Here is a 57,671-nt window from a genome sequence, read left to right on the forward strand (position 1 = left end):
TATATACAATACCCACAAAGAATTTTTCCAATCCTTTTCCAAATAATTCAAGATATTCGCTTCTCTTATAGGCTTTCTGTATATCTCCCTCAAATCTTCTGCTTCGGTCAATGGGGCCACAGCTGAATGTTGGGAAGAAAATCAGAAATGCCGTAAAATCTGAAACAGAAATGTGCTCTATAACTCCGTCATACATTTCTATTATGATTTGAACCACTCTGAAAGTTAAATATGATATTCCAATAAACTGAAACCACCCAAGACCCTTAAAGGCATCCAGTTCATTTAGTTTACATAACGCAAGGGGTACAATTGTCAGAAAAACAAACAATCTGTATATCCACAGCACCCTGCCTTTTTTTCTTATTTGCTCATAAATCTTAACTAATGCAAGTTCTATAAGGAAATAAATTACAAAATAAATTAATGCTGCCGGTGTATCTGTAAGCACCAGTGTTATAAACAGGACAGAAACTGCTATATCGTACCACTTAAGTGTTTTTTCACAAAGTCCGATTATAAGGGCAATTACCAAAACCGGTATTAACATTGTGAAAAAAAATTCTCCTGAAAAAAAACTCATTACAAAAGACCTCCAAGATATTTTCTGTCAGCCTTACCATTAATGTTCATTGGTATTTCTTCAACATATTTAACCTTCTTAGGTATCATATACACAGGAAGGATTTCCTTTAACTGCTTTTTAACCTCTCTTCCAAACTCACTTGGAGTTTTTCCGTCAAGATTTCCTGTAACAAAAGCTATAAGGCTTCTTACTTTTCCTTCTTTCATATTAGGTAACACCACTGCATGGCTTATTTGAGGAAGTCTTAACATGTTGTTTTCAATATCTTCCACTTCAATTCTATATCCGTTTAATTTTACCTGAAGATCAATTCTTCCATTGTAATAAAGCTGTCCGCCAATCTTGTATCCTGCATCTCCCGTATGGTATCCACGATACATTTTTCCTTCTCTTTCACAGGTGAAAAAGGCTTTTTCGGTAAGGTCATCTCTTTTAAAATATCCTGTACTTACAGTATCACCTATTATAATAATTTCTCCCTGCTCGCCTTCAGGAAGGCTGTTTCCCTGTTCGTCATGTATTTCAAGCCATGTGCCTTTCTTCTCATGTCCTACCGGAAGTGATTTTCCTTTAGCCATGGTTTCTTCTAACAATTCAGGTGTAATCAGCACATCTGATACTGCTACAGTAGATTCTGTAGGCCCATATGTGTTAATAATTTTTACATCCGGAAATCTCTCCTGCAATTTCTTTGTAGTGGATGTTGTAAGCACCTCTCCACAAAATAAAAATACTTTAAGATTCGGCATCATTGTGCTACAGAATTTCTTATCTGCTAAACACATATCTGCAAAGGACGGCGTTGAAACCCACACATTGAGATTCGCCTCTTCAAAATGATTAAACATTGCATTGTAATCTTCCTGCATTTTCTTTGTTAATGTATGAAGGGTTCCACCTAAAGCTAAACAGGTGTACAAATCCATTACTGATAAATCAAAGGAAAACGGTGCCTGATTACCAAAGTTAAATATTTCATTTTCCTTTACCTCGCCGCATAATGTAACAGACCAGTCTAAATAATTGTTAAGGCAGTCAAAGGTAATCTGAACTCCCTTTGGCTTTCCTGTGCTGCCGGATGTGAAAATAATATAATATGTATCATCCGGCTTTACCCAATTTTCCACCTTGGCAGTTTCTTCTTCCTTCTCTATAATTTCCTTTATCTTGTCTAAATTTATTACATTTTCATTATCTAGTGTGATGTCTCCCTCCACCTGAAAAATAACCTCAGGCTCAACACACTCCACTGTTGCCTCAACCCTTGTGTCAGGAATTGAAATGTCCTGGGGACAATATGCCTTTCCTGCCTTAACACATGCAAGAAAGCACACAATCATATATGGATTTTTATGTCCGTATACAATTACAGGTGTTTTAGTATCACCATAATTTCTATATATCCATGTAGCAAGCTTATCTGAATAAGCATCCAGCTGACCATAAGAAAGACAGGAATCGTCACTTTTAATAGCTATCCTGTCTCCATTTTCTGTTGCAAATCTTTTAATTTTTTTTAAAATATTCATATCACTAATCCCTTTGTAAAATATATTTGTGCCTTAAAAAAGGTAAGTTTTTTCAATGATGATACAATTGTGATACAATTGTACTATCTTGGCTAATACAAACTATACAACTTATACATATTAATTACAAGTGTTTTTTTATTAAGATTTCTATACAATTATTAAGATTTCTATACAATTATTAAGATTTTCTGCAAACTGTCATATATTTAAGTGTATGATATAAGCTGTTTTGTCCCTTGATTTGTAATTAATTCCATAAAAAATGCCTTATTAAAAGATAGATAATCATTTTAACTACTTCTTAATAAGACATTTATTATTTTAAACTTATGAATTACTAATTTTTCCCTATACTTTACTAATGTGATTTAACCTTAGTCCAAAGACTTGCACAGTATTCCTTTATATCCTGTTTTCTATCTTTAAATTCTTCATTCTTCTCATTAGACGTATCCGGTGCACATGCGGGATTTCCCTTATATTCATCATCCCTGAAATGTTCGTATACAGACTTCACACCACTGTCATATCCAATATATCTTGTATTTTCTAAAGCCACATCCTCCTGTAAAAAGTAATTAATATATTTATGGGCTAATTCAGTATTTTTGCAATTCTTAGTAATAATCATTGCATCAATCCACACATTTGAACCCTGATTTGGTACAAAAAATCCCATATTTTCATTTTCGGAAATTATATATGCACCATCTCCGGAATACACAACCGCCATATCTTTATTGCCGGAAATCATGTTATCCATAACATCATCTCCAACATATACCGGTTTCATAGTTTTCTGCTGGTCTATCAGCCAATTGTATGCCTCATCTAACTGGGATTTTTTATCTGTATTCATGGAATATCCCAGTGCCTTAAGAGCCACCATTAAGGAGTCCCTTTCTGAGTCATACATATAAATTTTGCCGCTATACTTTTTGTTCTTTAAAATATCCCATCCCTCAGCTAAATCCTTCTCATCTACCTTAGTTTTGTCATAGACAATACCTACTGTTCCCCAGTAATATGGCACGCCGTACTGACTACCTTTATCAAAGCTGTTTTCAAGAAGGGAAGGAATAATCTTATCCTTGTTGGTTATAAGATTCCAATCTATCTTCTGAAGATAATCCTCGCTAATTAACCTTTCAACCATGTAATCAGAAGGGATAATAACATCATATTCCGCACCGCTTTGAATTTTGGTATACATGGTTTCGTTAGAATCAAAGGTTTCGTAAACAACATCACAGTTGTTCTCTTTCTCAAATCTGTCTATTAACTGTGGGTCAACGTATTCTCCGCTGTTAAAAACCCTAAGTACCGGTCTGCTGCTTATATTGTTAAATCTTACTACACAAAATACTGCAACACCTACTACCGCAACGGCACTAACCACTGCCACCACGCGCTTCCACACTCCTGTTGCAGCACTTGCCTTCTCAACATTTTGCCCTCTTTTCTTCTTATAAATGGCAGGTATTACATTTATAACCACCAGTACCACAACAATAAGTAAAATAAGAAGAGTTGACAGTGCGTTTATAGTCGGGTTGGTTCTCTTTGACATGTTGTACACAACTATGGAAATGTTTGACACCCCATTTCCTGTTACAAAGTATGAAACCACAAAATCATCCATTGACATTGTAAAGGCAAGGAGCATTCCCGCATAAATTCCCGGTTTTAACATTGGAATAATTACCTTTGTTAATGCCTGAAATGGTGTTGCCCCTAAGTCCATTGCCACGTCTGCCAGATTATGATCCATGCTTCTTACTTTTGGATATACACTGATAATAACGTAAGGGGTACAAAATGCTATATGTGCCAAAAGCATGGTAATATAGCCTCTTTCCATTCTAACTGACGTAAATAAAATCATCAGTCCTATAGCCGTAACTATATCCGGATTCATTATGGGCATATTATTTACGTTAAGAAGCCATTCCTTAAGCACTTTTCTGCTTTTTGACAAACCGATGGCTGTTATTGTTCCAAGAATGGTGGATACCACCGTGGCAATTAACGCAATACTTATGGAAACGTATACTGCTGATATTATGTTGTTATCTGTTAAAAGCTTCCTGTACCATCTAAGGGAAAATCCTGCAAAGTTGGTAAGGGATTTTGATGAGTTAAATGAGAAAAACATTGTCACCAAAATCGGCAGATAAAAAAACACAAACATTAATGTAATGTATAATTTTGAGCCTATGGAGATTTTCTTTTTCATTTGTCACCTCCATTTTCTTCCGGATCAATCTTTTTCATTAATCCCATCATTGCCAATATTATTATTGCAAGAATAACTGATATTGCACTTCCGAAATTCCAGTCTCCCACGGAAATAAACTGGTTTTCAATAAGGTTACCAATTAATACAAACTGATGTCCTCCTAACAATACCGGAATTACGAATGATGATATGGATAACAAAAATACCATGGTAACACCACTTATAACTCCAGGAAGGGACAACTTAAGTATAACCTTCGTAAAGGTCTGAAATTTATTTGCTCCCAAATCTCCTGCTGCTTCTACCAATGAATGATCCATTTTGGCTAATGACGTATGAATAGGTATAACCATAAAGGGAAGCAGGTCACATACCAATCCCATAATAACCGAGAAATTGGTGTACATCATAGTTACCGGATTAAGTCCTATGGCTTTTAATAACGTATTCACTATTCCGTTGTCTGAAAGAAGGCTAATCCACGCATATGTCCTAAGCAGGGTGTTAATCCACATAGGAATTGTAACTAAAAGTATTAAAATATTTTGTATTTCATCATTAAATTTCGATATTATATATGCCATGGGATACGCCAAAGCAAGGCATATCACTGTGGTTATCAGTCCCATTTCCAATGATTTTACAAATACATTAAGGTAAACCGGGTCTGATATTTTTTTGAAATTATCTAATGTAAAATGTATCGTAATAAGGGAATTATCCCCTGTGGTTACGGAATATAGCACAACTAATACAAGGGGAAGTGCTATAAGCAAAAACGACCATAACACATAGGGCTTTACCAGTCCTTTGAAATGCTGCATAGCTACCTCCTAATTTTCCATTTTGTGCATAACCTGAATATCATAAGGGTCTATGGTAAGACCTATTTCAATTCCCAACTCGATATTTTCCGTAGTATGCACCTTATAATTTCTGTATTTGCACTGCACCAGATACTCATAATGAACACCTTTAAAAATTTTTGACACAACCTTTCCTACAACTTTGCCCTCTTCCGGTGCCACTATATCCATATCTTCCGGTCTTAAAACTACCTCAATTTCCTCGTTATCCTTAAATCCCTTGTCAACACATTCCCACATTACATCATCAAACTTAACAAGGCAGTCCTTTATCATATTTCCTTCAATAATATTGGATTCTCCAATAAATTCCGCCACAAATCTGTTTTGTGGTTCGTTGTAAATATCAATGGGGGTGCCTATCTGCTGAATAACTCCGTCGTTCATTACAACTATTGTATCAGACATGGTAAGAGCTTCCTCCTGGTCGTGAGTTACAAATATAAAGGTTATGCCTACTTCCTTTTGAATTTTTTTAAGCTCCGTCTGCATATCCTTTCTAAGCTTCGCATCAAGGGCACCTAGTGGCTCATCAAGAAGTAAAATCTTTGGTTCATTAACCAAAGCCCTTGCAATGGCAACTCTTTGCTGCTGCCCTCCTGAAAGGCTTGTTACATCCCTTTTCTCATATCCTTTAAGACCTACTAATTCAAGCATTCTCTTCACTTTTTTATCTATTATATTTTTGTCTGTCTTTTTTAAATTAAGACCGAAAGCTATATTGTCGTACACATTTAAAAATGGAAAAAGGGCATATTTCTGGAATACAGTGTTGATTTCTCTTTTATATGGTGGAATCTTTGAGATATCCTTACCACTTACTAACACCTGTCCGTTACTTGGCTCTTCAAAACCGCCTATTATTCTGAGAATTGTGGTTTTTCCGCAACCACTTGGCCCTAAAAGTGTAAGAAATTCATTTTCATAGATATTTAAGTCAATTCCTCTTAAAACCTGTTGTTCCCCAAAGTTTTTTGAAATATTCTTAAGTTCAATAATTGTATTTCCCATTTTTGCCTCCTTTTTTAATAGTATTGTCGTCTTTTCATTAGCCGGCTGATTATTCAAAGATTTCATCTAAAAACCTTTATCTAAAAACCTTTATCTAAAAACTTTCATCTAAAAACTTGGTGGACTGCTTATCCACAACACTTTTGCACCGTTTTTTGATTTAAGATAATGCTTATATTTTGCCTCGTAGTAAAATGATTCACCTTTTTTTGCCTTAAATGAACGGTTTCCCAAAACTATCTGCACCGTTCCTGACAACACATACCCAAACTCTTCTCCCTCATGGGGATTATCCGGGTATGTAGCTCCACCTGCTTCTAATGTAAGAAGTATAGGCTCCATTATGTTTTTCTGGGCATTTGGTATTATCCACTGAATATTATTTTTTAACTCTTCATCTGTTTTTTCAAAATAATCTTCCTTTGAGAAAACTATCTGCTTGTCCTCATCGTCACTAAAAAAATGCTTTAAATCCGTGCCTAAACACTGCAACACATCTATTAATGTGGCAATAGATGGGGATGTGAGATTATTCTCCATTTGTGAAATAAATCCCTTTGACAATTCTGACCTGTCTGCCAATTCTTCCTGTGTCAGCCCGTTGGCAATTCTTAATTCTTTTATTTTGCTTCCTATATCCATTATATAACTTAATTACCTTCCTTAGTTTTCATAAACTAAACAAAAAGTTTAGTATTTCTAACCCTAGAATACTATATAAAAATATGGTGGGAATGTCAATATAATTGTGGTGGGATGTGAAATTATTTTTGGGATGTGAAATTATTGTGTGGTCGGTTGGATTTGTCTTTTCAAGTTTTTCAATGGTACCCTGTGGAGAGTTGCGTGGAATTTTAGTGCTTCCAACTGCTTTTGGACAGTTGGTTTTTCATTTTCAAACTTTCCAACCGTCCCCCACAGAAAAATAAGTTATTTTGCCATCAAAAAAGCAGTTGAATTGTCCATTTTCAAACATTCAACTGCTTTTTGACATATAACGCTTCCGCTCCGATTCAACCACCATAGTCTAATCACTACAGCACACCTAGCATCTACTAGCCTCTGTTCTGTGCATCTACCAGATTCTTGCTGTGATAAATTTCCCTAAGCTTAGGCTTTTCAATCTTTCCTGTAGCATTTCTAGGTACTTTGGCGAAAATAATCTTTCTAGGTCTCTTATATCTTGGAAGTTCCTTGCAGAACTCATTTATTTCTTCTTCGCTACATTCCGTATCAGGATTTAACTCAATAATGGCTGCTGAAATTTCCCCTAATCGCTCATCTGCCAGTCCAATTACGGCAACATCCTTAATTTTAGGGTGCTTGCTTAAGAAGTTCTCTATCTGTACCGGATATATATTTTCACCACCACTGATAATAACGTCCTTCTTTCTGTCAACAAGATAAATAAAGCCATCCTTATCCATTTCTGCCATGTCTCCGGTATAAAGCCATCCGTCCTTAAGACATTCAGCTGTAGCTTTTTCATCGTTGTAGTAACAAGTCATAACCCCGGGGCCCTTAACAATAAGTTCCCCTACGTCTCCCTGATTAACTTCATTACCTTCAGTGTCAACAATTTTAGCCTGCCAGCCATATCCCGGCACACCAATTGCTCCTACCTTATCAATATTATCAACACCTAAATGTACACAACCCGGCCCAATTGATTCGCTTAAGCCATAGTTGGTGTCGTACTGATGATGTGGAAAATATTCCTTCCATCTCTTAATGAGACTTTGAGGCACAGGCTGAGCACCAATATGCATAAGTCTCCACTGCTTCAAATCATAATCTTCGATTTTAAGCTCACCTCTGTCTAATGCCAGCAAAATATCCTGAGCCCAAGGCACTAAAAGCCATACAATAGTACAATGCTCTTTAGATACTGTTTCAAAAATAGTTTTAGGTGTAACACCCTTTAACAAAACTGCTTTTCCACCGGTAAGAAGACTACCGAACCAATGCATTTTTGCCCCTGTATGATAAAGAGGCGGAATACACAAAAATACGTCATCCTTTGTTTGTCCGTGATGATTCTGTTCAACCTTTGCCGCATGCATAAGGCTTTCGTGATTATGTAAAATAGCTTTCGGAAATCCTGTTGTTCCTGATGAAAAATAAATTGCCGCATCATCCTCATCGGTAATTTTAATATCCGGTGACAATGAAGAACAGTTTGAAACAAGATTATCATAATTTTCTGCAAAAGAAGGGCAATCCCCACCTACATAAAACAAAATTCTCTTTTCATCTATTTCATCTACAATTTCTTCTATACGCCCAATAAATTCAGGCCCGAAGAAAAGAACATCTGTCTCTGAAAGCTCCAGACAATATTTAATTTCATGTTCGTCAAAACGGAAATTCATTGGCACTGCCAATGCTCCTGTTTTTAATATTCCAAAGTAAATAGGCAGCCACTCTAAGCAATTCATCATAAGAATTGCTACTTTATCACCTTTTCTTATGCCTCTGCTAAGTAACAGGTTAGCTACCCTGTTAGCCTTTTCGTTAAATACATGCCATGTTATTTCACGTCTGTACTGCTGACTTAAATCCGGCTGGATTAACTCGTACTCACGCCATGTAACACGCCTTTTCTCCTTTATATCAGGATTAATTTCCACGAGAGCCACATCATTTGCATATTGTATGGCATTTCTCTCTAATAATTCTGTGATAGGCATTTATTTATCCTTCTCTCTTTCTTTATTTCCCTTTAGTTGTAATGGTGCACAGCCATTTAAATAACATTAGAATCCAAACAGTCTTTTGGCATTTTCTCCAAGAATCAGTTTCTTTTCATCATCATTAAGTCCTGTATTGTCAAAGTCTTCCAAAGCCTGTTTCTGGTCGTACCATGGGCTGTCGGTTCCAAACAGTATTTTGTCAGCACCGTGTTTTCTCACCATTCTCACAAACTGCTCATTGCCAAGTCTTACAGGGAACCTTCTGTTTAAGACTACTGCTGTATCCATATAAAATGGAAGACCTGCCAGTTTTTCTTCCACTTCATCCCATAATCTCCATCCACCCATATGTGCCAGAATAAGTTTTTCCGGCTGAATATGTTTCCACAAATTAAGAACCATATCCGGTGTGCAGTGAATAGTATCCGGAAGACCTACATCCTCTCCTGCGTGTACTATTATTCCCAGACCCTTATTTGCTGCATAATCAATGAGCCTTATATATCTCTCATCATCAAAAAATACATGTTGATAATCCGGATGAAGCTTAATTGCCTTAAGCTCCATAGACGCAATATCATCTATGATTTCCTTGTAATTCTCACAGTCGGGATGAATGGCACCAAAGTTAAACACCTTTGTTTCATCCATTTTTTCATTGGCTTTAACTGACAATTCGTTGATTTTTTCAGGTTGTGTAACATTAGTTGCCACAGGGCAAACCACTGACAAATCAATTCCTGCACTTTTAGTGCTGTCAGATAATCCCTGAAACGTAGGGATTCTGGCACATTTAACCTCAAAGCCCTGACCTCTTACGATATCCTCTTCCATATGCTCTATGGCTCTGGCTGCTATCTTGTACGGAAATGTATGGGTATGAATATCAATGATCATTTCAAATTCCTTCTTATTTAAAATTCGTAGCCTCTCTCAAAAGCTGCCACGTTAATATCTATAGTCTTTGGTGGAACAGTTTTCTTAATTACATCAATCCACTGTTCTTTCGGGAAGTCCATTCTCTTTGCAGCAACTCCTAAAATAATAACGTTGAAAACCCTTGGATTGCCCATGGCTAAAGCTTCAGCCTGAGCATCAACGGAAATAACCTTATGTTCCTTTGACAGATTTTCAATAATATTTTCAGGATATTTTGCCACTCCCGTAACTACAGGCATAGGGTCGATTCTCTGATCATTAACAATAATAACCCCATCCTTTTTTAAGTAGTGAGCATATCTTAAAGCCTCTAATCTTTCAAAAGCAATCAGTACATCTGCCTGACCTTCCTCCACTATAGGCTCTGCTACCTTTTCTCCATATCTTACATATGTTACAACGCTTCCTCCACGCTGTGCCATTCCGTGAACTTCTGATAATTTTACATCATATCCTGCGGCTACTGTAATTCCCCCTAAAATTCTGCTGGTAAGGAGAGTACCCTGACCACCAACGCCTACTATCATAATATTCCTTGTTTCTGCCATGATTATTCTCCTTTCTTTTTAAGTTCTATAGCTCCAAACTTACAATTGCTCATGCAAAGTCCACAGCCGTTACACATTGTTCCGTCAATTGCCACTGTTCCATCTTCCTTTTTAGTCATGGCAGGACAACCCGGAACTAAACACTGTCCGCATTTAACACATTTTTCAGGTATTGTATAACATTTTCCCTTAGGAACAAATGACTTAAGAAGTGCACATGGTGACTGGGAAATAATAACTGAAACCTCATCCCTTGCAACTTCTTCCTTAACTACCTTGGTTAATTTATCAACATCAAAAGCATCAACTACTTCAACATGTTTAACTCCCAATGCATGACATAAATCCACAAGATCAACTGCATATGCCGGCTCACCGTCTAGTGTTTTTCCTGTTGCCGGATGATCCTGATGTCCTGTCATTCCTGTTGTTGAATTATCCAAAATAATAACTGTACCTGTAGCCTTGTTATAAACCATGTTCATAAGTGAATTTACACCTGTGTGAAGGAATGTAGAATCACCAATTACGGCTACCCAGTTTTTAATGTAATCTTTTCCTTTTGCCTTCTCCATGCCGTGAAGAGTTGAAATACTTGAGCCCATACAAAGAGTTGTATCAACTACTGCCAACGGGTTTACAGCACCTAATGTGTAACATCCAATGTCACCTGCCGCATGAATTCTTAACTTCTTAAGAACGGAATATGTACTTCTGTGAGGGCATCCCGGACAAAGAATAGGTGGTCTTGCAGGAGCCTCATTTGAAGCTTTAACCTCAATTGTTTCACCTAAAATCTTCTCTCTTAACATATTGGCACTGTACTCGCCCTGAATTGTAAATAAATTTTTGCCGTCACATTCAATGCCCATTGCCTTAACCTGTTCTTCAATTACAGGTTCAAGCTCTTCCACAATTACAAGTCTGTCAACCTTTGACGCAAAATCCTTTATAAGCTTCTTTGGAAGAGGATGTACCAATCCCAGCTTCAATACTGAAGCCTCAGGTAAAACTTCCTTAACATACTGATAAGGTATTCCACTTGTAATAATTCCTATTTTTGTGTCATTATATTCTACTTTATTAATATCTAATGTATTAGCATCCTCAGCCATTCTGTTCATACGCTGTTCAACAAAAACGTGACGTTTAATGGCATTAGCAGGCATCATAACATTCTTTGCAATATTTCTCTCGTAAGGCTTATCATCAACCTCTACTCTATCCTCTAAATTAACAATACCCTGGGAATGAGCAATTCTTGTAGTTGTTCTTAAAATAATCGGTGTATCGTATTCCTCTGATAACTCATAAGCTCTCTTTGTAAATACCCTTGCTTCCTCACTGTCTGACGGTTCAATAACCGGAATCATGGAAGCACGTCCAATCATTCTTGTATCCTGTTCATTCTGTGAGCTGTAAATACCCGGGTCATCGGCTACAACAACCACCATACCACCATTTACTCCAATATACGCTCCTGAGTAAAGAGGGTCTGCTGCCACATTAAGACCTACCATTTTCATCATACACATAGATCTGCAGCCTGCCATGGATGCTCCTATGGCTACTTCCGCTGCCACCTTTTCATTAGGTGCCCATTCTGCATAAACCCCATCATACTTAACAATATTTTCACTTATCTCTGTACTAGGTGTTCCCGGATAAGCTGATGTTACCTTAACTCCGGCTTCATAAGCTCCACGGGCAATAGCTTCGTTACCTAGCATAATAGTCTGCTTGCTCAATATCTTCTCCTACCTCTCTTGAATAAATGTATCGCAATAACACTTTTTATTGCTTTAAAGTAATAAACTTAATTATAATTTATCCTGCATTATAAGTCAATGTATCAAGTTGACCATATCTGTAAAAAGGCTATTCCTTCTAATGCGGGAATCACGTATATTAAATTTCCCACAGCTTTTACTATCTTCACAGCTATCAACAACAAAAATATAAGTGATATAGCGACACACATTCCCGCTAATTTAATTTCAAATTTGCTTATTATTAAAAAATCAGAAAATCTCATATCCTATTATTTACTACTGCTTTAAATGCTCTTTAGCTGTTGTTTCTGTTTTTTCATTGTAACATTCAAAGATTTCGTCAAGTTCCTTATCACTTTGCTTCTTTGTAAACAGGCTGATTATAGGAACGATTATAAGTCCACCTACCATGGCTATAACACCTGAATTAATTGATGACTTAAATACATAACCAAGAACTGTCCCCCAGCCTGTAATATCTATTCCTGCCAAAGTTATTATAAGCTGGATAACTGCAATGGAGCACCCCCAGATGTAACAAACTACTGTAGCTGTTTTCGTAATGCCCTTCCAGTATAAACCATAAAGGAATGGTGCCAAAAATGCCCCTGCAAGAGCTCCCCATGAAACACCCATCATCTGTGCAATAAATGTAACTTCCGGATGTGCATCCTTAAATATAGCTATAACTGCTGAAACAAGGATAAAGAACACAATAAGTAATCTCATTAACGTAACCTGTTTCTTTTCTGTAATTTCCTTTTTGCATGCCGGCTTTATAACGTCTAAAGTAAATGTTGAACTTGATGTAAGTACCAGTGAAGAAAGGGTTGACATTGATGCAGACAATACAAGTACAATAACCACTGCAATTACAATAGAAGGTAATGTAGAGAGCATGGTAGGAATAATAGTGTCAAATAAAGGCTTTCCTGTAGCTTCATTAATGGTTATTTTATCACTGTACAATCTTCCAAATCCACCTAAGAAGTAGCAGCCTCCGGCTACAATAATGGCAAATACTGTAGAAATTACAGTTCCCTTATGTATATCTTTTTCACTTTTAATGGCATAAAATTTTCCTACCATTTGTGGAAGTCCCCATGTTCCAAGAGATGTAAGGACTACTACAAACAAAAGTGCCAATGGATCAGGTCCTAAAAATGATGAATAAGCTCCCTGCCATCCTGCATCTCCTGTGATAGCTGAAAGATTTTTTGTTGCATTAACCAAACCGCCATTATCTACAAGAACTGCACCTATAACAGCACATATACCAAACAGCATGATAATGCCCTGAATAAAATCATTAATGGCTGTTGCCATATATCCGCCAAATATTACATATACACCGGTAAGCACTGCCATTACTGCAATAACTACCCAGTATGGAATATCAAAAACCAGACCAAACAAGCTGGACAATCCGTTATACAATGATGATGTATATGGAATTAAGAATATAAATACTATAATTGATGCAGCCACCTTAAGTGGTGTTGAGTTAAATCTCTTACCAAAGAAATCAGGCATGGTTTTTGCATCAATATGCTGTGTCATAACTCTTGTTCTTCTTCCTAATACGTTCCATGCAAGAAGTGAACCAATAAAGGCATTTCCAAGACCTGCCCATGTGGAAGCCAGTCCAAAATTCCATCCAAACTGTCCTGCATATCCAACGAAAATAACCGCTGAAAAGTATGAAGTACCAAAGGCAAATGCTGTAAGCCATGGGCCTACCGAACGTCCTCCAAGAACAAATCCATTTACATCTGTTGTGTGTCTTCTGGTGTAAAATCCCACAAATATCATTATGGCAAAAAACACTACCAGCATAATGGAACATAATGTAACTGTTGTCATTTTAATTCCCTCCAAATTATTATGTGAATATATTTCCGTGGCTTTAAAGCGTTGAACTTTAAACCGTTACGCTTTAAAGTAGTAAAGCAATTATATAAAAAAAGAAACTGCTTGTCAACAACTGGTTTTGTCAACAGGCAGTTCCTAAACTACTTACTGTATTTCTTTTCAATATCTGTTATCATATCCACCCTTCTTGCATGTCTTCCGCCTTCAAATTCAGTTCCGAAAAACTCATCAAGAATCATCTTTGCCAGTTCAGTTCCAACTACACGGGCACCAAAAGCTATAATATTAGCATTATTATGCTGTTTTGTAAGCTTTGCTGAATAAGGCTCGCTGCAAACAGCTGCTCTTACTCCCGGAACCTTATTGGCACTCATGGATATTCCAATTCCCGTTCCACAAATAAGTACACCGTAATCAACTTCCTTAGAAACTACTGCTTCTCCTACTTCCTGACCCTTACTTGGATAATCGCATTTAATTATTTCACCGTTTTCATCGTAATTAGTTCCGTAATCAACACATTCATATCCTTTTTCTTCCATATATTTCAACAATTCATTTTTCAAATCAATTGCTGCATGGTCGCATCCAAATCCAATTTTCATTTTATTTTCCTCTTTTTTAATAATATATTTGTATTTTCATTTTAACCAGTACGGTATTATATGTCAAATCCATAATGGAATGCTTGATTTTCTTTTCATAAGTTATATACTATTAATACAATACAATGTTAAATGAGGGAGCGCTGTTTAAATATGAAAATTAAAAAACTTCTTTGGGGGATTTTTTTTGTTTTTTTTCTAATCATATTGATTTTTTCCGGATACAAAATAATCTCTATTTTTTTTGACAACGGTGGCAATGTTGATAAATATATTGAAGAAACATCCACTATAACAAAGGAAAGTGAAAGTGATTCCATGGCTGATAATCATGGTATTAAATGGTCATCCCTTAAGAAAGCCAACGATGATATATACGCATGGATTTACATTCCAAACACTAATGTGGATTATCCCATTGTTCAGTCTTCAGTTTATGAGTCTGACACTCTTTACCTAGACCATAACATAGACAAGAAGCCTGACATAGCCGGTGCCATTTTTTCAGAGCGTGCCAACAGAAAGGATTTTTCTGACCCTGTGACGGTTATTTATGGTCATAACATGAAAAATGGTTCTATGTTTAAAACTCTCCACAGTTTTGAAGATGCTAAATTTTTCAAAAAAAATAAATTTATTTACATATATACGGAAAAACGTAAACTTACCTATAAGATATATTCGGCGTATGTATACGATGACAGACATATATTAAATTCATTTAATTTTGAAGATAAAAAGATATTTAAAAAATATTTAAAGTCTACCCAAAATCCACAATCCCTTACAAAAAATACCCGTAAGGTGGATTTAAACACCGACAGTAAGGTACTGACTCTTAGCACCTGCACTAACGGTGCCGCAAACACACGATATTTAGTACAAGGAGTATTAATTAAAGATGAGCAGACAAAGTAACGATTTATATAGCAATATAGAATTAGTGCCTGATGATTATTCAGATGATAAGCAGGCTGATTCAGGTAATAGTGCCACTAATTTAGAAGATGAACAGGTTACCTCCAAAGGCGAACATCACAGCAGTCACCACTCAGGTTGCGGACATCACTCCAGTGGCTCCCACCATCCAGGGAGTGGGCATCATTCCGGTCACCATCATCATAGCCACTCCTCTAGTAGAAAAAGTGGCTCTAAGAAAAAGAAAAAATGGAGCAGGAAGAAAAAATTCTTCGTTATATTGCTCTTGGTGATTTTATTTTTAATTCTTGCACTTTTAACTACTTTTGGAGTAATGCATTATTTAGGCAAAAAATCCTTACTGGGAAATGAGGCAGTTGCCCTTACTCTTCCTGAGGATATTAACTATGACGATATTGAAGGCGACGGCAAAACCATAGAATACAAGGGACACACTTACGAGTTTAACAGTAACATTGCAAGTATTTTGTTTATGGGTGTTGACCATGATGAGTTTAAAGATGATGCCGTTCCATCTACAGCAGGACAAGCTGATGCCCTGTATCTTATGACCTATAATATTTCCACCGGAAAAATTAAGGTTTTAGCCCTTAACCGTGATATTATGACTGATATCAGCAGATATGACAGTGAAGGTAATTATTATGATACGGCGACTAAACAGTTATGTCTTGCTTATGCATATGGAGACGGAAAAGAATTAAGTGCCAAAAATCAGGCTATGGCAGTGGAACGTTTTATTTACAACATTCCAATTAATACATACTACGCCATTGATTTTTCATCCCTTAAAATATTAAATGATGATATCGGTGGTGTCACGTTAACACCTGAGTACACCTTTTCCTCCTTCACCAAAGGGCAAAAAATTACTCTGAAAGGTGAAACTGCCGAACAGTTTGTAAGATACAGAAATACAAATCTGTTAGATGACAACCTACGACGTATGAGTTGCCAGAAGCTGTACCTTAACAGTTTTGTCAGTCAGCTTTTGCCATCATTAAAAAAAGATATTAACGTTCCGCTAAAATTGTACAAAGATTCATCAAAGTACACAGTAACAAATTTAGATGCCAATATTATGGTATATTTGGCATCGACTCTGGCAACTAACTATTCCGGGCTTAACATTACTTCCATTAAAGGCAAGTATGTAGAGAAGAAAGATGACCGGTTTGCTGAGTATAAAATCAATAAAACTGATTTATTCGAGAAAATATTAGATATTTATTATATAAAAACTCGTTAATATGTTGCTTTTTTGTTGATTTATTGTATAATTACTTAATAGTATCAAATTTTGTATATGGGAGGTCTACTTATGAAAAGAAAGTTTATTGCTTTGTTTATTACTTTAGTTTTAACATTTGCTTTTTCTGCTAACTGTTTTGCTCTTCCGAGTCCAACAGAGAAACCTATCAAGCCGACAACATCACAGACTGTTACAGTTAAACCGGCTAGCGATAAGGATGGCAATTGGTCAAAGGGTGATAAGAAAGGTCTTACTTTTGTAACAAACGTTAAGCTTGATAAGAATACAACTATTTATGTTGATGGTAAGGTACTTGATGCATCAGATTATGTTGTAAAGAATAATAAAATTATTTTATCAGCTGACTTTTTAGCAAGTCTTTCATGTGGTAAACACACACTTACAGTTAAAACAAGTATAGGTACAGCAAGCTGCGATTTCTATATTTCTGAAAACGGCGAAACTGTAGCACCTAACAATAAAAGTGTTTCACCAAAGACAGCTGACAATGGCAATTATGTTCTTATTCCTGTAGCATTAATTTCAGCTTTATTCCTTGGAATTATGCTTTTAGGAAGAAAAAGAATTACAGAATAATTGATTCATACTTAAATCAAAAACAGTGAAGTGTTCATGGCTTCACTGTTTTTTTGTTTTTGTAAATGCCCCGGTAAATAATTTTATATGATACTTCATTTTTTCAACAACTTAGTTTAATAACAGAATTCTGCCTTACACGTAAAAAAACCTTTCGTCATGATTATCATAACGAAAGGTTTTCTTATGCCGGCGACCGGAATCGAACCGGTACTGTGTTGCCACAACAGGATTTTAAGTCCTGCGCGTCTGCCAGTTCCGCCACGCCGGCGTTTATTAATGAAATAATCATTAATATAATGGGCAGAGGTGGATTCGAACCACCGAAGCAAGTTGCAGCAGATTTACAGTCTGTCCCCTTTGGCCACTCGGGAATCTGCCCATTCACAATATATATTTATATCACATTACTTAAAAAAGTGCAACAACATTTATTACATATTCCAAATTATTTCCATTATATTCACCAAATCTTTTTCTTTTTCATTTTAATCTTTGACACAAAGCTATATTGATACTATACTGTTTATAATCCAGAGGCAAATATAGGAGAACAATACTACAAAATGAATAAGAAAAAATTATTTTGGGGTGTAACCTTTATTGTAGCAGTTATTGTTTGTGTAATTTGCGGTTATAAAATCATTTCCTACTTTCTAAGTGACGGTGGAAATTCCGCAGAATACATTAATCCTGAAACAGAAACGAATACTGCCACTTTGGTTAATACCGTAGAAAATCACAATATAAACTGGGTTAAGTTGCAGGAAAAAAATTCCGACGTTTATTCATGGATATATATTCCTAACACTAACGTTGATTATCCTGTAGTACAGCCGGGTAAAAATTTATCTGATGACTTTTATCTTAACCATAATGTAAACAGGGAAAACGAATTTGCCGGTGCTATTTATACGGAAAAGCAAAATGCAAAGGATTATTCCGACCCTGTAACCGTATTATACGGGCATAATATGCTTAACGGTTCTATGTTTAAGTCACTTCATAAATTTGAAGATGCTAAGTTTTTTAAGAAAAACAAATATATCTATATTTATATGCCAAATCACCGTTTAACCTATAAAATTTATGCAGCTTATGTATACGATGACAGACATATTCTTAATGCCTTTAAGCTTAGCGACAAAAAAGTTCTAAAAAAATATTTTGAATATACCACAAATCCGAATTCTCTTTCAAAAAATATCAGGAAAGTGTCTCTTGATATAAACAGTAAAATAATAACACTTAGCACTTGCACCAATGGTGCTGAAAATACACGATATTTAGTACAGGGGGTTTTAATTAAGGATGAGCAAACCAATTAATTCTTTAACTGAGGACAAAGATTTAGAAAATTTAAGCAATGCCGGGGATAATACAGATAACACTGTTTCCCACAATTTAGACAAAGAAGAAAGTAGTACTGAAAAAGAGGTTAGTGATGCTCACTCCTCACACCATCATCACCAACATTATCATCACAATACCGATGTAATTCATGATAATGGCGATGGTGAAACTTTTGAGGTTGATTGGGATACAATTGAAAGAAATTACAAGCACAGACATCACCATCGTTCTCATTCATCCGGGGAATCAGATGATAAAGCTTCTGATATATCTCATTCAAGTGATAATCACAAATTTAATAAGGGGCATCTTTCAAGAGGAAACAGCAAAACAAATAATAAGAAAAAACGCATGAGCAAAAAGAAGAAGATTTTTCTTGGCATATTAATCTTTTTACTGTGTGTTATTCTGGGAATTGTAGTAACATTTTTCGTAATGAGATATTTAGGTCAGAAAAAACTTCTTAACTATGACAATGTTAATATGAGTTTCCCTAAGGATATTGATTACGAAAATAATGGACGTATTGTTTATTACAATGGTCATACATATGAATTTAATGATAATATTGCAAGTATACTGTTTATGGGTATCGACAAACGTAAATTAGTAGACGATGCAGTAGCAGCAACAGCCGGTCAGGCGGATGCACTTTATTTATTAACATATGATACCTCTAACGGACATATTAAAGTTCTGTGTTTAAACAGAGATACCATGTCAGAGGTTATCAGATACAATGCTGCCGGCAAATATTACGATACAGAAACAAAACAAATTTGTCTTGCTTATGCTTATGGCGACGGTAAAACCACCAGTGCGGAAAATCAGGTTACTGCCGTGGAAAGATTAATATACAACATTCCAATTAATGCTTACTATGCTATCGACCTTTCTGCTATTAAAGTAATAAATGACGATATTGGTGGGGTTACGGTAACACCTGAGTATACTTTTGGAAGCTTTACAAAGGGACAATCCATTACCTTAAAAGGTGATTTAACAGAGGAGTTTGTACGACACAGGGATACAACCCTGCTTGATGACAACCTAAGACGTATGTCATGTCAGAGGCTATATCTTAATTCCTTTACTTCTCAGATTGTGCCCGCGATAAAGGATGACTTTACTTTGCCACTTAAGCTTTATCAGGATAGTTCTGAATACACGGTTACCAACATAAATCCTAATATTATGACTTATTTGGCATCATCCCTTGCCACTAACTATTCAGGACTTAACATGATAACCACCAAAGGTGAATATAAAATGGTAACAGGGGATGCTTCTGCTGAGTTTAAGTTAGACAAAAACGACTTTTTTGAAAAGATACTTGATATATATTATAATAAAATCAAATAATAGATTTAGTTTTGTTATAAAAAATATTTGATTTTTAATTTCATTAATGTATAATGGTATAAGATATTAGAAAGATTTTAGTTATGGAGGTTAAACTTATGAAAAAGAATTTACTTGCTTTATTAGCTACATTGATATTGACTTTTGCATTTTCAGTAAACTGTTTCGCAGCTGTAAGCCCATCAGCAACTGTTATCCCAACTGATGAGGAAGTTACAACAGGTAACGGTGGTGGTGGAAACACTTCACAGACATCACCAAAAACAGGTGCTAACATTGCTTTAGGTTTTGTTGCTGTTGTTTCAGCAGCCGGCGTTGCATTAGTATCAAAGAAGAAATTTTCAGAGGCTGAATAATTTAATTTTAATATAAAAAATAGTTCCAACATTTTGTTGGAACTATTTTTTATATTATATACTTCTGTACACAACTGCACTTTGACCGGGAACACGTATATGAATATGTCCGTCTTCCTGAGCTGTTTTTATCCTTCCACAGTTATAGAACTCTCTTGACGTCTCTATAAGTCTCTCCCATACTGTATCATCTTCCTTTCCAAGAATTAGAACCGGAATATTTATCTCCATATCACCATTAGAAGTATTTATGGCAGTGACCACAGCATCCTTATCATCAAAACGTCCATAACATACTAGATCTTGGTTACTTGCAAGTGGTTTGTAGGAACCTGTTTTTAGCACTTTATTATGTCTGTGAAGGGCAATTGCTTCTCTGTAAAATTCCATTATTTCCAGATTTTCTTTCCCCCATGGGTAGGTTCTTCTGTTATCCGGATCAGTCCATCCACAGACTCCCGCCTCGTCACCGTAATACAAGGTTGGTGCTCCCGGAAGAGTCATCTGCATTATTACACCCTGCTTAAAAATGGCTTCGTTGATATTCTCCTGTGCCGCTTTTGTTCCGGATGTTGCCACACGACCTACCATTTTGTTAGTTCTTGTTAAAAACCTTGAATGGTCATGATTAGACAATTCGTTCATGGCAACTAACGACGATTCCGTCTGAAGTCTTGATAAAAAATACTTTATGGCATGATTAAAAGCCTCAGCATTTCCCAGCATCGAAGGATTTGAATTATCAGAATGCTTATCCACACCTGTAAGAAACCATGATACAGGATCCATAAATCCGTCATAGTTCATTACCGTATCCCACTGGTCTCCCCTCAGCCATGCATTTGCATCACCATAATGCTCCGCCAAAATAATTGCATTAGGATTTGCCTCTTTTACGGCTTTTCTAAACTTTCTCCAAAACTGATGGTTAAACTCCTCGCTATGTCCTAAATCTGCTGCCACATCCAATCTCCAGCCGTCTACATTATAAGGAGGTGATACCCATTTTCTACCTATGTTAAGAATATATTCACATAGTTTTTCGCTTTCCTCATAGTTAAGCTTTGGCAATGTGTCAAATCCCCACCAGCCCTCATAACTTCCGTTATCCGGCCAGCTTTCATTTCCAAATTTGAAAAAGGAACTGTAAGGGCTATCCTTAGATTCATAGGCTCCCGGGTGGTAATTTTTATTTCCCCGATATATTCCCTCTCTGTCCATCCATTTATTAAATGAACCGCAGTGGTTGAAAACACCGTCTATAATTACTTTTATTCCCTTTTCATGGGCTTTTTTTACCAGTTTAATAAATAATTTATTACTTTCCGCAAGATTTTCTAAATCAGTTGTTCTGATTTTGTACTTATCTGCAGAAAAATTATTTGATGCATAATGGGCTACTGTACCCCCACCGTCATTTACTATTTTTCCAAAATGAGGGTCAACAAAGTCATAATCCTGAATATCATACTTGTGATTAGAAGGCGAAACAAAAATAGGATTAAAATATATTACCTCAATTCCTAATTTGCTTAAATAATCAAGTTTGTCTATTACCCCTTGAAAATCTCCTCCATAAAACTGCCGTGTCCCATCTACTGCCGAAGGCTCGCTCCAGTTATCCACATGGGACACACCCCGTCCAATATATATATACTCATCATTTACCACATCGTTGGACTTATCCCCATTGCAAAAACGGTCAACCATAATCTGGTACATTACTGCACCCTTTGCCCAATCCGGTGTGGTAAATCCGGGAGTAAACTCAAACTCCCACTCATTTGAACAATACTCACTTGCACCTGATGCATCATAAAATAAAATCTTACGACTATCCGCTACCTTAAAATGGTATCTCACCAGTTTTTCCGGCAACGCAAGACTTACGCTGAAATAGTCGAAACTTCCTTCATGCTTTTCACAACACATCCTCATTTCTGTATTTCTAATACATAAAAAAGCCTCATTTACTTCCCCTGCTGCCGTTCTAAGAACAAATGTATATATGCCTTTTTCTTCGTCATATCTTAAAAACCTTTGTGTTCCATCGTGAAATAAAGCTTCTTTCCGTCTGTTCATCTTATAAAACCTTCTTTTCTAGAATAATGCCTCAAATTCTTCCTGACCGATTTTTTCCTTCTCCATTAAGAGATTTGCAGAAGCATGAAGCTGTTCCATATAATCTTTTATTATTGCTTTAGCCTTTTCGTAGCAATCTTCTACAATGTCACGGACTTCCTGATCAATAGCTGATGCAGTATTTTCCCCATATCCCTTTGAATGTGCCAAATCTCTTCCGATAAATACATCATCTGAATCGTCATCGTAATTAATAAGTCCAAGCTTCTCTGAAAATCCGTATTTAGTAACCATGGCTTTTGCCGTAGCCGTAGCCTGCTTAATATCCTGAGATGCACCTGTTGTAACATCATCTAAAATAAGTTCTTCAGCAATACGTCCGCCTAAACTTACCATAATATCCTGAATCATTTTTCCTCTTGTTAAGAACATTTCGTCTTTTCCCGGAAGAGGCATAGTGTAACCTGCTGCCCCTGCACCTGTAGGAATAATGGAAACTGTATGAACAGGTCCCACATCCGGAAGTACATGGAAAAGAATTGCATGACCTGATTCATGGTATGCAGTAATTCTCTTTTCTTTTTCAGATATAATTTTGCTTCTCTTTTCCTTACCAATTCCAACTTTAATCATTGCCTTATTAATTTCTTCCTGGGTAAGAAATGCCTTTCCTTCCTTGGCAGCAAGAATTGAAGCTTCATTTAAAAGATTTTCCAGATCAGCTCCCGTAAATCCTGATGTGATCTGTGCTATCTGCTGTAAATCAACATCGTCACCAATAGGCTTATTCTTGGCATGAACTTCCAAAATCTCTTTTCTTCCTTTAACGTCAGGTCTTCCAACCATAACTTTTCTGTCAAAACGTCCCGGTCTTAAAATAGCCGGATCTAATATGTCCACACGGTTTGTTGCAGCCATAACGATAATTCCCTCGTTAACACCAAAACCATCCATTTCAACTAACATCTGGTTAAGTGTCTGCTCACGTTCATCGTGTCCACCACCCATACCTGTTCCACGTCGTCTTGCAACGGCATCAATTTCGTCAATAAATACAATACATGGTGCATTTTTCTTTGCTTCCGCAAATAAATCTCTTACTCGTGATGCACCTACACCTACAAACATTTCCACAAAATCAGAACCTGAAATAGTGAAAAACGGAACCTTTGCCTCTCCTGCAGTTGCTTTAGCCAAAAGAGTTTTACCTGTTCCCGGAGGTCCCTCTAAAAGTACACCCTTAGGGATTCTTGCCCCAAGATCAATGTATTTTTTAGGATTCTTAAGGAAGTCAACTATTTCTTCCAATTCCTCTTTTTCTTCTTCTAAACCGGCAACCTTTGAGAAATCCATGTTTTTGATATCAATAACCATCTTTGCACGGCTTTTTCCAAAGTTAGCCATTTTACCACCGCCACCATTAGCGTTGGCGTTCATCATCATAAAAACAATTAATACCACAACTCCTAAAAGAATCATTGGCAAAACAGTTGTAAGAAAAATGCTGTCCCTGCTTACATCCTCTAAATAAGGTCGGATGTCTGTTCCAACATTATTGTTGATTTCCTCAATATCATCAGATACTTTATTTACATCTGAAACATAAATACTTTTTGTCTCGTCATTTTTTAATTTAACAATAATCTTTCCTGTAGGAATTTCCTTATTCTGTTTTATGGTGATTTCACTGACATTTTTATTTTTCATGTCATTTAAGAAATCTTTGTATTTATAGTCGCTGGTTATAAGACTTCCACCGATATTATAAAGTACGTATCCAATAACTAATATCAGAACCACAATATATATCTTTGAAAGACTACCCCTTTTTAATGTGTTCAAATCTGCCTCCTTAAATGTATTATAATTCTACTATTCCAATATATGGTAAATCCCTGTAGCTCTGATCGTAATCAAGACCATAGCCTACTACGAATTTGTCTTCAATTTCAAATCCTACGTAATCAACGTTTACGTCATCTACTTCTCTTCTATCCGGCTTATCTAACAATGTAGTAACCTTAAGACTTGCAGGCTTTCTCTCTTTTAACATAGGAATAAGTCTGCTTAATGTATTTCCTGAGTCAATTATGTCTTCCACAACAATAACATCAAGACCTTCAATGCTTTCATCTAAATCCTTTTTAATTGTAATGGTTCCTGAGCTTTCAGTTCCTGAGCCGTAGCTTGAAACACTCATAAAATCCAGTGTTACCGGAACTGTTATTCTCTTTGCCAGTTCACATGTATAAAAAACACTTCCCTTTAAAATGCAAATTAATCTTATTTCCTTTTTGGCATAATCCTTACTTATCTGAGCTGCCAGTTCCCTGATTCTTTTGTCTAACTTTTCCTCACTAATGTACTCTGCTATTTTGTGTCTCATAGTATTACTCCTTATTTTTATAATTTATTCTTATAATGTTCTTTGTTTCCGGTGTAACCTTATAATATGCACTGATTCTATATCCCGGAATCCACACAATATGGTTTCCGTCAGCTAACAGCGGCATGGTATCTCTATCCTCTTTTTTTATTTTTTCATTAATAAAATATTCCTTGAGTTTTTTCTTCCTGCCGTTATCATCAATTACAATGTAATCACCCTTAGCTCTTGTTCTCAGAATTAACTTATCTATTTTATCATAATCAAGCCATTTCGTATATACTAATTCCTTTATATTTTCCCTGTTAAATCCATTATTTTCACTAACAATTTCTACTGTGTCGTCTTTAAAAATCCTGCCCTTATCAATTAGGACTTTTTCCTTGAAATCCTGCTGTTTATTTTCAGCTTTTTTTATTATAACTCCGTCATATTCCTTTACTGCAATAAGATTATATGGAAGATTTATTTTTTTTGAAACCTGACTTTTAAATAATGTGGCAACGTCCCTTACATGAACATCCATTATGTCCTTAAGGCAGCCTGCCTGATTTTCAATAACCCGCCTTATAACCTGATTTTTAACAGCGGGATGGAGAAATTCTCCCTCATTTAAAATTAAATTACCCTTTACATATTTTTTATATTCTGCATCAACCTGCTGCTCCATATAATCATTAATTTCACTTAATTTTTCAGCCGCATTTACAATATTATATTCAGCTTTTTTATTTATATTTTCTTTTATATAGGGCAAAAGCTCCAATCGGATTTTATTTCTTGTATATTCTGTAGATTTATTTGTTATATCCATACAATAACTAATGTTTAAACTGTCTAAATATGCTTCAATTTCTGCCCTTGTTACACAAAGAAGCGGTCTCACAATCTTGTCTCTTTGTACCGGAATGCCTGTCATTCCCTTAATTCCCGTGCCTCTGAACATATTAAACAGTATTGTTTCACTATTGTCATTTAAATTGTGTGCCACTGCGATTTTATCAGACTTTAGTTCATTTGCCAGCTCATAAAAAATTCTGTATCTTTCCCTTCTGCCGGCTTCCTCCTCCGACATACCGGTTTTCTTTACTATTTCAGGCACATTAATATGGTATGGAAAAAAAGAGAGATTTTCCTTTTCACAAAATTCTTTCACAAAGTTTTCGTCTTCCAGGGCATCCCCTCCCCTTATTCCGTGATTAACATGTACCACATAAAGTTTAAGATTTAATCTATGTTTTAGTTTACATAAAACTGTAAGCATACAAATGGAGTCAGCGCCTCCTGAAACTCCCAGTATGACGCTGTCTCCACTGTCAAATATTCTATTTTCTTTTATAAATTTAAAAACCTTTTCAACCATATTTCTAATATACTTTATGGTGGTTTTTCTGTCAAATATATATAGTTCATTTAGTTTCCTCCATAATGTAACGCCCCCTCCCTTCGGTCAGCGGCAATTCGTCGGAAACATTCCCATAAATGAACTTCGTTCATTTAGTTTCCTCCTCCTCCAATTTTTTCCCATATTCCGGTACAAAGCACCGTCATGTCATCCTTCGGGATTCCATCTGTCATTGCCAGTGTCCTGCTTAAAATATGTAATGCCATTTCTCTTGGACTTGAAGTATTTATTTCCATAATCAAACGTCCCATTGCCTCCTCCTTATCTTCACATTTCAGGGCATCCACAATGCCATCCGAAATCATTATTACAAAATCTCCATCATATAATTTTTTTGTTATTGCCTCTACATCCACCTCCTGAAACACTCCCATGGGAAGGGATGTGGATTTGATACATTCCACCCAGCTTCCTCTTTTAATATATGTGCACGCCGCACCCAGTTTTAGAAACTGACAAATACCGGAATACTGGTCTATTAATGCCATATCCACCGCAGTAGGCTCCTGCCACTGATTTCCTGCAAGAAGTATTGAATTAATCAGTTTAAGTGACGTACTTTCAGAAAAACCGCTTTCAGACAAATGTTCAAGCATATCAATTATCATCTCACTGTATTGTTTGGCTTTCTTTCCTGAGCCCATCCCATCACATATACTCATAAATGTCTGTCCCGTATTCATTTCCATCACTGTAAAGTTATCCCCGGAACATTCTTCATCTTCCCTTGTTCTTCTTGCTGTTCCGCTAATTGTCATAAAATTAACTTCCTCAAAGAAACAATACTGACTAAAATCCTCTCTTAAATCCATTATGTTCTCCTTAGATGCCCGCATTTTCTTTCCTAAGGCTTCAGACACAACATTTTCCATTAATTCTACTTTTATGTCTCCTTTAGCCCTTTTCTTTGCCATCATGCGAACCTCCAGCCGTCCTTTTCCATTTTCATTAATGGATATTTTTCTGGTAAGTATTTTTCTTTCTCTTAGCTTATGCTTTAAATAGTCATTCATTCCAAACAAAACCTTTGTTTCATCATACATGGGTTTGGTATAATACTCCAAAAGTTTTGCCATTTCATTTAGCTGTATCGCCATTGCCTCCCTGGTTTCCAACATTTTGTTGTACCAAAGATAATTCAATCTGGCCCTTTCCAAATACTGTATCTGCCCATTTTCACACCCTCTGCATATATTTCCTTCAATTTCTCTCTCAATTACCCCCTCCATAGGAATTTCCTGATTCCGCTCAAAGGCTGACATTTTCTTTATTTCCGTTGCCAGACTTTTAAAAGCCTCAGATGTTCTTATCATTCCCTCATTCTTTTCATTTTCCAGATTCTTGTAATCTCCGGGATAATTTTTGTCTCTTGGGTAATAATACATAACCTTTTTTACAAAGTATGTAAATATTATGGTGGTTGACCATGTAAGCATTACTATAGGAACTAATCCATATAACTCCCGCTTAACCATTCCATTCATAGCCCAGTCCATTGCTTCCACAGCCGTTGCTACTATAGATACTATTACCGCCGCAATATATGGATTGTATTCGGCCACTCCTTTTTTATATCCGCTTACACACAAGCCTGTTGTTGCCATCATTGTTCCATATTTTATTGCTGCTAATAATCCCCCCCACTTAAATATAGTAACTACCATTATGGGCCATGCCACAAAAGGTAAAAATTTTACTATGCATAGCGCACTGTAGTAGCTTTCTGCTATAGGAAAAAATCCAAGCATTGGGACTATGCAGGTTCCCACTCCTATCATTAGTAGAAAAAATAATTTGAGTATTTTTCGGCTCATTACTCCCTCCTTGCTTATTTTTTACACAAGAAAGTATACCCCCTGTCAAAGTTTTTTTTTGTCAAAATAAAGGCTGATAATCCTTATAATTTTCGACATCAACTTAAAAAGGTTCCAAGGACTGCTAATTAGTAACATCCTCGAAACCTTTTAATTTATTCTTCCGGCTTAATAATAACCTCATTAGGATAAAGCAATCCTAACTTCCTTGCCATCTCTTCTATATAACTGTCAGTCTTTACATATTCTTCTCTTTCCTTTAGTTCCTCTGACAGCTGTAATTCCTTTTCATACTTCTTCTGTAGCTTGCTTTCCTGTGCTTTTAGTTCATTTAAGGTTTTGTACTGGTTGTACATTTGTATGCCCATTACTATACAAAAAGCAACTACCACAAAAGATATGGAAAGTATCATTCTTTTACTCTTTATTCTTTTTTGCCTTATGGTGTTTAGCCTTGACGTGGCTCTTCTTCCGCTTTCTTCCGGCATTCTTTTTTTCCTTCTTTGCTCTTATATTTTTAATTACCTTATAAAATATAAGTTTAACCACTTTACATAACTTTTTCAATGGCTTTGCTAAAATTCTGCCAAGTTTTTTTATTCTTAATGCTAAAGCATCTATAATTTTCCTGCCAATAATCCATTCAAAAACCGCCATGGTGCCAAGAGCCATAATCACAGAGAAAAAACGTGGTTTTCCATAATTGTATCTTAAAAATATGTTAAACATAAATATTGATGCAAAAGTCCAGTAAATGGCATCTTCAACTATTACCCTAAACAACTTTGCAGGAAATATCCGCCTTAATATCCGCACTACATCGTAGCATATTATTAAAACAATTCCCCCATAAATGCTCATAAGTATAAGCATTGCCTCTTCACTTATCTGCCCGCTCATTATTTAAACATCCTTTTAAGAATGGATTTTCCTTTTTCTCCATAATCCTTAACATCTGAATAAACAATGCTGTCTACCGTTCCCTCAATATCTACTTCTCCCTTTTCAAGGCTAAGTCTTGTAACCTTAATGTCACTACCCTTAATATGAATCATTCCCAAGGTTGATTCTAACAGAATCTGGGTTAAATCAAAGGATACAACATCTTTTATGCCTGTAAGGGTAAGGCGTTTTCTATTGTCCATTGAAAGTTTGTGAGATTTTGATATATTACTTTGTTCCATAGGATAACCACCCCAAATTTCTTATAGGACAATATATTCACAATAACATAATTTATGCTTTTAAGTTGCCTTATCAGCTTAAATCCTTATACATTTCTGAAGCGGCTTCCTTCTTTACCGTCTCGTTTAAATTTAACACCTCTACCTTTACGGTTCTTTGTCCAAACTGTATCTGTATAATGTCACCTACCTTAACATCATAGGATGCCTTAACCACCTTGTCGTTTACTAAAACTCTTCCGGCATCGCATGCATCATTGGCAACTGTACGTCTTTTTATTATTCTTGATACCTTTAAAAATTTATCTATTCTCATTTCTGTGCCTCCTTTTTTTTAATGTAAATATAATAAAAAAAATAAATGCGTACTCACAAAAGTTGTAAGTACGCAATGCTTTCAATAACTATAACTTACGAAACGGTGTAGGATTACCGTTTCATAAATTTGCTTCGCAAATCACGCCATTTCATGGCTGGTCAACTACGATTTCGAAACACCTGATGTGTTTCAAAATCTATATATTACAAATTAGTTAAGAGCGTTCTTTAAAGCTGCACCAGCTTTGAATTTAGGAACCTTAGCTGCAGGAATTGTGATTTTTTCCTTTGTTGCAGGATTGATTCCCTGACGTTCAGGTCTTTCAGCTGCTTCAAATGTACCAAATCCAACTAACTGAATCTTTTCACCTTTCTTCATTTCTTCTACTACAACGTCTGTGAAAGCCTTAACTGCTTTAGCTGCGTCTGTCTTTGAAATTCCAGCTTCTTCTGCGATAGCTGCTACGAATTCTGTCTTGTTCATCGTTATTCCTCCTTGATAATTATCTTGATTATTAATGAGATTCTTCTCTCATCATCTATAAAGTTTATACTCTATTTAATATCCTTTGTCAAGGAAAACTGCCTATTTTATGGGGTTTTCCCTTATTTCTGCCTTGTGTAAAATTTCATCTGTATATTCAAATGATACTCATCATCAGGCAACAATATTCCCGATTTGAAATTCCTTTCATTTATGTGATTTGGAAAATATTGAGGTTCTAAGCAAAAAGCTTCTCTTTTCTGATATATTGCCCCATTTTTCCCTGATTCATTCTCCACAAAGTTTGCAGTATATAACTGTATTCCCGGAGTGTCTGCATATAATTCCATTACAATTCCCGACTTATCGCCATAAACTGTGGCTGCCTTTACTAACTCATTGCCTTCTTTATCTATAACAAAATTATGGTCATATCCACTTCCAAATGCCAGCTGTTCATCCTGACAGTGAATATCCTTTCCTATGTTTTTTCCCTTTGTAAAATCAAATGGTGTACCCTGTACGTTTCTAATTTCACCGGTAGGTATGGATTCTTTTGATTTCACCGGGGTAAAATATTTTCCATTTAGTTTTAGTACATGATTATATATACTGCCACTGCTATGACCATTTAAGTTGTAGTAGGAATGATTTGTAAAATTTGCCACTGTTGTTTTATCTGTTTTTGCCTTGTATGACAGCTTAAGGGTGTTATCCTCTAACAGTGTATATGTAAGGATAATCTCCATATTTCCGGGAAATCCCTGTTCCATATCCCTGCTTAATATCTTGAAAGATATGCTGTTTTCATTTTCTTCCCCGCATTTTTTCCACATTTTATGGGCAGTGCAGTTTTTTCCGCTATGAAGATTATTTTTTCCATCATTAGCTTCAAGTTTGTACTCTACACCCTCTATCTCGCATTTGGCATCTGATATTCTGTTGGCATTTCTACATACGTTTGCTCCAAAAAATGTATTAGAATTTTCATATTCCGCCCCGCTGTCGTAACCTAAAACCACGTCCGTTAAAACATTATTTTTATCCTTAACTTCTATGGAAACCAAAGTTGCCCCAAAATCCGTGACTTTCACTTTCATTCCATTTTTGTTTTCCAACGTATATAACGTTGCAACTGTATTGTCTGATACCCTTCCAAACTCTTCTTTTTTCATTTTACTATTTTACCTTTCCACAGCTTTTTCTATTAACAAGTTTACATGCCATTTTTATTCTAATGGGTGCATTACGGCTTAAATTGGAATTTGCGAACAAAATATTTACACCATATTGTCCCATTTCATATGCAGGAGCATGTACCGTGGCAAGCTCCGGTGTGGAATAACGACATATGTCTGAATCATCAAATCCCATAACTGACACCCTTTCCGGTACATTAATTTTATAATCTCCCAGTGCCTTTATGGCTCCTATGGCAATCTGGTCGCTGGCTGCAAATACCCCGGTAGGCAAGTCTCCGGATTTTATTATTTCCTCCATCATTTCATAGCCTGAATCTACGGAATACATACCTGTTTTTAACCATTTTTCGTATTCATATCCACGACTTTCACAAAATTCACAGTAATATCTTTTTCTGTCATCTTCAAATTCCGTATTTTCATCCAGATATTCCATTCCTCCTAAAAATGCCACCTGTTTATGTCCCAATTCTTCAAAATATTCCATAACATCATAAACAGCCTTTTTAAAGTCCATTGTAATGGAAGATGCCAGATAATTTTTAACAGGCATATCCAAAAATACTATATTATCTGTTATTTCTATTAATTCCTTTATTTCAATATCACTGAATTTTCCAATGCATATTAGTCCGTCGACACTTTCTAACTGTTCCAGGTAATTAACATCAGTTTTAAAGGTTCTTACTATTTCCACGCTGTTTTTCAGGCAAAAATCTTCTACACCTCTTCTAATATCTAAGTAATAACTGTCCTCCATTTCCTGCTTTGGTGAAAACCATTGTAAAATTCCCAGTTTAAACAGGGCTTTGCTGGCTTTGGGTATTTTTTTATACCCCAGCTTCTTTGCCACTTTCATTACTTTCCGTTTAGTTTCTAATGAAGCTGATAATGTAGGATCATTGTTAAGTATTCTTGACACTGCCGATACACTTACTCCTGATTTTTCAGCTATATCCTTAATCCTTGCCATATATAACCTCCACGTTATGTATTACATCTTTTACAAGTATATATTATTTTTATAAATTTTACTAGTTTTTTTAAAAATTTAGTAAATATTTTCATGAAAGTGTTGATTTTTTACTAAACTTATTATATATTTACTAAAAAGGATAGATTCGGAGGTACAAAATGATTAACTCAGGAGAAATATTAAGAAAATTTGAAAATAAAGAATTTGACGATGTATTGATAAAGCTTTACCCGGACAATAGGGAAGCCATTAATTATCAGAGAAAACGTTATACTGATATGATTAATAAAAGTATTTCTTTGTTTGGTGACACAGACGTTGAAATATACAGTGCTCCAGGAAGAACGGAAGTAGGCGGTAATCATACAGACCACCAGCATGGCGAGGTTCTTGCTGCTTCCATCAATCTTGATGCCATAGCTATAGTTTCTAACAATTCCCATAATAAGATTAATATATATTCCATAGGATATGCACCTATAGAAATTGATTTAAATAATATTTCCTACAACAAAGAGGAAGAAGGCACTACAACTTCCATTATTAAAGGGGTATTAAATGGTTTTACTAATCACGGCTTTAAAATCGGAGGATTTAACGCCTGCATAACCAGTGATGTGTTAAACGGTGCAGGTCTTTCATCTTCTGCTGCATTTGAAACCCTTATAGGCACTATTCTTTCAGGGCTTTTTAACAACATGACTATTTCTCCTGTGGATATTGCCATTATCGGTCAGTATGCTGAAAATCAGTTTTTTGGAAAACCTTGCGGATTAATGGATCAGATGGCATGTTCAGTAGGTAATTTTGTTCACATTAATTTCAAGAATCCGGAAAAACCTGTTATAGAACAGGTTAATTTTGACCTGAATAAAGAGGGATATTCTCTTTGTATCGTGGACACAAAGGGTTCCCATGCTGATTTAACAGATGATTATGCCAGCATTCCTTATGAAATGAAGGAAGTTGCCGCTGCCATGGGTAAAAATTTGTTAGGTGAAATAAATAGTGAGGAATTTTTTAATGAAATTCCCGTGCTTTCTAAAAAAGTCAGTTCAAGAGCAATTCTTAGGGCAATTCATTTCTTTAACGAAAACAGACGTGTTCAGGTTGAAAGTAAGGCATTAAAGAATTACGAGTTTGAGGAATTTTTGCACACTGTAAAGGAATCCGGAGATTCTTCTTATAAACTTCTTCAAAATATTTATTCTCCAAAGGACGCCACAAATCAGCCTATTTCCCTGGCACTTACCCTTACGGAAAACTTTTTGGGTGATGACGGTGTGTGCCGTGTTCACGGCGGTGGATTTGCCGGAACCATTCAGGTTTTCGTAAAAAACAGTATTGTTGATGAATATAAAAAATATATAGAAAAAGTTTTTGGAACTGATTCCTGTCATATTTTATCCATTAGAAACGTGGGAGGTACCAAAGTATGTTAGATACATATATTAAACAATTAGTTACTTACGGAATAAGGAAAGATTTAATTAAAGAGGCGGATAAATATTACTGCATAAATACTATTATTTCATTATATAACAGGGATTATTTTTCAAATCCTGATATAGATAATGACCTTCCCTCTCTTAATGAAATACTTAAGTCTTTAACTGATATTGCAGTAGAAAAAAATCTCATACCTGACAGCATAACCTACAGGGATTTATTTGATACTAAATTAATGGGTTGTATCACTCCTATGCCTTCACAGGTTCAGGAGAATTTTAAAAAGCATTATGAAATATCCCCTAAAGCTGCAACAGATTTTTACTATAATTTCAGTTGCAATACTAATTATATTCGTTTAGACAGAATTGCAAAAGACTTAAAGTGGAAAGTTAATTCTGATTACGGAGAATTAGACATTACCATTAATTTATCCAAACCTGAAAAAGATCCTAAGGCAATTGCTGCTGCAAAGAATGTTAAGTCCTCTGACTATCCTAAGTGTTTTCTTTGTAAGGAAAATGAGGGCTATGCAGGTCATGTAAACCACCCTGCCCGGGAAAATCACAGGATTATTCCCTTAACTCTTAATGGTACCCCGTGGTATCTTCAATACTCCCCTTATGTGTACTACAATGAACACTGTATTGTGTTTAATGGTGAGCATGTTCCTATGAAGATAGACAAATCCACCTTTGTAAAGCTTTTTGACTTTGTTAAAATGTTTCCTCACTATTTTATTGGTTCTAATGCAGACCTTCCAATTGTTGGAGGCTCCATACTAAGCCATGACCATTTTCAGGGAGGAAATTATACTTTTGCCATGGCAAAGGCTTCATCATTATATTCATTTAATGTAGAGGGATACCCTAATGTTTCCTGTGACATATTAAAATGGCCTTTATCAGTGATACGACTTACTTCAGATTCCACTGAAGATATTATAGACTTAGCTGAACACATTCTTAATAAATGGCGTAGTTACACTGATAGTGATGCTTATATTTTTGCCAAAACAGACAACGAGCTTCACAATACCATTACCCCAATTGCCCGTTTTAGAAATGGTAAATATGAGCTGGATTTAACTCTCAGAAATAATATTACTACTAAAGAGCATCCTCTTGGGTTATACCACCCTCATGAGGAGCTACACCATATTAAAAAAGAAAATATCGGGCTTATAGAAGTAATGGGACTGGCAGTTCTTCCATCAAGGCTTAAAGAGGAAATGAATCTGCTGGCAAATTATATAATAAATGAAAAGGACATTTCCTCAAACAGTCACATAGCAAAGCATGAAAAATGGGTCAAAGACATTCTGACCCATAGAAATGACATAACATGTGATAATATCTTTTCCGTTTTACAGGATGAAATAGGAAAAGTTTTCATAAAAGTTTTAGAAGATGCCGGTGTTTATAAGTGTACCCCTGACGGACTTACATCCTTTAAAAAATTTATAAACACCTTATAATATCCTCCCGGAACTATCCTTTTAAATGCTTTTTATATTAATTTAAGGGATAGTTCCTTCTCATAAACAAATTTTATTTTGTAAGAAAATGTTCCCTGTTAGGGTACTTTTCTCTGTATGCAGATAAGGCTGCATTCTGAAAAATCTCAAATTCCCTGTCTAAGTGAAACATATGAGGGGTATAAAAGGCAATTGCACTTATTTGTTCAGCAATCTTTTTTGCCACTCCTTCATCAGATAATTGCCCCAGACCAAACACAGCAGATGTAAATCCCCTTCCGTTTTTACTGGTTTCTATAAACTTTAAAAATACATTTTTCATTTCAAGAAACAAAATTTTCTTCTCCTTAGTGCTTCTTTCACAGGCATTAAACAGGTATAATCCATTGATAATTTCATATAGCTCTTTCTTTTTGCTTCCCCCTATATCCATTGCATTTCTTTCAGACAGACTTTTCATCTGCATAAGATAACCCATAAACAAATCTTTCTTAGGCTTTCTTTTTCCGTACCTGGCAATCCATAATTTTTCCATAAAAAGCCCTATTTCATCTTCTAATTTATGGTCATTTAAAATTTCCAGTCTTGCTTCCGGGTCTGTTTCATTATAAAACTCCCTAATCCATGTATCCTCCATATAAATCTCCTGTGCTCCTTATCTTCCTATAAAACTATCTACACTATCAATATCTACCTTTTTATACTGGGAAACATAATATTTGCCCTGATTTAAGTTGTGACCTTGCAAACTGTTTCCTTTAAAAACATCAACCACTAATTTTGCTATTTCCATAGCCTGGTCTTCTTTATCGTTGTACACTGTTCCCTGCATTTTCCCGTTTTTTATTGCCTCTAAAGCATCCTCTAATCCGTCAATTCCAAATATTATAGGCATCTCTTTCTTTCCGTACCCCGATTTTTTGTATGCGGCAACGGCTCCTAATGCCATCTCATCATTATTGGAAATAATCAGTTCTATTCTGTTTTTATACTGACTTATTAACTGGGTAACTCTGTTTTCCGCCTGACCTCTGTTCCAATCTGCAAACTGATAGCTTAATTTCTCCAAGTCAATTCCATTTTGTATAATTGTCTTTACTGAGCAATCTGTTCTGCTTATGGCATCCTGATGTCCTGCTTCACCCTCTAATAAAACATATTGTATTTTGCCGTCTTTATTTTTATCCACATCCGGATGTTTCGCCAAATAATCTGCAACGATTTCTCCCTGCATAACTCCTGACTGCTCTGCAGCACAACCAACATAATATAGCTTGTCCCACTGCATAAGATCTTCCCTTACAGGCTCACGGTTAAAGAAAATTATAGGTATGTTATTTTGTCTTGCAAGCTTAATAATCTTCCCCGGTGCAGTTCTGTCCACCAAATTGACACACATTATATCGCATCCTGCATCTATCATTTCTTCAACTAATTCATTTTGATTTCTCTGGTCATCATCGCCATTTCTTCCTGACACAATTATCTTCATGTCATCACTTTCCATGGCCTTTAAATCTTCCTTAACCTTTTCTACCATTGCATTTATAAAAGGATCATCCTGAGTATATGTAACTATACCCACCCTTAAAATGTCATCTCTGCTTTTTTTCTTCTGACTACATCCTGTAGCGGTACATATAAGTACAATTCCCATTACAAATGCAATAACTGCCTTCTTATTTATTTTACTCATAAGAATATAAAAACCTTTCCATTTCATCAGTAAATAAATCTTTCTGATAAATTACTTTTGCCTTAACATTGTAACTTTTCATTTCATAAAATAATTTGTTAAGCTTTTTAGAAATTTCCATAACACTTCTATAACCTATATCATAACTATCAATAGCAACAATACAATTTACATTTCCGTTATCTAACAAACTTATGGATTTTTCGCTGCTGCCTATACCGTATATCTGTGCCCCATTGTACACCCCGTTTTCACTGTTTGCTCCCAATTCATCTAAGGAATAATTGTCCATTGCCACCAGATAATCTACCTTTGATTTGGTTTTCACAATGCTGCAAATATCCTGGTCCCGTATTCCACTGTAAGTCCATGCCACCTTAATATCTGAATCTTCTATGGCATCCATAAAACCTTTGTATGTGTTGACAGTTTTTTCTTTTTCGTGCTGGTCTAAAATAACTCCTATTTCCTTTGTTTTTCCTCTGGCTGAATCATTAACAATGCTTTCTCCTAACTTGTAACCAATTTTATAATTGTCAGGCTTAATTACAGGATAACCCGATTTTTCCCCGTCATCTCCCATAAAAGCATCTTCCACTATAAATATAAATGGAATATCGCCACAGATTTTCTTTATTTCATTTTTTGTGTTTGATCCGGGAGCCGGACAGATAATAAATCCCTCTGCCCCATTGTCAATCTGTTCTTTCATCAGTTCCTTTTCGTCCTGAAAGCTATAAATATCATCTGTGTTACATATAATTAAATGTAAGTTATTAACTTTTGCCGCACTTTTTAAACCATTTATTAACGCATCCCAGTTTTTATCACCGGAATTTTCCACAATAACTGCAATCTTTTTTTCCGGTGTTTCATGGTCAAATATTCTATATGTGAATAATACTGCCAACATACACAATATTATTTCCGTAATGAGAAAGGCCATCTTATTTTTTTTCATTTTCATCCTTCCTTCCTATGTTTTGATTTTCCAGATTTTTTCTGTTTTCTTCATTAAAAGGAATTGCAGGTATGTGAATGGTAACTTTTGTTCCTTCGTCTGCTTCACTTTCTACACTTAAGCCATATTGGTCTCCAAACATTAATTTAATCCTTGAATGAACGTTTATAACCCCTACTCCTGAACCATGCTTAGGGGTTTTACTATTATCCTTAAGTATATTCTCAACTACTTCCTCTCTCATTCCCATTCCGTTATCTTCCACGGTTATAAATATATCGTCATTTATTTTTTTACCTGTAACAACTATTTCGCCGTCATCTATATCAATGTCTCCCACACCATAATATATGGCGTTTTCCAGTATCGGCTGTATAACAAGTTTGACAATACAATAGTCGTTAATTTCATCATCCACGTCAAATCTGATTTTGAATCTTTCCTTATACCTTACCATCTGTATATTCATATAGCTTTTGCTATGCTGTAATTCATCAGATATTTTAATTATGGTTCTTCCCTTTGACAAACTTATTCTAAGTAACTTGGCAAGCTCAGAAATCATAAATACCGCTTCTTTGTTTTTACCGGCTTCAACCATCCATGTGATGGACTCCAATGTATTATATAAGAAATGAGGATTAATCTGGCTTTGTAGGGCATCCATTTCACTTTTTCTTCGTTCATTTTGCTGTCTTATGATTTCCTTCATTAAGTCCTCAATTTGCTCATAGGATTTTTGTACTGAATATCCTAAATCCCTGATTTCCGAGGAACCTCCAATGTATATTCTGTTTTTACCCCCTGCCTCGTAGGATTTTACTGAATCATTAAGATTTAATATAGGTCTGGATATTTTTCCCGATACTATTTTGTTTACCACAAGAAGCATCATAATTAAGAAAATAATGGTTATGATAACGTAATACCTGAATTTATTTATGCTTATTGTCTGAATTTTATCAGGAACCACACCCACAACTTTCCATCCTGTATAGGCAATACTACTTATAATATAATTTGCCCTGCCTCCATTGAGATTTAATTCATAGGTTCCATCTTCATAGCCTGCAATCCGGGTACTTTCTTCCGAAATAATTCCCCTGTCTATTTCCACCTTTCTTGGATGATAAATTAATTCTCCATCGCTGTTGCACAAATAATAATATATTCCATTTGTATCTTCATTAATTCTATCTAAAGCTTCTTCTATAATGGAATACTTCATATCTATAAGTAAGACACCACTAACCGGCGTTTCCCCATCATTAATATCTACGGAACGGCTTAGGGATACCACCCGGTAATATTTAAAAGCTCCGTCGGTAAATAAATTCTGTATGTGGGGTGTGGAAAAATGGATGTTTTCAATTTCATCTGTGGCATTGGAAAACCAATCCTGTTGTTTTACATAGGCATTTTCTTTCTCTGATGCTACAGGTTCAGCTGCAATAAGCTTTCCGGAAGTATCATATAATGCCATACTTTGTATTTTGTCCGAATTAATTTCATATAATAAACTAAACTCTTTATTAAGCATTTGGTCTGATACATCATATTGCTGAACAATATTATAATTTGCCACATTTGAGATCTGCCTAATTTCAAGAAGGTCTCCGTCTATTTTATCTACTACACTATCTATAATGTCTTCTGCACCGGACACAGAGGTTTCTTCCGCTGAAATCTTAAATCTGTTATAAATAAGCAGTCCCATAATTATAGTAGTAATAATCGTTAATGTGGTTAAAACTGCCATAATAATAGACTGAATATCAAATCTCACCGTTCCTTCACGAAAAGACCTTATGCCGCCTTTTTTATTTTTCCCGTCTGCTTTTTTTATTTTATCCACTATTGCCATATTTCCCGTAATTATTTACCTAATTTCTCATTTCTATATTTAGATGGAGATACTCCATATTTTTTCTTAAATACATAACTGAAGTAATTGGCGTCGGTATATCCCACCATTTCAGCTATTTTGTAGCTTTTTTCATTTGTATCCATTATTAATCCTGCAGCAATTTCCATTCGGTAATCTGTAAGATATGTAACAAAGGACTTACCTACTTCCTTTTTAAACACAGATGAAAAATATGAATTTGATACTCCCATTAAAGAACATACTTTATCTAAGGATAAATCCGGTTCCATATATCTGTCCCTTACTATGTTCTTTCCGTCATTTACTAAACTCATTGACTTGCTGTTTCGGACACTTTTTAATTTCCCGCTTACACCTAATGAACAGTCAATTAACCATGATTCCAAGGTGTTTTCGTCCATTTGAGGAACATTTTCATAAGGATTATCTATTCCATTTAAAAAGTCGTTAAAGTCCATAAAGTTGTTGGCACAAAATCTGTAAAATGCCCCTACCATTTCCATTATTACTAAATTATACTGGCTGACTGTATTAGCATTTTTGTGTAATTTTTCTATTTCCCTGCTAACTGCATCTTCTATGGATTTACTGTTTCCTAAATATATTGCCTTAAATAAATCATGCATTTTTGAATCTTCTGACTGTATAGTCATGTTTTGCTCATTAGGTGCAATTTCTTCTATATTAATTGCCCTGTTGGTTCCATATAAAACCCTGTATGATACTGCCTCTCTTGCTCCTTCATAAGAACTGTTTATGTTTAATATATTATCACACATTCTGCCTATACCCGCTGTAACCACGGCACCGATAACCCTGTTTACCCATTTGCAGAATTTGTCACAAATATCCGTAAATTCCACCATTTTTTCTTTAGAACTTAATTCTACAATTAATAACGTATTTCCTAAATAAATAAATTCCCTGCAATTTAGTCTTTCGGCAATTCTTTCCTTTATTTCCCTTTCAACAGACATAGACAGTAACAATGGTTCCATATTTTCAGGAACATTATGGGTAGATGTATGGAAAATCGCACAACAATAATATGGCCCCCTAAAATCAATTTTATAGGAATCCACAAATTTTGAATATTCCCCTTCATCAACTCTTCCTTCAATTAATGAAACAAATAAATTGGTCTGAAGTATTGGGAGTACATCATTAAAATAATTCTCAAGTTTCTGAACATTTAATTTTTCTTCTCTTTCTACATCTAATGAATTTTTTACCCTTTTTAAACATTCAGTTAATTCCTGGGAATTGATGGGTTTTAACATATATTCTTCAACCTCAAGATGAACTGCTTCCTTTGCATATTCAAATTCATCAAATCCCGTAAATATAATAATGTGAATATTTCTGTAATCATCATTAAGCCTTTTAGATAACTCAAGGCCATCCATATAAGGCATCTTAATGTCAGTAATAACCACATCCGGCTGTGTCTTTTCAACAAGCTCTAATGCCTTTACTCCATTAGTTGCACTGCCAACTACCTGAAATCCCAGCTGGTCCCAGGCTATTTTTTGTTTAATTACATCAATAACTTCTTCTTCATCATCTACTAGAATGACCTTATATTTATCCATAATACTTTCCTTATTTAATAGTTATTTTATCCTGTATTTCTATTTAATTATTATAACAAACAATTAAATCAAATAAAATAATTAATGCTAAAATCGTCCTAACTGCCCTTAGACAATTAGAACGACTTTTAGCATTTATCATTTAAAAAATTTTATTACTTTTCCATTATTTCTTCTGTACATATTTAAGGCAGTCAAGTGTTACTGCTGCAAGAATAATGATTCCTTCAAAAATAAACTGAAGGTTTGTATCAATTCCAAGAATTGTAAGTGAATATGTAAGAGATGTAAATATAAGAACACCTGTTACAACACCTGAGATTTTACCAATACCACCTGTAAATGAAACACCACCTACTACGCAGGCTGCAATGGCATCCATATCCCATCCTTGTCCATAAGCTGCACTACCGGAACCAACCATTCTGTTACATTCAAGCCATGAACCGAATCCATAAAGGATACCTGCAAGAATGAAAGCTCCCATTGTAACTTTAAATACTGATATACCGGAAACTGATGCTGCTTCAGGGTTTCCACCTACTGCAAATAAGTTCTTTCCAAAGGTTGTCTTATTCCAGATAAACCATACAACTGCTATTGCAACTACTGCCCACAAAATAATTGTTGGGAATCCTCCCAGCTGTGGAATAAATATATTTGGAATTGCCGGATCAATGGCACCAAATGAAACACCCTTTGTTGCATAAGTTACAAGACCAAATATAATAAGCATGTTAGCCATAGTTGATATAAACGGATGCATCTTAAACTTCGCCATAAAGAAACCTGCAATCATTGCAAAGCATGTTGTAAGAATAATACAAACAACTAAAGCAAATACTGCTCTTCCAGCAGGTGCCATATTGGAGAAATCAAATATATGTCCGAATACACCACCTGTGTTAATGCCATTATGCATTATAATTGTTGAAGCAACCATGCCCATACCAACCATACGTCCAACAGAAAGGTCTGTTCCTGTTAAAAGAATCAATCCTGCAACTCCAAGGGCTAAGAACATTCTTGGTGATGCCTGCTGTAAAATATTAAGTATGTTTGTGTATGTAAGAAGCTGTGTATTTTTAACTACCGGTGTAATTGCACATAATGCAATAAAAATCAAAATAATTACAATATACAAACCGTTTTTGTATAAAAACTGTGATAAATTAAATGTATATTTATAATTCTCCATTCTCTGCTGCATCTTCTGGGCAAATGTATACTTTGATGTACGCAGCAAATCAATTAAATGATACTTATGCATATATGCATCATGTTTTCTGTCTTTAATTTCCTGACATTTTGATTCATGAGTCATCTTAGCATCATATAATTTATTTTTATAAACATATTTTTCGTCTTTAATTTCTTCTGAATCTGATAATTTGCTTAAAGCAGCTTCATGTTCCTTTTTTAATTCAGCACAAACTTTTTCATAATTTGTTTTTTCAACTGCTTTTTCACTTTCACAACTAGCTGAAACTTTACTGTAATACTGGCTGTCATAATTTTTTGAAAGATATTCTTCTGCCTGGGCAATAAGCTTTGAAACTTCATTCTTGTTTGAGCTTTCAACTGCCTTTGCCTTTTCTAAAGCCTTTTTGTCACTTTCAATAATTTTTGCCTTTTCTTCTTTAGTTAAATTCTTGTTTTCCTTTACAATTGCCATGTGGTTCTTTAAACTTCTGACTTTATCTGAACCATCTGCACGTAAGGAATCTATTTGTTTCTGTATTTTTCCAACATATTCATCTATCGGCTTAAGAAGCTTTTGTTCTTCATCAACCGAAAGAATAACACCTTTCTCTGCCATATTAAATACTCCTCTCTCCTACAAATATTTAGCACTAAGCCTTAATAATTCTTCCTGATTTGTTTCATTTGTATTAACTATTCCTGCAAGATGTCCATTAGACATTACGCCAATACGATTTGTGATTCCTAATATCTCCGGCATTTCAGATGAAACAACTATTATTGTTTTTCCCTGTTTAGCCATATTAATAATCAACTCATATATTTCATATTTTGCGCCAACGTCAATACCTCTGGTAGGATCATCCATCATAAATACATTTGGTGAACGTTCAAGCCATTTACCAAATATTGCTTTTTGCTGATTTCCTCCTGAAAGATTTGAAATCATATCATCAGGTCCCATACACTTGGTGTGCATTACCTTTATTTCCTCTGCTGTTGCACGAACCATGTCATCCTTTGATAAAGCAATGCCTCTCTTATAATGATTCATGTTTGCAATGGTAGTATTAAATGTAATATCTCCTTTTAAGAAAAGACCGTTTGCTTTTCTTTCTTCCGTTATTAAAGCAAATCCATGATCCATGGCATCTTTAGGTGATGAAAAATTCATTACTTTTCCATCATACATTATATTACCTGCTGCTCGTGTTCTGACACCAAATATAGTTTCAAGGAGTTCTGTACGACCGGCTCCAACTAAACCGTATAATCCAAATATTTCACCTTTTCTTATATCAAAAGAAATATTTTGAAGTTTTGGTGCATATTTTGTAGAAAGATTTTCCACTGAGAAAATCACTTCTCCCGGTTTGTTGTCTACAGGTGGGAATCTGTTATCTAGGGAACGACCAACCATAGCCGATATCAGCTCATTCATATTTGTATCTTTGCTGTCCTTAGTCATTACCAGACTTCCATCTCGTAAAACAGAAATTTCATCACATATCTCAAAAATTTCGTCCATCTTATGGGATATATATATTAATGAAATTCCCTGACTTTTTAGTTGTCTCATCATTTTAAACAGCTTTTCTACTTCCGGTGCTGTTAATGATGATGTAGGCTCGTCAAGTACGATTACCTTTGAATTATATGAAATAGCCTTTGCAATTTCACACATCTGTCTCTGGGACACAGACATTTTCTTCATTGGCTGTGTCATATTAACAGTTATTCCTAATTTTCTAAATAAATCGGAAGCTTCTTTTTTCATTCTTCCTTCGTCAACCATGCCTAATGAGTTTTTAGGATATCTGCCTAAAAACAGGTTGTCAACAACGCTTCTTTCGAGACACTGATTAAGTTCCTGATGAACCATGGCAACCCCGTTTTCAAGAGCATCTTTTGGACCGGAAAAATTAACTTCCCTTCCGTCTAATATTATTGTTCCTTCGTCCTTTTGATAGGTTCCGAAGAGACATTTCATCATTGTCGATTTACCTGCTCCATTTTCACCCATAAGGCCCATTATTGATCCCGGTTTAACATTCAAATTAATATGTTTCAGAACCTTATTTCGGCCGAATGATTTACTCATGCCGTTAATCGACAGGATGTATTCATTCTTATCTTCCACCATATCTACACTTCCTCTTTCTTTTTCAAAGAAGGGAGGCTTTATTTCGCCACCCTTCCTGTTAATTATTTCAATTTACCTTTAACTCTATTTTGAGAGAATTGATGTATATGAAGCTGCATTATCTGTTTTAACCATGTTAATTGCGAATGCATCATATTCACCCGGATTTCCTAAACGGTTAGTAATATTTGATTCTGTCTGTCCGTCACCACCAATATAATCTACCTTAAGGTTAAGAAGGTCATCATACTTTTCAAGTAATGGCTGGTATGTTGAGCTAAGGAAGTTGTCTGATGCATTGTAAATGTTAAGCCATACTTTCTTTTCTGCGCTCTTGCTTGAATCAAGCTTTTTTGAAACCTTGTCGTAAATCTTTGTTGAATCTGTAAAATCTTTGTAGTTGTCAGCTGTTACAGCAACGTTTAATGCGTAATATGATCTTTCTTCTTCGCTGTATCTGTAATCTTCATCCTTTGTAAGGCTGTTTCCTGCATCGTCAGGTGTTCCAATTCCTGTATCAATATCTACACCATCAAGTGCATTACGGAGAACTCTAAGTGTAAGGTATGCCTGAACATCAGCATGCTGTGAAATTGTTCCGCCGTATCCTTCTGCTATAGCTGCTACTGCATCGCTGTTAGCATCATATCCAAATGTTGGAACCTTGTTGTCCTTAGCCCATGCATTAAACATTGACATTCCCATACCATCATTATTTGATACAACTACATCAATCTGTTTGCCAAATGAAGCTGTCCATGTTCCAATGGCATTTCCTGCTGTTGCTGCATCCCATGTTGCACCGGCTGAATTCTTCATTTCCTGTGATGCTAACTCTCTGACTGTATATGTCTTTCCATTAACTTCCAAAGTTGCATCCTGTACAGCTTTTGATTTGCCGTCTACGTTGGTTCCTGCCGGTGATGAATCAACACTTCCGTCTTTCTTTACAGCTGTTCCGAGAGCTGTACGAACACCACATGTACGTGCGATTGAATCATTGTGTCCGATATCTCCGATGGCAAGAACATAACCGATTATTCCGTCTCCATTTCTATCGATTTTGTCGATGTTTGCCTTAATGTAATCTAATACCATCTGTCCCTGAAGTTCTGCACCCTGGTTAGCATCAAATCCTACATAATATGTATCTTTGTTGAAATTAAGTGCTGTTGTGTCAAGAGCGCCTGTGGAGCTGTTTGACGGCTGACGGTTAAACCAGCATAATGGCTTATCCTTATTTGCCACTGAACCGGTTGAAGTTCCTCCTGAACTTCCTCCTGATGATCCGCAGCCTACCATTGACATTCCAAGGGCTGCTGCAACTAAAACTGTTAAAAACTTTGATCTTCTCATCTTAATATTCCTCCTATTTGTTAATATTGTTGTTTTTTCCCTGTCTTTATTGACTAACTTTATTATAATTTCATTTCTTTTTAGAAAAAATAGAATATTTTTAGGTAAATTATCAAAATTTTACTGTTTTTTAATAATTTTTATAGATATTTTTACTAAAATCGTTTTTATGTTAAAGGTAAAAAAATAGTATTCATGAAACTAAAGTTTAAAAAGTCTTTAATTTCCGAATACTATTTTTTAGTTATTTATTATGCTAATTACATTAAACTTATATTATCAATAGCTTTTCTTTCTTCCTTGGAAAATTCTGTATTATTTATACATCCAATGTTATCAAGAATCTGTGACGGTCTTGAAGCTCCTACTAGCACGCTGGTAATATCACCATCTCTCAAAATCCATGATAATGCCATTTGCGCTAAAGTCTGTCCTCTTTTTGCTGCAATTCCTCTTAATGCCTTAACCCTGTTTATTTTTTCTTCAGTTATGGCATTTTCTTTAAGGAAACGTCCATCTGTACGGACACGGCTGTCCTCAGGGATACCGTTAATATATCTGTCTGTTAATACTCCCTGCTCTAACGGACAGAATGTTATTACTCCTATTCCATTAGAAGCAGCATAATCTTTTAATCCGTCATTTTCTATTGTTCTGTCAAAAATGGAATATCTTCTCTGATTTATTATAAAAGGTGTTCCATATTCGTTAAACAGCTTAACAGCTTCCATGGTCTGTTCTCTATTGTAATTTGAAATACCTATGTACAAAGCTTTACCGCTTTTTACAATTCCGTCTAAGGCTCTCACTGTTTCCTCTAAAGGCGTATTAGGATCAGGTCTGTGATGATAAAAAATATCAACATAATCCAGTCCCATTCTTTTAAGACTTTGATTAAGACTTGCCACAAGATATTTTTTACTTCCCCCATCACCGTAAGGTCCCTGCCACATACCGTATCCTGCCTTGGTAGAAATAATTATTTCATCTCTGTATGCATCAAGCCCTCTCTTTAATATTCTTCCAAAATTCTCTTCTGCCGCTCCTGCTACAGGTCCGTAGTTATTAGCCAAATCAAAGTAAGTTATTCCATTGTCAAAGGCGGTATAGCACATTTCTGTCATGTTATCAAAATTTCCGTTAGAACCAAAGTTATGCCATAGTCCCAGAGAAACCTGTGGCAACATTAATCCACTGTTTCCGCACCTTGAATACTTCATTTTTTCATATCTTTTTTCATCTGCAATATACATATTTTCATCCTTTCCGTGTAAATATACACTCCTGTCACGTTTATTATTAATGGTATTTTGTCACTTATAAATATTTTTGTCAATTTAATATTTTTTGCTGTTATCACTTATTTTTTTCAATTACTCCTTATTATTTATATTGCAAATAAAAGCCCGGAAACTGTTATTTACAATAGTATTTTCTAGTCTTTACTAGGTTTATAACAATTTCGGGCTTTTATAATATTTTATGCTTCCATCTGGCGTCCGAGAAATTCAGCCGCCACTCCTGCTAACTTCTGCTCCGTGACACTTACCTTCTGCTTTTCATCCTTTGAAAGAATGATTACGCTTCCTATTATGTCACCTTCACATATTATTGGATAAATAATCTGATCCATCTCAGGTGCTTCCATACCTTCAACTATTGGTATAGCCTTTTCAACTCCATTTTCTGTGGTAAGATTTTCCCTTGCTTCTAATAGATTTTCTAATTCCTTACTAATTCCTCTGCCTATTAATTCCTTTTTGGCTCCTCCTGCTACGGCAATTACCTGATCTCTGTCAGTTATCACTATACGATATCCTGACACCTGTGCAAGACTTTCCGCATATTGCTTGGCAAAACTGTCAATTTCACCTATTGGAGAATATTTTTTTAGAATTATTTCTCCTTCTCTATTAGTAAAAATCTCCATGGGATCACCTTCTCTAATTCTAAGAGTCCGTCGGATTTCCTTAGGAACTACAACTCTTCCCAAATCGTCTATTCTTCTGACTATACCTGTTGCTTTCATATACCCACTTTTCCTCCATTATCAAATTTATAGTGATTTTGCTTTTTCTTATGTCTGGCAAAATCCCGTTTTGCTAAATAAAAGCTTTGGAGTTATTATGTGGAAAAATTAAGAAAATATTCTTTTATTCTACATATACTACTGTTGAATTTATGTTATTCTGTATCCTTAATATGTATAAATTCTTTTAGCATTTCCATATTAATGCAGGTTACAATATGCATAATCTCCTTCCACCTTAATAGTTTTCTTCATGTACTTCAAAGTAACTCTTCGGATGATTACATACCGGACATACCTCCGGTGCCTTCGTTCCTACCACAATATGTCCACAGTTACGGCATTCCCATACCTTAACTTCACTCTTTTCAAACACCTGTGCAGTTTCAATATTCTTAAGGAGGGCACGATATCTCTCTTCATGGTGCTTCTCAATCTCTCCTACAGCCCTGAATTTTGCTGCAAGCTCAGGGAATCCTTCTTCCTCAGCTGTTTTCGCAAATCCCTCATACATATCTGTCCATTCATAATTTTCGCCTTCTGCAGCTGCCGCCAGATTTTCCTTTGTATCACCGATTCCTGCTAATTCCTTGAACCACATCTTTGCATGTTCTTTCTCGTTATCTGCTGTTTTTAAAAATAAAGCTGACATCTGCTCGTAGCCTTCCTTTTTCGCTACAGAAGCAAAATAGGTATACTTATTTCTTGCCTGTGATTCCCCTGCAAATGCCTCCTGTAAATTTTTCTCTGTCTGTGTTCCCGCATATTTGTTTGCTGCCATTTCTTTTACCTCCGTTTTCTTTACTACTTTTTCAAAATCTGATGCCGGGTGCTTGCACAAAGGACATATAAAGTCATCCGGTAATTCTTCGCCTACATATTCGTATCCGCAAATTCTGCAACGCCATATTGTCTGACCATCCTCCGTCTTTCCAACTTTCTCTGGCTTAGGCTTAATATTATTCTGGTAATAATCATATGTTACTGAAGGAACATTACTTAAAACTTCCATATCAGTTATCTCACCCATAAACATTGTATGGGAACCTAAATCCTCTGTTTTATTAACTGTTACAGAAATGTATGCATTTGTACCTTCTGTAACATAGTAAATACCGTTTGAACCTCTGGCACACTTTTCAAATGCTTCAAATTTATTAACATTCCTTCCTGATTGAAAGCCAAAATGTTTGAACAATTCAAACTGTGCATTCTGACTCAGGACCGATACTGTGAATTTTCCGGTTCTTTGAATCATATCATGAGTGTAATTTGCTTTGTTAACGCAGATACTTAACTGGTTTGGTTCTGAAGCTGCCTGAATAGCAGTATTAATGATACAACCATTATCTTTTTCGTCTTCCTTAGCAGTCAGTACAAACAATCCATAACTCAACTTATACATTGCTTTCCTATCCATATTTTTCCTCCTTTACCTTCTCCCTGCATTTTGAGCAAATACCTTTAAATGAAATATCATAATCCAAAAATTTAGTTCCATGAGTGTTATGAATTCTCTCCATCAAGTCCAATATTTCATCCATATCCACATCTGAAACCTCACCGCACTTTACGCATCTGACATGATAGTGATTTTTCAACGTAAAATCGAACCGGTTCGGTCCATCCGGGACTTCAACCTTTCTTAAAGCACCTTCTTCTACCAATATATCAAGATTTCTATATACAGTTCCTTTTCCAATTGTAGGATATGCTTCTTTAATAAAATCATACACTTCATTTGCTGTAACATGTCTTTTCATCTCGTATACAGCATTTCGTACCAGATCCTTCTGTATGGTGTTCCTTCTGTTTGTCATTCGTCCTCCTTATTAGGATTTATTCTTAATAAGGATTATATATCAGCATTTTAAAATTGTCAACAAGTTGTTGACGATTGCGTTTTTATGATTATGCAGGGACATGATATTCAGATAATTAATAAACGTAATAGTAATTTGTATATAGCTTTGTTATTTTAAAAAGACATATGTAAACAACCAAGGCGGATTGTCACGAATATTTGTCCGCAACAATCCGCCTTGATTAAATTCATTCCACCTATAAAACTATAACTTTCCACCATACACAGGGAAACCGCTGCTTGCTCCATAGCTTTCAATTTTTTTAAAATTCTTTAGAAGCTCCATATCCTCCCTACTAATTTCAAAATCTACATCTCCATTAGTTTTCATATGCTCCGGATTTCCGGTTTTAGGAAGTGATATGGTTCCCAGCTGTAATGTATATCTGATACACAACTGTGCAACAGAAACGCCATACTTATCTGCCATGTGTTTGATTTCCGGCTGATTTAATATCTCGCCATGGGCAATTGGTGAATATGCCTCCACGGCAATATCCTTCTTCTTGCAGAACTCTATAAGTTCCTCCGGTGTATTGCTGATATGGCAAAGAATCTGGTTTACCATAGGTTTAATTTCTGCCACTTCCAAAAGACTTTCAATATCTTCAATCTGAAAATTTGATACGCCAATAGCCTTTAATTTTCCTGCCTTGTATGCATCTTCAAGAGCTCTCCAGGCTTCTCTGTTACCCTCTACATATCTGTTTTCAGACTGATTTACCTCTACCCACGGCTGTGGACTATGAATAATCATCATGTCAAGATAATCAAGTCCCATCTTCTCCAAAGTCTCATCAATACTTTTAGCAGCTGACTCGTAAGTTTTGTGTTCTGCAGCAACCTTTGATACAACAAATAATTCTTCCCTTGGAATTTTGCAGTTTCTGACACCTTCACCAACTCCACGTTCATTTCCGTAAGCCTGTGCAGTATCGATATGTCTGTATCCCAAATCTACTGCTGCCTTTACTGCCTCTGCCACTTTGTCATCATCTATAAACCACGTTCCCAGTCCTAACTGTGGTATTTTTATGCCATTATTCAATGTAATTGTTTTGGTATACATTTATTTCCTCCTAACATAATATGTTGCGCCCACTCCCTCCGGTCAGCGGCAACTCGTCATATATTATTCCTATTTCAATTTTCCGTATTCTTCGTCTGACACGGCCTCGCACCATTCATTTGATGTTTCTTCTCCCGGAACTTCAACTGCTAAATGGCTAAACCAGCTGTCAGGTGCGGCTCCATGCCAATGCTTTACCTCCGGAGGAATATTTATACAATCTCCCGGTTTCATTTCAATGGCTTCTTTTCCTTCCTCCTGGTAGTATCCACGTCCGGCTACACACACAAGAATCTGTCCTCCACCATTCTTTCCATGATGAATATGCCAGTTGTTACGGCAACCCGGCTCAAATGTTACATTGAAAATTCCCACCTGATTGGTTGATACCGGTGCAAGATAACTCTTTCCTACAAAATACTTAGCAAAGGCATCATTTGGTGCACCAATTGGAAATACCATTTCTTTTGCGTGAGCTCTCATCGCCTCATCTTCGTAAGGCAAATCCCCTTCATTTACATTCCACACCTCTTTTGCAAGGTTAAAAACTGCCCATCCCTTTGGCCAGCCTGCATAAAAAGCCACCTGGGTAATAATTGCAGCAATTTCCTTTTGGGTAACTCCATGGGCCTTGGCATTTTCCAAATGGAATTTAAGAGATGAATCTGTAATTCCTGATGCCATAAGTGCCACAACTGTTATAATACTTCTTGTTTTTACGTCTATATCCTGATTGTTCCAATTTTCTCCAAAAAGAACATCATCATTAAAATGTGCAAATTCAGGAGCAAATTCTCCTAATGCATTTCTTCCTGCTGTCTGTGTTATTTTTGCCATAACAATTTCCTCCTCTAAATGTTTCCTCCATATTGTTGCGCCCCCTCCCCTTGGTCGGCGGCAGTTCGTCGGAAACATTTATAAAAAATGAACTTCGTTCATTTTGTTTCCTCCTCTATATACTCTTTGCCCAATTTATTATTTCCTGTTTGGACATGCCATTTAAAACTTTGCCTTCTGTGATTATCGCATCAGGTGCTGATGGCTGTAATTCTTTTACGGTGTTTCCAAATCCGCTTCCTCCTGATGTGGCAAACAAGATTATCTTTTTGCCTGAAAAATCATATTTTTCTAAAAATGTATTAATAATTGTTGGTGCAACATACCACCAAACCGGAAATCCTATAAGAATTTCGTCATAATCCTGAGGATTTATTTCATCTCCTGCTATTTCAGGTCTGATTTTTTTGTCACTCATTTCTACGCTGCTTCTTGATTTTTTATCCATCCAGTTAAGGTCTGCCTTTGTATATGGTACCTTTGGTGTGATTTCATATAAATCACTGTTATCTGCTTCTGAAACTATTTCAGCTACTTTTTTTGTTACTCCACTTGCACTAAAATATGCTACTAACTTCTTTGCCATAACTAATACCTCCTCATGTTTTTGTATTACACAAAATGGATAAGACAAATTAATTCATCCTACCCATTTATTATATACTTTATTTTGTCGTTATGTCTAATACCTATATTGTATGTCTTTTTATGCCTTGTAGGCATTAATTTCTTCTATAAATTTACTTACTGCCGGTGAATAAGGTATATTCCTTCTCCATGCTATTACAGTGCTTGCCATAATCTCCGGCGACAATGTTTTTTGTACCACCAAATCTTTCCTCCAATATCGCATGGCACCTTCAATGGAAATAGGATATCCTAATCCGTTTATAGCCATAACTCCCGCATTTGTCCCTAAATTACTGGTAAAAGCAATATTAAGTCTGCTAAAGTCCTTTCCGAACCAATTTGCCAATTCACTTTGTATATTGGTTCTTTCCGGCAGTATCAGTGGAAGCTTTAACAAATCTTTTTTTGTAATAACTTCTTTTTTTGCCAATGGATCATCCACTCTCATGCTTACTACCCAGTGGTCACATCCCTGCATTCTGATGTAATCCATTCCTTCAGTGCTAACGGGCTCAAGAAACAATCCTATATCCACCAGCCCTTTATTCATCATTTCTGAAATGTTGTCAGCGGTTCCTGTATGTATGGCAAACTGAACTAAAGGGTATTTTTCCTTATATTTTTTGCATATTTTTGCCAAGGTTTCCACAGCTATAAATTCGCCACAGCCTATGGTAATTTTCCCTTCTACAGACTCCCTGTTGCCCTTAAATTCACTGACAATTTTGTCTTCCAAATCTACCAGTTCCAATGCCCTGCGCTTTAGCAGCAAACCTTCATTAGTCAGGGTAATGCTGTGACCACCTCTGTTAAACAGCTTTACCCCAAGTTCCTCTTCTAAAGCCGCCAGCTGTCTTGAAAGGGTAGGTTGTGTTATATTAAGCTGCTTAGCCGCTTTGGTAAAACTTTGCTCTTTTGCCACCATTAAAAAATATCTTAATACTCTCACATCCATAATGTAATTGCCTCCCGGTAATTTAACTTTATTTTACCCCATTAGTCCAGTTATTTACTTCCTCATCTGTGACATTTCCATCAAAACGCTTTCCTGCGGCAATGTTTACATCGGGATATAATTTTTGCAAATCACTTACACTGTGTTCAATTCCACTGCCACTGGAAGTACAGAATAAATACACTGTCTTTCCCTTTAAATCGTAGCTTTCAAAAAACGTCTGTATTATTCTCGGTGCCGTTCCCCACCATATAGGGTATCCTATATAAATAGTATCACTATTTTCTACTTTGCTTAAGTCATTTTTAATTTCCGGTCTGGAGGACTCATCCTTCATTTCCTTATTTGCACGACAATCATCATTGCTGTAATCTATATCATCAGAAGTATATTCCTCCTTTGGAATGATTCCCATGGTATCTGTTCCCAATGTTCCGGCAATTTTTTGTGCAACATTTCGGGTAGTTCCTGTTACTGAAAAAAACAATACTGAGATATTTTTTCCATTTTCGACGGTTGTATTACCTTCAGTTTCACTTTTCTCAGTTGTAGAATTTTCTGTTGTAACCTCCGTACTGTCTGAGATTTCCTCTGTTGGTTTCTTTGTTTCTCCACAGGCTGCTAAAGGAATCATAAGCACAACTGCCATAATAATTGTAACTAATTTTTTCATTTAATTGCTCCTTTCAAAAAATTTAAATTACTTTATCTTCTAATGCGTAAAAATTCATTATAACAGGGGTAATGGCAAAAATAAACCAATACAGTTTCCCGCTACATTTACTATATTTGCTACAATTGATATATACATAGTGGTGCTGGTTTTCCCAAAGCTTCTGTAAAGTGCTGCACCTGCATTCTTTTACGCTCAGTTTCTCCTTATCCCCTTCCATTAATAACAGTTCTTCTGCACTGATTTCCTTTAACATGTCATGTTTTATAATCTGCCTTCCCCCATATATGGCATAATTAAACACATCTGCAAATCTCACGTTATCTGACATGTACTTTTTGGTTGCTATATCCTTATTTCCCATATAACACCCCTCGTATAATAATTTTATAGACCTCATTCAAAGAGGCTATAGACTTATTTTTTTATGATGCAGGTGTTGGATGAATTGTTGGGCATCCATTTTTACCCACATAGTTAATAAGTTACTTTATAGTCATGGTCCCAGATGTTACAATAAGTTCTATAAGAACTGTAGCTATGGTCACTGCTTTATCACCCCAGCAAAGCTTATGCTTTCCTTTGATATTATTTCGAGGTGTATACTATTAGTTTTTCTTAATCTCTTTATAGTATACACAGGATATAAAAAAATACAATAGTGAGGATAAAAATTCCGTAACGAAGAGTAACTGTTGCCCTATTATGCTTTCCGGCACCTATGTTTTGAGCTGATAATGCCGAAACTGTAAACAACATGGTAGATGGTACTAAGAATACCATACCTATGAATTTTTCAACGATACCTACCGCTGCTGCAGCCCCTAAATTCATTCCACCAATAAAAATATAATCTAAAACAATATTTGCCATGCATGCCACTGCAATAAAATACATTGGACTCTTTGAGTCACCTAACCCGCGAAATATTGAACTTATTATATTATAATCAGTAATAAAAGGAATCCCAATAAAACATATGGTTAAATAAGCTACAGTTTCAGAAACTGCCTTCTCAGGAGTGGACGTTAAACCCACAATGGGCTTAACAGTAGCTAATAAAACAAATCTGCCATTCCGTACAATGTCTGTTAAAAATATGACAATAAATATGGCAATGAAAAATATACAATATTTTTTAATACACTTCCTGTTGTTAAATCTCTTTCCATTTTGTTCTCCTATTTTCTTCACATTATATGTTATTTCATTATTAAACGCAAAACCCACCCTGATTTATATATTTTCTTTTTCCAAAAATCTTTTATAGGTGCTGTCTATTCCCAAGGCTCCAAGAGGTGCTGTTATAATAATTCCAAGAACTGCAACCGATAAAACAATTTTGCCACATGCCAGCCCTGATGCAAGAGGCACTGAGCCAATGGCTGCCTGAACTGTCGCTTTTGGAAGATAGGCAATAACGCAAAACAATCTTTCTTTCAGACACAGATTTGTTTTGGCAGTGCAAATTAAAACTCCCACTGACCTGAATAATAATGCCAGTAAAATCATAAACACTGCTGCTATTCCCGCACTAAGAGTGTATCTTATATCTATTGCCGCACCAACTAAAACAAAAAGAATCACTTCCGCCGCTATCCACAACTTTCCAAATTTTTCCGAAAGCCTTTTTGAAACAAAGGCTGTGCTTTTCATCTTTATTACGCATGCCATAATGACTACCGCAAGTAATCCCGATACTGCCACTGTTCCCTTAAGCCAGTCTTCCACTGCAACTAAAAGAAATGAAAATCCCAAAACAATTATTACTTTTGTACTATTTCTTACACAGTGCTTATGGGCATATGATGTTTCAAAAAACATATACAGACCATATCCCACAACTGCCCCCAGTAATATGCCTAAAACAATGGAAACAGGTATTGATATAAAGTCCATAACATTTGCTTTCCCGCCCTGGGCAACACTTAAGAATGTAGTAAATAAAACAATGACAAAGATATCATCGCAGGAGGCTCCTGCCATAATCATCTGCGGTATTGCCTTTTTAGTTCCATATTTTTTTCCCATAAGATTTACCATTCGTGGCACTACAACTGCTGGTGAAACTGCCGCCAGAACAGCACCCATGACCGCTGCCTCTATATGGCTGATTTTTAATATTACGGGAGCTAAAAGTACATATCCTATTATTTCACAGGACGCCGGAACAAAAGACAGCAGGATTGCCGGTCGCCCTGCTTTTTTTAAATCGTTAAGGTCAAGGGATAATCCTGCCTTTAACAAAATAATTATTAACGCCATTTTTCTCAAGTCCGCTGAAATCCCCAATATAGAGGAATCGAGAAGATTTAAAACGTATGGCCCTAATACGATTCCTGTAATAAGCATTCCTATTATTCTCGGTAATTTCAGCTGCCTGCAAATTGCCCCCATGGCAAGCCCCACAATAAAAATAAGAGCTAATGATGTTAACATATAAATATCCTCCTTTTAGTGTGTGATTTTTGTCGCCGATGCATTTACTCTCCCTGTAATACCCTAAATCTTTTACATAAAAAAAGCTGACACTTCTGCGACTGTAATAATCGTAGAAGTCATCAGCATAATAAGCAGTTTTGGTTTCCCAAGGGAGAACTTCATTCCCTGTGCCATAGAATACTATAAATAAGATTAATTGTCAATTTTCTATGTGTTTTACTGACACAGTTTTACTGCTTATTTTTTATCCTAATTTATATATTAATTTATTCTCCCCAAACTTCCCGGGCAATTTCTTTTACTAACTTCAACTTTGCCCACTGCTGTTCTTCAGTAATTTTATTACCTATTTCACAGGACGCAAATCCACACTGCGGGCTTAAGCATAATCTGTCGAGAGGAATATATTTTGCTGCTTCATATATTCTGGCTATAACTTCTTCTTTATCCTCTAATGCCGGAGATTTTGTGGTAATAAGTCCCAGAACAACTTTTTTGTCCTGTGAAACTTTTGCCAAAGGCTCAAATCCACCTGATCTTTCATCATCATATTCTAAAAGCAATGCATCCACATTTTCTTTTGCGAACACATAGTCTGCGACTGAATCATATGGTCCGCTTGTAAAGAATGTTGAATGATAATTTCCTCTGCATATATGTGAGGTAATAACCATATCATCCGGTTTTCCTTCTAATGCCAGATTGTTTACTGCAAGAAGTTCCTTCTTTACATCCTCTAAATCAATATTTAGTTCCTTATATCTCTGCTCTGCCGCATCACCTACAATTGCTCCCCATGTACAATCATCCAACTGAAGATTGCGGCAGCCTGCATCATAAAATTGTTTTATAACATCCTGATAAGCAACTCCAATATCGTGAATTAATTCTTCATTAGTGCTGTAATATTTTCTTGTAGTTTCGTAATTTGCCGGTACAATCATCTGCTGGAAAGTCTGTGCCGGTGCCGGAATTGTATATTTGGCTACCGTATTTTCATCCTCAAACTGCTTTAAAAATTTGAAGTATTCCAC

At 35.7% G+C, this 57,671-nt stretch carries 53 protein-coding genes, 2 tRNA genes, 1 pseudogene and 1 riboswitch (2 of these 57 running past the window's edge); of the genes and pseudogenes, 8 read left to right on the forward strand and 48 right to left on the reverse strand.

Annotated features, from left to right (window positions below; translation table 11 throughout):
- The 12 genes from dltB to rpiB all read right to left on the reverse strand — a co-directional run.
- Positions 1-583: the 5' portion of a D-alanyl-lipoteichoic acid biosynthesis protein DltB gene (gene dltB, locus DWW68_RS07535; protein ID WP_118589243.1), read on the reverse strand. It extends 563 nt beyond the left edge of the window; 583 of the gene's 1,146 nt are visible here — the first part of the coding sequence; it begins with the start codon at positions 581-583; the stop codon falls past the left edge of the window.
- Positions 583-2,115: a D-alanine--poly(phosphoribitol) ligase subunit DltA gene (gene dltA, locus DWW68_RS07540; protein WP_118589242.1), complete on the reverse strand. Its 1,533-nt coding sequence runs from the start codon at positions 2,113-2,115 to the stop codon at positions 583-585. The genes dltB and dltA overlap by 1 nt, the downstream gene beginning before the upstream one ends.
- 361 nt (positions 2,116-2,476) lie before the next feature.
- On the reverse strand, positions 2,477-4,354 hold the full coding sequence (locus DWW68_RS07545) for an extracellular solute-binding protein (RefSeq protein ID WP_118589241.1): 1,878 nt from the start codon (positions 4,352-4,354) through the stop codon (positions 2,477-2,479).
- On the reverse strand, positions 4,351-5,181 hold the full coding sequence (locus tag DWW68_RS07550) for an ABC transporter permease (protein WP_021952178.1): 831 nt from the start codon (positions 5,179-5,181) through the stop codon (positions 4,351-4,353). Before DWW68_RS07550 ends, DWW68_RS07545 begins: the two co-directional genes overlap by 4 nt.
- Positions 5,182-5,190: 9 nt before the next feature.
- Positions 5,191-6,234, reverse strand: coding sequence for a spermidine/putrescine ABC transporter ATP-binding protein (gene potA / locus DWW68_RS07555; protein ID WP_118589240.1), 1,044 nt, complete (start codon positions 6,232-6,234; stop codon positions 5,191-5,193).
- Between the two features lie 108 nt (positions 6,235-6,342).
- Positions 6,343-6,876, reverse strand: coding sequence for a helix-turn-helix domain-containing protein (locus DWW68_RS07560; RefSeq protein ID WP_118589239.1), 534 nt, complete (start codon positions 6,874-6,876; stop codon positions 6,343-6,345).
- Positions 6,877-7,289: 413 nt separating this feature from the next.
- Positions 7,290-8,924 carry a class I adenylate-forming enzyme family protein gene (locus DWW68_RS07565; protein WP_021952175.1) on the reverse strand — a complete coding sequence of 545 codons (1,635 nt, stop codon included), beginning with the start codon at positions 8,922-8,924 and terminating at the stop codon, positions 7,290-7,292.
- A gap of 66 nt (positions 8,925-8,990) precedes the next feature.
- A complete protein-coding gene (locus DWW68_RS07570) occupies positions 8,991-9,824 on the reverse strand; it encodes an amidohydrolase family protein (protein ID WP_118589238.1) in 834 nt (277 codons plus the stop codon).
- Positions 9,825-9,841: 17 nt separating this feature from the next.
- On the reverse strand, positions 9,842-10,414 hold the full coding sequence (locus DWW68_RS07575) for an indolepyruvate oxidoreductase subunit beta (RefSeq protein WP_021952173.1): 573 nt from the start codon (positions 10,412-10,414) through the stop codon (positions 9,842-9,844).
- Between the two features lie 2 nt (positions 10,415-10,416).
- Positions 10,417-12,144, reverse strand: a complete 1,728-nt coding sequence (iorA, locus tag DWW68_RS07580) for an indolepyruvate ferredoxin oxidoreductase subunit alpha (protein ID WP_347497899.1) — start codon at positions 12,142-12,144, stop codon at positions 10,417-10,419.
- A 318-nt stretch (positions 12,145-12,462) separates the two neighbouring features.
- Entirely contained in the window at positions 12,463-14,049 is a 1,587-nt protein-coding gene (locus DWW68_RS07585; protein ID WP_021952171.1) for a transporter SSS family, read from the reverse strand.
- 149 nt (positions 14,050-14,198) lie between these two features.
- Complete coding sequence (gene rpiB / locus DWW68_RS07590) at positions 14,199-14,663, reverse strand: ribose 5-phosphate isomerase B (RefSeq protein WP_021952170.1); 465 nt, start codon at positions 14,661-14,663, stop codon at positions 14,199-14,201.
- A gap of 153 nt (positions 14,664-14,816) precedes the next feature.
- Between rpiB and srtB (DWW68_RS07595) the strand changes: the two genes are divergently transcribed.
- From srtB (DWW68_RS07595) to DWW68_RS07605, 3 genes are all read left to right on the forward strand, one after another.
- On the forward strand, positions 14,817-15,581 hold the full coding sequence (gene srtB, locus DWW68_RS07595; protein ID WP_158576835.1) for a class B sortase: 765 nt from the start codon (positions 14,817-14,819) through the stop codon (positions 15,579-15,581).
- Positions 15,565-16,851, forward strand: coding sequence for an LCP family protein (locus DWW68_RS07600; RefSeq protein WP_021952168.1), 1,287 nt, complete (start codon positions 15,565-15,567; stop codon positions 16,849-16,851). The genes srtB (DWW68_RS07595) and DWW68_RS07600 overlap by 17 nt, the downstream gene beginning before the upstream one ends.
- 72 nt (positions 16,852-16,923) lie before the next feature.
- Positions 16,924-17,451: a X2-like carbohydrate binding domain-containing protein gene (locus DWW68_RS07605; RefSeq protein WP_158576837.1), complete on the forward strand. Its 528-nt coding sequence runs from the start codon at positions 16,924-16,926 to the stop codon at positions 17,449-17,451.
- 187 nt (positions 17,452-17,638) lie between these two features.
- Here the strand turns inward: DWW68_RS07605 and DWW68_RS07610 are convergent.
- Positions 17,639-17,722, reverse strand: a tRNA-Leu gene (locus tag DWW68_RS07610).
- 29 nt (positions 17,723-17,751) lie between these two features.
- Positions 17,752-17,833, reverse strand: a tRNA-Tyr gene (locus DWW68_RS07615).
- 184 nt (positions 17,834-18,017) lie between these two features.
- Here DWW68_RS07615 and srtB (DWW68_RS07620) point away from each other — a divergent pair.
- The 3 genes from srtB (DWW68_RS07620) (at position 18,018) to DWW68_RS07630 (ending at position 20,522) form a co-directional block, all read left to right on the forward strand.
- Positions 18,018-18,779 (forward strand): class B sortase, encoded by a 762-nt coding sequence (srtB, locus tag DWW68_RS07620; RefSeq protein ID WP_021952166.1) that lies wholly within the window; start codon positions 18,018-18,020, stop codon positions 18,777-18,779.
- Positions 18,763-20,166 carry an LCP family protein gene (locus DWW68_RS07625; protein ID WP_118589234.1) on the forward strand — a complete coding sequence of 468 codons (1,404 nt, stop codon included), beginning with the start codon at positions 18,763-18,765 and terminating at the stop codon, positions 20,164-20,166. Before srtB (DWW68_RS07620) ends, DWW68_RS07625 begins: the two co-directional genes overlap by 17 nt.
- Before the next feature lie 98 nt (positions 20,167-20,264).
- The gene (locus DWW68_RS07630) at positions 20,265-20,522 is read left to right on the forward strand and encodes a hypothetical protein (protein ID WP_118589233.1); all 258 of its coding nucleotides are present in this window, start codon (positions 20,265-20,267) and stop codon (positions 20,520-20,522) included.
- A 54-nt stretch (positions 20,523-20,576) separates the two neighbouring features.
- Here the strand turns inward: DWW68_RS07630 and DWW68_RS07635 are convergent, their stop codons facing one another.
- The 12 genes from DWW68_RS07635 to DWW68_RS07690 form a co-directional block, all read right to left on the reverse strand.
- Positions 20,577-22,604, reverse strand: a complete 2,028-nt coding sequence (locus DWW68_RS07635; protein WP_118589232.1) for an alpha-glycosidase — start codon at positions 22,602-22,604, stop codon at positions 20,577-20,579.
- Positions 22,605-22,622: 18 nt separating this feature from the next.
- Positions 22,623-24,446 carry an ATP-dependent zinc metalloprotease FtsH gene (gene ftsH / locus DWW68_RS07640; RefSeq protein WP_243053051.1) on the reverse strand — a complete coding sequence of 608 codons (1,824 nt, stop codon included), beginning with the start codon at positions 24,444-24,446 and terminating at the stop codon, positions 22,623-22,625.
- 19 nt (positions 24,447-24,465) lie between these two features.
- The gene (gene hpt, locus DWW68_RS07645; RefSeq protein WP_021952161.1) at positions 24,466-24,990 is read right to left on the reverse strand and encodes a hypoxanthine phosphoribosyltransferase; all 525 of its coding nucleotides are present in this window, start codon (positions 24,988-24,990) and stop codon (positions 24,466-24,468) included.
- Positions 24,991-24,994: 4 nt separating this feature from the next.
- Complete coding sequence (gene tilS, locus DWW68_RS07650) at positions 24,995-26,353, reverse strand: tRNA lysidine(34) synthetase TilS (RefSeq protein ID WP_118589231.1); 1,359 nt, start codon at positions 26,351-26,353, stop codon at positions 24,995-24,997.
- A 134-nt stretch (positions 26,354-26,487) separates the two neighbouring features.
- On the reverse strand, positions 26,488-28,209 hold the full coding sequence (locus tag DWW68_RS07655; RefSeq protein WP_021952159.1) for a SpoIIE family protein phosphatase: 1,722 nt from the start codon (positions 28,207-28,209) through the stop codon (positions 26,488-26,490).
- 155 nt (positions 28,210-28,364) lie between these two features.
- Positions 28,365-28,622, reverse strand: a complete 258-nt coding sequence (locus tag DWW68_RS07660; protein ID WP_021952158.1) for a septum formation initiator family protein — start codon at positions 28,620-28,622, stop codon at positions 28,365-28,367.
- A gap of 4 nt (positions 28,623-28,626) precedes the next feature.
- On the reverse strand, positions 28,627-29,109 hold the full coding sequence (yabQ, locus tag DWW68_RS07665) for a spore cortex biosynthesis protein YabQ (RefSeq protein WP_118589229.1): 483 nt from the start codon (positions 29,107-29,109) through the stop codon (positions 28,627-28,629).
- Complete coding sequence (gene yabP / locus DWW68_RS07670) at positions 29,109-29,393, reverse strand: sporulation protein YabP (RefSeq protein WP_021952156.1); 285 nt, start codon at positions 29,391-29,393, stop codon at positions 29,109-29,111. The genes yabQ and yabP overlap by 1 nt, the downstream gene beginning before the upstream one ends.
- Before the next feature lie 73 nt (positions 29,394-29,466).
- Positions 29,467-29,709 carry an RNA-binding S4 domain-containing protein gene (locus tag DWW68_RS07675; protein WP_021952155.1) on the reverse strand — a complete coding sequence of 81 codons (243 nt, stop codon included), beginning with the start codon at positions 29,707-29,709 and terminating at the stop codon, positions 29,467-29,469.
- A gap of 213 nt (positions 29,710-29,922) precedes the next feature.
- Entirely contained in the window at positions 29,923-30,195 is a 273-nt protein-coding gene (locus DWW68_RS07680; protein ID WP_021952154.1) for an HU family DNA-binding protein, read from the reverse strand.
- Positions 30,196-30,317: 122 nt separating this feature from the next.
- Positions 30,318-31,370 carry an aldose epimerase family protein gene (locus tag DWW68_RS07685; RefSeq protein WP_118589228.1) on the reverse strand — a complete coding sequence of 351 codons (1,053 nt, stop codon included), beginning with the start codon at positions 31,368-31,370 and terminating at the stop codon, positions 30,318-30,320.
- A gap of 4 nt (positions 31,371-31,374) precedes the next feature.
- Complete coding sequence (locus DWW68_RS07690) at positions 31,375-32,370, reverse strand: LacI family DNA-binding transcriptional regulator (protein ID WP_118589227.1); 996 nt, start codon at positions 32,368-32,370, stop codon at positions 31,375-31,377.
- Between the two features lie 161 nt (positions 32,371-32,531).
- Between DWW68_RS07690 and DWW68_RS07695 the strand changes: the two genes are divergently transcribed.
- Both DWW68_RS07695 and galT read left to right on the forward strand, forming a co-directional pair.
- Complete coding sequence (locus tag DWW68_RS07695; RefSeq protein WP_118589226.1) at positions 32,532-33,815, forward strand: galactokinase family protein; 1,284 nt, start codon at positions 32,532-32,534, stop codon at positions 33,813-33,815.
- A complete protein-coding gene (gene galT / locus DWW68_RS07700) occupies positions 33,809-35,299 on the forward strand; it encodes a UDP-glucose--hexose-1-phosphate uridylyltransferase (protein WP_118589225.1) in 1,491 nt (496 codons plus the stop codon). Before DWW68_RS07695 ends, galT begins: the two co-directional genes overlap by 7 nt.
- 73 nt (positions 35,300-35,372) lie before the next feature.
- Here the strand turns inward: galT and DWW68_RS07705 are convergent, their stop codons facing one another.
- The 22 genes and pseudogenes from DWW68_RS07705 to DWW68_RS07800 all read right to left on the reverse strand — a co-directional run.
- A complete protein-coding gene (locus DWW68_RS07705; protein ID WP_118589224.1) occupies positions 35,373-35,936 on the reverse strand; it encodes a DUF6553 family protein in 564 nt (187 codons plus the stop codon).
- 18 nt (positions 35,937-35,954) lie between these two features.
- A complete protein-coding gene (locus tag DWW68_RS07710; RefSeq protein WP_118589304.1) occupies positions 35,955-36,995 on the reverse strand; it encodes a galactose ABC transporter substrate-binding protein in 1,041 nt (346 codons plus the stop codon).
- Complete coding sequence (locus DWW68_RS07715) at positions 36,988-37,956, reverse strand: substrate-binding domain-containing protein (RefSeq protein ID WP_118589305.1); 969 nt, start codon at positions 37,954-37,956, stop codon at positions 36,988-36,990. Before DWW68_RS07715 ends, DWW68_RS07710 begins: the two co-directional genes overlap by 8 nt.
- Positions 37,943-39,811, reverse strand: coding sequence for a sensor histidine kinase (locus tag DWW68_RS07720; RefSeq protein WP_347497891.1), 1,869 nt, complete (start codon positions 39,809-39,811; stop codon positions 37,943-37,945). The genes DWW68_RS07715 and DWW68_RS07720 overlap by 14 nt, the downstream gene beginning before the upstream one ends.
- Before the next feature lie 20 nt (positions 39,812-39,831).
- Positions 39,832-41,436, reverse strand: a complete 1,605-nt coding sequence (locus tag DWW68_RS07725) for a response regulator (RefSeq protein ID WP_118589223.1) — start codon at positions 41,434-41,436, stop codon at positions 39,832-39,834.
- A gap of 166 nt (positions 41,437-41,602) precedes the next feature.
- Complete coding sequence (locus DWW68_RS07730; RefSeq protein ID WP_021952144.1) at positions 41,603-43,255, reverse strand: branched-chain amino acid ABC transporter permease; 1,653 nt, start codon at positions 43,253-43,255, stop codon at positions 41,603-41,605.
- Between the two features lie 18 nt (positions 43,256-43,273).
- Positions 43,274-44,782, reverse strand: coding sequence for a sugar ABC transporter ATP-binding protein (locus tag DWW68_RS07735; protein ID WP_021952143.1), 1,509 nt, complete (start codon positions 44,780-44,782; stop codon positions 43,274-43,276).
- 84 nt (positions 44,783-44,866) lie between these two features.
- Positions 44,867-46,138, reverse strand: a complete 1,272-nt coding sequence (locus DWW68_RS07740; RefSeq protein ID WP_021952142.1) for a substrate-binding domain-containing protein — start codon at positions 46,136-46,138, stop codon at positions 44,867-44,869.
- 260 nt (positions 46,139-46,398) lie between these two features.
- Positions 46,399-47,391: an aldo/keto reductase gene (locus tag DWW68_RS07745; protein ID WP_118589222.1), complete on the reverse strand. Its 993-nt coding sequence runs from the start codon at positions 47,389-47,391 to the stop codon at positions 46,399-46,401.
- 227 nt (positions 47,392-47,618) lie between these two features.
- Positions 47,619-48,167 carry a stage V sporulation protein T gene (gene spoVT, locus DWW68_RS07750; protein ID WP_118589221.1) on the reverse strand — a complete coding sequence of 183 codons (549 nt, stop codon included), beginning with the start codon at positions 48,165-48,167 and terminating at the stop codon, positions 47,619-47,621.
- A gap of 238 nt (positions 48,168-48,405) precedes the next feature.
- Positions 48,406-49,077, reverse strand: a complete 672-nt coding sequence (gene rbr, locus DWW68_RS13890; protein ID WP_347497898.1) for a rubrerythrin — start codon at positions 49,075-49,077, stop codon at positions 48,406-48,408.
- 57 nt (positions 49,078-49,134) lie between these two features.
- Positions 49,135-49,587 (reverse strand): annotated as a pseudogene (locus DWW68_RS13895) (flavin reductase family protein); the annotation flags it as partial.
- Positions 49,580-49,987 (reverse strand): transcriptional repressor, encoded by a 408-nt coding sequence (locus tag DWW68_RS07760; protein ID WP_021951728.1) that lies wholly within the window; start codon positions 49,985-49,987, stop codon positions 49,580-49,582. The gene DWW68_RS07760 and the pseudogene DWW68_RS13895, both read right to left, overlap by 8 nt.
- Before the next feature lie 249 nt (positions 49,988-50,236).
- A complete protein-coding gene (locus DWW68_RS07765; protein WP_021951729.1) occupies positions 50,237-51,100 on the reverse strand; it encodes an aldo/keto reductase in 864 nt (287 codons plus the stop codon).
- A 69-nt stretch (positions 51,101-51,169) separates the two neighbouring features.
- Entirely contained in the window at positions 51,170-51,937 is a 768-nt protein-coding gene (locus DWW68_RS07770; RefSeq protein ID WP_118589219.1) for a carboxymuconolactone decarboxylase family protein, read from the reverse strand.
- A 115-nt stretch (positions 51,938-52,052) separates the two neighbouring features.
- Complete coding sequence (locus tag DWW68_RS07775) at positions 52,053-52,523, reverse strand: flavodoxin (RefSeq protein WP_021951731.1); 471 nt, start codon at positions 52,521-52,523, stop codon at positions 52,053-52,055.
- A gap of 120 nt (positions 52,524-52,643) precedes the next feature.
- Positions 52,644-53,522 (reverse strand): LysR family transcriptional regulator, encoded by an 879-nt coding sequence (locus DWW68_RS07780; RefSeq protein WP_118589218.1) that lies wholly within the window; start codon positions 53,520-53,522, stop codon positions 52,644-52,646.
- A 28-nt stretch (positions 53,523-53,550) separates the two neighbouring features.
- Complete coding sequence (locus DWW68_RS07785; protein WP_118589217.1) at positions 53,551-54,195, reverse strand: flavodoxin; 645 nt, start codon at positions 54,193-54,195, stop codon at positions 53,551-53,553.
- A gap of 22 nt (positions 54,196-54,217) precedes the next feature.
- Positions 54,218-54,559: a hypothetical protein gene (locus DWW68_RS13335; RefSeq protein WP_147365656.1), complete on the reverse strand. Its 342-nt coding sequence runs from the start codon at positions 54,557-54,559 to the stop codon at positions 54,218-54,220.
- Positions 54,560-54,822: 263 nt separating this feature from the next.
- On the reverse strand, positions 54,823-55,389 hold the full coding sequence (locus tag DWW68_RS07790) for an MATE family efflux transporter (RefSeq protein ID WP_347497890.1): 567 nt from the start codon (positions 55,387-55,389) through the stop codon (positions 54,823-54,825).
- Between the two features lie 42 nt (positions 55,390-55,431).
- On the reverse strand, positions 55,432-56,634 hold the full coding sequence (locus tag DWW68_RS07795; protein WP_118589216.1) for a cation:proton antiporter: 1,203 nt from the start codon (positions 56,632-56,634) through the stop codon (positions 55,432-55,434).
- A 106-nt stretch (positions 56,635-56,740) separates the two neighbouring features.
- A riboswitch (Fluoride riboswitch) is annotated at positions 56,741-56,812 on the reverse strand.
- Between the two features lie 91 nt (positions 56,813-56,903).
- Positions 56,904-57,671, reverse strand: the 3' portion of a protein-coding gene (locus tag DWW68_RS07800) for a 5-methyltetrahydropteroyltriglutamate--homocysteine S-methyltransferase (RefSeq protein ID WP_118589215.1). Its footprint extends 351 nt past the window's final position; 768 of the gene's 1,119 nt are visible here — the last part of the coding sequence; its start codon lies beyond the right edge, outside the window — the gene reads right to left on this strand; its stop codon occupies positions 56,904-56,906.

Source organism: Eubacterium sp. AF16-48, from assembly GCF_003479405.1.
Lineage (GTDB): Bacteria > Bacillota > Clostridia > Lachnospirales > Lachnospiraceae > Eubacterium_G > Eubacterium_G segne.

Coding starts and splice junctions, on each gene's coding strand:
- tilS (WP_118589231.1), bottom strand. CDS start 26,353: ATGGTTGAAAAGGTTTTTAAATTTATAAAAGAAAATAGAATATTTGAC.
- DWW68_RS07560 (WP_118589239.1), bottom strand. CDS start 6,876: ATGGATATAGGAAGCAAAATAAAAGAATTAAGAATTGCCAACGGGCTG.
- yabP (WP_021952156.1), bottom strand. CDS start 29,393: ATGGAACAAAGTAATATATCAAAATCTCACAAACTTTCAATGGACAAT.
- DWW68_RS07695 (WP_118589226.1), top strand. CDS start 32,532: ATGATTAACTCAGGAGAAATATTAAGAAAATTTGAAAATAAAGAATTT.
- DWW68_RS07795 (WP_118589216.1), bottom strand. CDS start 56,634: ATGTTAACATCATTAGCTCTTATTTTTATTGTGGGGCTTGCCATGGGG.
- DWW68_RS07545 (WP_118589241.1), bottom strand. CDS start 4,354: ATGAAAAAGAAAATCTCCATAGGCTCAAAATTATACATTACATTAATG.
- srtB (WP_158576835.1), top strand. CDS start 14,817: ATGAAAATTAAAAAACTTCTTTGGGGGATTTTTTTTGTTTTTTTTCTA.
- DWW68_RS07675 (WP_021952155.1), bottom strand. CDS start 29,709: ATGAGAATAGATAAATTTTTAAAGGTATCAAGAATAATAAAAAGACGT.
- hpt (WP_021952161.1), bottom strand. CDS start 24,990: ATGAGACACAAAATAGCAGAGTACATTAGTGAGGAAAAGTTAGACAAA.
- DWW68_RS07740 (WP_021952142.1), bottom strand. CDS start 46,138: ATGAGAAGATCAAAGTTTTTAACAGTTTTAGTTGCAGCAGCCCTTGGA.
- potA (WP_118589240.1), bottom strand. CDS start 6,234: ATGGGAAATACAATTATTGAACTTAAGAATATTTCAAAAAACTTTGGG.
- DWW68_RS07785 (WP_118589217.1), bottom strand. CDS start 54,195: ATGAAAAAATTAGTTACAATTATTATGGCAGTTGTGCTTATGATTCCT.
- DWW68_RS07725 (WP_118589223.1), bottom strand. CDS start 41,436: ATGGATAAATATAAGGTCATTCTAGTAGATGATGAAGAAGAAGTTATT.
- DWW68_RS07585 (WP_021952171.1), bottom strand. CDS start 14,049: ATGACAACAGTTACATTATGTTCCATTATGCTGGTAGTGTTTTTTGCC.
- DWW68_RS13335 (WP_147365656.1), bottom strand. CDS start 54,559: ATGGGAAATAAGGATATAGCAACCAAAAAGTACATGTCAGATAACGTG.
- DWW68_RS07635 (WP_118589232.1), bottom strand. CDS start 22,604: ATGAACAGACGGAAAGAAGCTTTATTTCACGATGGAACACAAAGGTTT.
- DWW68_RS07710 (WP_118589304.1), bottom strand. CDS start 36,995: ATGAGTAAAATAAATAAGAAGGCAGTTATTGCATTTGTAATGGGAATT.
- DWW68_RS07575 (WP_021952173.1), bottom strand. CDS start 10,414: ATGGCAGAAACAAGGAATATTATGATAGTAGGCGTTGGTGGTCAGGGT.
- DWW68_RS07770 (WP_118589219.1), bottom strand. CDS start 51,937: ATGGCAAAAATAACACAGACAGCAGGAAGAAATGCATTAGGAGAATTT.
- DWW68_RS07730 (WP_021952144.1), bottom strand. CDS start 43,255: ATGGCAGAGAAAGGTGTTATTCTTTCGGTTGATGAAGAACAAAAGCTT.
- iorA (WP_347497899.1), bottom strand. CDS start 12,144: ATGCTAGGTAACGAAGCTATTGCCCGTGGAGCTTATGAAGCCGGAGTT.
- DWW68_RS07630 (WP_118589233.1), top strand. CDS start 20,265: ATGAAAAAGAATTTACTTGCTTTATTAGCTACATTGATATTGACTTTT.
- DWW68_RS07550 (WP_021952178.1), bottom strand. CDS start 5,181: ATGCAGCATTTCAAAGGACTGGTAAAGCCCTATGTGTTATGGTCGTTT.
- DWW68_RS07680 (WP_021952154.1), bottom strand. CDS start 30,195: ATGAACAAGACAGAATTCGTAGCAGCTATCGCAGAAGAAGCTGGAATT.
- DWW68_RS07775 (WP_021951731.1), bottom strand. CDS start 52,523: ATGGCAAAGAAGTTAGTAGCATATTTTAGTGCAAGTGGAGTAACAAAA.
- DWW68_RS07705 (WP_118589224.1), bottom strand. CDS start 35,936: ATGGAGGATACATGGATTAGGGAGTTTTATAATGAAACAGACCCGGAA.
- DWW68_RS07745 (WP_118589222.1), bottom strand. CDS start 47,391: ATGTATATTGCAGATGAAAAAAGATATGAAAAAATGAAGTATTCAAGG.
- DWW68_RS07685 (WP_118589228.1), bottom strand. CDS start 31,370: ATGAAAAAAGAAGAGTTTGGAAGGGTATCAGACAATACAGTTGCAACG.
- yabQ (WP_118589229.1), bottom strand. CDS start 29,109: ATGAGCGGGCAGATAAGTGAAGAGGCAATGCTTATACTTATGAGCATT.
- DWW68_RS07765 (WP_021951729.1), bottom strand. CDS start 51,100: ATGTATACCAAAACAATTACATTGAATAATGGCATAAAAATACCACAG.
- DWW68_RS07565 (WP_021952175.1), bottom strand. CDS start 8,924: ATGCCTATCACAGAATTATTAGAGAGAAATGCCATACAATATGCAAAT.
- DWW68_RS07715 (WP_118589305.1), bottom strand. CDS start 37,956: ATGAAAAAAAATAAGATGGCCTTTCTCATTACGGAAATAATATTGTGT.
- DWW68_RS07735 (WP_021952143.1), bottom strand. CDS start 44,782: ATGGTGGAAGATAAGAATGAATACATCCTGTCGATTAACGGCATGAGT.
- DWW68_RS07600 (WP_021952168.1), top strand. CDS start 15,565: ATGAGCAGACAAAGTAACGATTTATATAGCAATATAGAATTAGTGCCT.
- DWW68_RS07655 (WP_021952159.1), bottom strand. CDS start 28,209: ATGAGCCGAAAAATACTCAAATTATTTTTTCTACTAATGATAGGAGTG.
- spoVT (WP_118589221.1), bottom strand. CDS start 48,167: ATGAAAGCAACAGGTATAGTCAGAAGAATAGACGATTTGGGAAGAGTT.
- DWW68_RS07625 (WP_118589234.1), top strand. CDS start 18,763: ATGAGCAAACCAATTAATTCTTTAACTGAGGACAAAGATTTAGAAAAT.
- DWW68_RS07690 (WP_118589227.1), bottom strand. CDS start 32,370: ATGGCAAGGATTAAGGATATAGCTGAAAAATCAGGAGTAAGTGTATCG.
- dltA (WP_118589242.1), bottom strand. CDS start 2,115: ATGAATATTTTAAAAAAAATTAAAAGATTTGCAACAGAAAATGGAGAC.
- galT (WP_118589225.1), top strand. CDS start 33,809: ATGTTAGATACATATATTAAACAATTAGTTACTTACGGAATAAGGAAA.
- DWW68_RS07605 (WP_158576837.1), top strand. CDS start 16,924: ATGAAAAGAAAGTTTATTGCTTTGTTTATTACTTTAGTTTTAACATTT.
- DWW68_RS07570 (WP_118589238.1), bottom strand. CDS start 9,824: ATGATCATTGATATTCATACCCATACATTTCCGTACAAGATAGCAGCC.
- DWW68_RS07760 (WP_021951728.1), bottom strand. CDS start 49,987: ATGACAAACAGAAGGAACACCATACAGAAGGATCTGGTACGAAATGCT.
- srtB (WP_021952166.1), top strand. CDS start 18,018: ATGAATAAGAAAAAATTATTTTGGGGTGTAACCTTTATTGTAGCAGTT.
- rpiB (WP_021952170.1), bottom strand. CDS start 14,663: ATGAAAATTGGATTTGGATGCGACCATGCAGCAATTGATTTGAAAAAT.
- DWW68_RS07780 (WP_118589218.1), bottom strand. CDS start 53,522: ATGGATGTGAGAGTATTAAGATATTTTTTAATGGTGGCAAAAGAGCAA.
- DWW68_RS07660 (WP_021952158.1), bottom strand. CDS start 28,622: ATGATACTTTCCATATCTTTTGTGGTAGTTGCTTTTTGTATAGTAATG.